This window comes from Stenotrophomonas sp. GbtcB23, from assembly GCF_019091045.1.
Classification (GTDB): Bacteria; Pseudomonadota; Gammaproteobacteria; order Xanthomonadales; family Xanthomonadaceae; genus Stenotrophomonas; species Stenotrophomonas rhizophila_A.
In genome coordinates, this window is record NZ_JAGXKC010000002.1 from 55,158 (window position 1) to 109,564 (window position 54,407).

The following is a 54,407-nucleotide window of genomic DNA, read 5'->3' on the forward strand; positions in this document are numbered from 1 at the left end:
CCGATGATCCTGCGTGCGCTGGGCGAGGAAGACGACGGCCCGGCCGACGATGGCGAGATGGAGCCACCGGATGCGATGACCCCGATCAGCCGCCTGCAGTGGGAACACATCCAGCAGGCCATGCATGAAACGGGCGGCAATGTGTCGGCGGCGGCGCGCCTGCTCGGCATGCACCGGCGGTCGCTGCAGCGCAAATTGGCCAAGCGGCCCAGCCCGGAGCGCGATCCGACGAGGTAATGGCGGGATCGCGGCGCGACGACCAACGGTCGTCGCCTACCGGGAATCCCGATAGGCGAACCGGTAGGTATCGACCGTTGGTCGATACTGCTTGTCAGCGCAAATGCCCCAACAGCTCCAGCGTCACCGGATCGGTGATGCCATGCGCTTCACCCTGCAGCGCCGGCAACAGCTGGCTGGCCAGCTGCTTGCCCAGCTCCACGCCGAACTGGTCGAAGGCGTTGATGTTCCAGATCAGCGACTGCACGTACACGGCATGTTCGTACATCGCGATCAGCGCACCCAGCGACTGCGGGGTCAACGCGTCCAGCAGGATGAGCGTGCTCGGGCGTCCACCCGGGTACTCGCGGTGCGGATCGTCGCTGCCCTGGCCGTTGGCCAGTGCTTCGGTCTGCGCCAGCAGGTTGGCCATCAGCGCCTGGTGGTTGATTTCATACGGGTCGTCATTGTGGACGCAGCCGATGAAATCGGCCGGAATCACGCTGGTGCCCTGGTGCAGCGCCTGGAAGAAGCTGTGCTGCACGTCGGTGCCCGCCCCGCCCCACCACACCGACACGGTGTCGCTGCCAACCGGGCTGCCGTCCAGCTGCACGCGCTTGCCCAGGCTTTCCATCACCAGCTGCTGCAGGTAGGCCGGCAGCAGCGCCAGGCGCTGGTCGTAGGTCATCACCGCATGCGTGGCATGGCCGAGCAGGTTGCGGTTCCAGATGTCGGTCAGGGCATGCAGGACCGGCAGGTTCTGCGCCAGCGGCGCACTGAGCGCATGCGCGTCCATTTCGGCCGCACCGGCCAGCAGCTGTTCGAAACGCTCGAAGCCGATTGCCAGCGCGATCGGGAAACCGACCGCCGACCACAGCGAATAGCGTCCGCCCACCCAGTCCCACATCGGCAGCACGCGGCCGGCGGCGATCGAGAACGCCTTGGCGGCACGCTCGGGATTGGCGCTGACGGCGTACAGGCGGTCGCTGCCGCCCAGCCAGTCATGCAGGATCTGCCCGTTGAGCAGGGTTTCCTGGGTGCCGAAGGTCTTGGAAATCAGGATGCCGGCGGTGGTGGCCGGGTCCAGCGTGGCCAGCGTGCGCTGCATGGCGGCGCCGTCCACGTTGGAAACGAAATGCACGCGGAAGCGCGCGCCGGTGACCGGACGCAGCGCGTCGGCGACCAGGCGCGGACCGAGGTCCGAACCGCCGATGCCGACGCTGACGATGTCGGTGACAGTGGTCTTTTCCAGCGCGGCGATCAGTTCGCCCATCTGCGCACGCACCTGCGCGGCGGTGGCGAAGGCTTCTGCGGCGACCGGGGCGCCACTGACATCGCCACGCAGGGCGGTGTGCAGCGCGGCACGGCCTTCGGTGACGTTGACCGTCTCACCGCGGAACAGGCGCTGGAAGCCGCCGGCGACATCGCGCTCGGCGGCCAGCTGCAGCAGCGCGTCCAACGCCGCGCGGTCGTACTTCTGCCGCGCGAAGTTGGCATACAACGGACCGAGCCGCAGCCCCAGCGATTGTGCGCGACCGGGTTCGGCGGCGATCAGTGCGGGGATGCTCGCGCCACGCAGGCGCTGGGCATGGGAGTGAAGCGGGTCGAATCCGTTGGTCTGTGTCATGCGGCCTGGGTCGGGATGCTGTCGTTGGTGTGGGAGATCTGGTTGTTGCCGTCCACATATACCAACTTCGGCCGGAAGCTGTCAGCTTCTTCTTCACTCATGCTGGCGAAGGCGGCAATGATGATGATGTCGCCGACCTGAACGTGGCGCGCGGCGCCGCCGTTGAGCGAGACCACGCCGCTGCCCGCTTCGGCGCGGATGGCATAGGTCGAGAAGCGCGCACCGTTGGTGACGTCCCAGATGTGCACCTGCTCGAACTCGCGGATGCCGGTGGCCAGCAGCAGGTTGTCATCGATGGCGATGGACCCTTCGTAGTTCAGCTCCGAATGGGTCACGGTGGCGCGGTGGATCTTGGTCTTGAGCAGGGAGAGGTGCATGGCACGGGACGACGTAAAGGAAAGGGAAATTCTAGCACCCGGGGGCTAGATGGCAGTTACCAGGCGTGGCCCGCTGCCGGCGGTTCAGGCAGATGACGGGCCGTGGTTTATGGCGAACAGCCTTGGGGCAGGGTTTCCCTGGCTTGGCGGGACGGTGCGGGTTTGCGGGGGACGCCGTGAACCCATCCTTGGGGGCTTGGTCGCGGCATCCATGCCGCTCACACCCCCACAAACCCGCCCCGACCCGCCTTTTGACAGTGTGTCGTTGCCACGGGAAAAGCGGAGGGCGGCCTTTTGCCGTCAACTGGCCTCGATTTGGGTCATGCGTAACCGCACGCTGATCCGTTCACGGCGGTTGTTTGGGAACCAACCCTACCGGGGTCGCGGCGCCCGACTGTTGCCGACCAACGGTCTGCATTCCGCGTTTCCCGTGGTCTAAAGCCAACTGTCGGAGGGTCGGCCGGGGCGGGTTTGCGGGACCGTAGAAAACATGGATGTTTTCTACGAGCCCCCATGGACGGGTTCACGGCGTGTCCCGCAAACCCGCACCGGTCGGCCCAGCTCAGACCGAGGCTCAGCTATCGGCTGTTTGCCAGATTGCGTGAAGCAGTCGGCCTTGGGGCCGACTGGCAGGGATCCAGCGCAATCCCTTGCCGGCGCTCACCCAATCGCTATCAGAACTCGAGGTTGTCGATCAGGCGGGTGTTGCCGATGCGCGCGGCGATCAGGGCGACACGGTTGCCGTCTTCACTGTCGGCCGGCTCGGACAGGTCCGGCTTGCGGACCACGGCGTAGTCGACCTGGAAGCCGGCGGCCTGCAGGGCCGCGGCGGCTTCTGCTTCGATCAGGCTGCGGGTCTTGCCGGTGATGAAGCCTTCGCGCATGCCCAGCAGCACCTGGTGGATGGTGGTCGAGACCGGGCGCTGTTCGGCGTTGAGGTACTGGTTGCGCGAGCTCATGGCCAGGCCATCGGTTTCGCGCACGATGTCGCCGCCCACGATCTGGATCGGGAAGGCCAGGTCTTCCACCATCTGGCGGATCACCGCCAGCTGCTGGTAGTCCTTCTTGCCGAAGGCAGCCACGTCCGGCTGGACCTGGTTGAACAGGCGCGAGACCACGGTGCACACGCCGTCGAAGTGGCCCGGGCGGTGGGCGCCTTCGAGCAGGCTGGAAATGCCCGGCACGTTCACGCTGGCCGCCAGCTCCACCCCGAACGGGTACATCGATTCGACCGTGGGCAGCCACAGCACGTCACAGCCGGCCTGCTCCAGTCCGGTGGTGTCGGCTTCCGGGGTGCGCGGATAGCGGGTGAAATCTTCGTTCGGGCCGAACTGGGTCGGGTTCACGAACACGCTGGACACCACGCGGTCGGCGTATTGCTTTGCCAGGGTGACCAGTGAGTAATGGCCGGCGTGCAGGTTGCCCATGGTGGGGACCAGCGCGACGCGCAGGCCCTCGCGCTTCCAGCCGTTGACGACGGCGCGCAGGCGGGACAGTTCGGTGACGGTGTCGATCATGAGGCGTAGGCGTGTTCTGCGTCGGGGAAGGAGCCGTCGCGCACGGCGTCGGCATAGGCACGGACCGCGCCGGCGACCGACCCGCCTTCGGCAAGGAAATCCTTGACGAACTTGGGACGGCGGTGGCCGCTGTCCAGGCCGAGGAAATCGTGCAAGACCAGCACCTGGCCGTCGCACTGCGGGCCGGCGCCGATGCCGATGGTGGGCGCGGACACGGCGGCAGTGACCTCCGCTGCCACCGGAGTGGGCACGCACTCCAGCACGACCAGGGTGGCGCCCGCGTCGACCGCAGCCTTGGCATCTTCAACCAGCTGGCGGGCCGCATCTCCCCTGCCCTGCACGCGATAGCCGCCCAGGCGCAGCACCGACTGCGGGGTCAGGCCCAGGTGCGAACACACCGGGATCTCGCGCTCGACCAGGTAACGGATGATGTCCAGCTTGAAACCCGCGCCTTCGATCTTGACCATCTCGGCACCGGCCTGGAGCAGGCGCAGCGAAGCGTCCAGCGCGCGCTCGGGGGTGGCGTCGGCACCGAAAGGCAGGTCGGCCACCAGCAGCGCACGCTGCAGCACGCGGGCCACGGCGCGGGTGTGGTAGACCATGTCGTCGGTGGTCACCGGCAGGGTCGAATCGTGCCCCTGCACCACCATGCCCAGCGAATCGCCGATCAGGATCAGGTCGACGCCATTGGCGTCGAACGCACGCGCGAAGCCGGCGTCGTAGGCGGTCAGCATGACCAGCTTCTGGCCGTTGCGCTTGGCCTCGGCCAGTGCGGGGACGGTCCAGGGCTTGCTGTCTGCGTGGGTACTCATGAGCTGATAACCGGTGGCGATAAGCCCCGCATTATCCTCCTATTGGCGCGATCCCGCAGGCCTCGATACGCATCGCAGCGTCCCGCACGCGGCCCTGCCCCGGAATCATCGCCCCAGGGGCGATCTCGGCCAGCGGCAGCAACGCGAACGCGCGCTCGTGCAGGTAGGGGTGCGGCACCTTCAGCTGCGGCAGGTCGATCACCGCCTCGCCGTACAGCAGCAGGTCCAGGTCGAGCGTGCGCGGGCCCCAGTGCACGGCCGCATCGCGGACCCGGCCGAAGTCGCGCTCGATGCCCAGCAGGGCCTCGAGCAGTGCGATCGGTTCCAGCCCCGTCTCGAGCAGCGCGGCGGCATTGACGAACGCCGGCTGGTCTTCATTGCCCCAGGCCGGCGTGCTGTACAGCTGCGAGCGCGCCTGCAGCGTGGTCAGCGGCAGCGCGGCCATGGCCGCGAACGCCGCGCGGAGGGTCTGCGCTGCGTCGCCGAGGTTGGCGCCCAGTCCAATACAGGCCAGGGTCACGGCTTACTCGCCTGCATCGCCACCGGGACGACGACGACGGCGACGGCGCTTGCGCGGTGCCCCGTTTTCGTCCAGCTCGCCTTCGGCCTGCGCGGCGTCCAGCGTGGAATCCAGCTCGGGCCCGGATTGCAGCTGGGCTTCGCGCCAGAACTCCACATCGGCCTGGTGCTCGCTGGAGGCCACCTGGCGCAGCGCCAGGAAGTCGAACGCGGCACGGAAGCGCGGGTGGGTCAGGGTGCGCACCACGCGCTTGCGCTGGCGCGAGCTGAAACGGCCCTGCAGCAGCCAGATTTCCTGCATCGGCAGCGAGAACCGACGCGGCAGCGCGATGGTGGTCAACTGGTGCAGGGTGACCCGGTCGGCGGCACGGCGCTGCGCTTCTTCCAGCTGCACGCCCTGCTTCTGCAGGGTCGCCAGCGCGCGGCAGAACGCCGGCCACAGCAGCAGCGCGAACAGGAACGAGGGCGAGACCGGCTCGTCGTTGGCCACGCGCTGGTCGGTGTTGTGCAGGCCTTCGATGACCATGCGGCGCAGCGCGCCACTGCGGTTGCTGCGCAGCGCGGCGGCACTCTCCGGGAACAGCACGTCGAGCAGGCCGTAGCGCTCCAGCCCCTCGAAGCTGGCCACGCCGTGACCGGACAGGAACAGCTTGAGCACTTCTTCGAACAGGCGCGCCGGCGCGGCTTCGCCCAGCAGGCTGGCCAGGCGCGGCAGCGGTTCGGCGCTGGCGTCGTCGATCTGGAAGCCGAGCTTGGCGGCCAGGCGCACCGCGCGCAGCATGCGCACGGGATCTTCCTGGTAGCGCTTTTCGGGATCGCCGATGAGTTTCATCAGGCGCGCCTGCACGTCTTCAAAGCCGCCGGTGTAATCGCGTACCGAGAAATCCTCGATGGCGTAGTACAGGGCATTGCAGGTGAAGTCGCGGCGCACCGCATCGTCTTCGATGCTGCCATACACGTTGTCGCGCACCAGCATGCCGTTTTCCATCTCGCGGTCGCCGCTGCCATCGTCGATGTTGGCGCGGAAGGTGGCCACTTCGATGATTTCACGGCCGAACACCACGTGCGCCAGCCGGAAGCGGCGCCCGATCAGGCGGCAGTTGCGGAACAGCGACTTGACCTGCTCCGGCGTGGCATCGGTGGCCACGTCGAAATCCTTGGGGTTGCCGCCGACCAGCAGGTCGCGCACGGCGCCACCCACCAGGTAGGCGCCAAAGCCCGAGTCGCGCAGCCGGTACAGGACGCGCAACGCGTTGGGGCTGATGTCCTTGCGGGAGATGTTGTGCTGGTCGCGGGGGATCACGCGCAGACTAAACGGTGATGTAGCGGAGGAATTGATGTTGGCGCTTCCGGTTGAAGTTTCGGGATTGCCCAATGGCATCGAGGTCCATATACTAGCGCGCTGCGCAGTTCGCGACAAAGCATGCTCCCTTCGTCTAGAGGTTAGGACGTGGCCCTCTCAAGGCTAAAACAGGGGTTCGAGTCCCCTAGGGAGCACCATTTGCCGCGCCAGCCGACGAAAAACCCCGCCTTGGCGGGGTTTTTGCGTTGTGGGGCCGGGCCTCAACCCTCCATCTGCTCCAGCTCCTTGCCCTTGGTCTCGCGCACGTAGCGCAGCACGAAGAAGATCGAAGCCACCGCCGCCACCGTATAGATGCCGTAGGCGCCAGCCAGGCCGATGCCGGCCAGCAGGATCGGGAAGGTCACGGTGATGGCGAAATTCGAGGTCCACTGGGCCGCGCCGGCCACCGCCAGGCCCGAACCGCGGATCTGGTTGGGGAACATCTCGCCCAGCATCACCCACATGACCGGGCCCCAGGACATGTTGAAGAACACCACGTAGACGTTGGCCGCCACCAGCGCCAGTCGTCCCATGCCGTCGGACAGCTGCAGGTGGCCATCGGCCAGGGTGCCGCTGGCAAAAGCCACCACCATCAGCGCCAGCGCCACCGACATGCCGACCGAGCCGACCCACAGCAGCGGCTTGCGGCCGACCCGGTCGATCAGCACCACGGTCAGCAGGCAGGCGCCGATGCTGAGCGCGCCGGACAGCACATTGATCAGCAGTGCGTCGTTTTCGGAGAAGCCGACCGCCTGCCACAGCACCGCGCCGTAGTAGAACACCACGTTGATGCCAACCAGCTGCTGGAACACGGCCAGGCCGATGCCGACCCAGACGATGCCGCGCAGCTTGCCGGTGCCCTTGTCGACCAGGTCCGACAGCCGCGGGCGATGCTGGTCCTGGGCCAGCGAGCCTTCGATCTCGGCAATCTTGGCCTGGGCCTCTGCGGCGCCGTACAGCCGGGTCATCACGGCCAGCGCATCGGCGCGACGCCCCTTCACCACCAGGTAGCGCGGGCTTTCCGGGATCCCCAGCAGCAGCACCAGGAACAGGGCCGACGGAATGGCCTGCATCCAGAACATCCAGCGCCAGGCCTCCTGGCCCAGCCACAGCGGCTCGGTCGAGGCGCCGGCAGCGCGGGCCAGCAGGAAGTTGCTCAGGAAGGCGCAGAACAGGCCGCTGATGATGGCGATCTGCTGCACGGTGGCCAACCGCCCGCGGTACCGGGCCGAAGCCACTTCAGCGATGTACGCCGGCGACATCACGCTGGCGGCGCCGACCGCGAAGCCACCGATCACCCGTGCGATCACGAACGCCAGCGAGCTGTGCGCCGAGCCGGCGCCCAGTGCCGACAGCAGGAACATGACGGCGGCGATGATCAGCACCCCGCGCCGGCCGAGGCGGTCGCCCAGGCGGCCGGCGAAGAAGGCGCCGATCGCGCAGCCCAGCAGCATGGAGGCGACCTCGAAGCCGATCCCGGCCTCGCTGGACTGGAAGGTCTGCTTGAGGCCATCGACGGTGCCGTTGATGACGCCGCTGTCGAAGCCGAACAGGAAGCCGCCGATGGTGGCGACGCAGCTGATCAGCACGATGAAGGAGGTGTTCTCGCCGCGAGCGGCGTTGGCTGCAAGTGTGGTGGACATGAAGGGTCCTGGCAGGAGTGGGACAGCAACGGGTCAGCGCAGCGGGGTCTCGTCCGGCAGGTTCTCACACGCCCTGCCTGCCCACAAAGGGCTGCCAGGGCCTGATCTGCCTGCGTCTTGGCCGCCCGGGTGTCTACCGGTAGGCATCGGCATCTAACCGCACCCACCGGCTCCGGCGCATCGTGCACTGCGACAAAGCCGCAACTGTTCTAGAATTGTCCGGCTTACTGTCGGATCCAGATCCAGCCATGCCCTTTGTCGTCACTGAAAACTGCATCAAGTGCAAACACACCGATTGCGTGGAAGTGTGCCCCGTGGATTGCTTCCACGAAGGTCCGAACTTCCTGGTGATCGACCCGGATGAGTGCATCGACTGCACCCTGTGCGAGCCCGAATGCCCGGTCAACGCGATCTTCCCCGAAGACGACGTGCCCGCCGGCCAGGAAAAGTTCGTGGAACTCAACGCCGAGCTGGCCAAGGCCTGGCCGGTACTGACCGTGCGCAAGGACCCGCCCGCCGACGCCGGCGAGTGGGACGGCAAGCCGGACAAGCTCCAGTATCTGGAGCGGGGATAGGCAAAAAGGCGCCGTTGGCGCCTTTTTTGTTTGGATCGGTGGCCATCTGGAACCCACCGGGCCTGTAACGGTTCGGGGCCCATGGTTGATTGATCCGGATCCCAATGGGCCCGTAACAATTCGTAGCCCCGGCCGTTGGCCGGACACCGCGCGCAGCGCGGCCCAAGCGTCCGGAGCCGATGGGTTATCGCTTGCGGCCAACATCCCGGCGTTTAAAGGTTCCGAAACCGCCCGTCAGGCGTTCATGACGCCTGATGCACGGTTTCGTTTTGGTTGCACACCCGGATATACGGTCGCGACCGACAGCATGTCAGGCTCCGGACCCTTGGGCCGCGCTGCGCGCGGTGTCCGGCCAACGGCCGGGGCTACGAACCGTTACGTAACGCCCGCAAATCGGGATCAATCAACCATGGGTGGGCAACCGTTACGGGCCCATTGGGAACTGGATCAACCCACCATCTGCCCGGGACCGTTACGGATTGCCCCGAACGTTTACCGGCCCATCCGGGCCCACAGGCCCGGCCGGCGGCCGGACCCATGTCAGCATCATTGCGCCAGCTTCGCCTTCAGCTCACCCAGCAGCTTGGTCGGGGCTGCGCCAGTAGCCGGCAGGCCGCGCGGGTCGACGGCCGAAATGTAGGCGCCGGCTTCGACTGCGACCACGCGGATCAGGAAATCGCTGCCTTCGAAGGCCACGTCGTAGGAGCCCAGCAGCTGGGCCTTGCTGGCGACCTTCACGCCCTCAACCGACTCAAGCGCCGTGCCGACCTTGCCGAACACCTCGTCCTTGCTGCCCGGGACGGTGAAACCGGCATTGTTGGCGGCCGGCGCCTGGGACGAGGCCGGCTTGGCCGCCTGCGAGGCCAGCACCGGCACCTGCGCGGCCGGGCTGGCGCCCGGGGCGTTCAGATCCGGCGGGATTTCCAGCGGGCGCACTTCCGGCGCCAGTGCGTAGTCGCCCTTGACGCCGCGCTTGCAGCCGGTGACACCTGCCAGGGTGGCGGTGGCCAGAATCGCGAACGACAGCACGCGGATGGCGGAAACGGATTGACGCATGTGAATCTCCTGGGTCAGGCCACTGATGTCAGTGGCTGGAAAGGGCTTCGAGCGCACCGATGTCGGTGGCCAGGTGTTCGGCGGCGGCGTGGTGGGCGGCCGACAACGACAGCAGCGGCAGGCGCAGGCCGTGGCCGATGCCGATCCGGCGCAGCAGGTCTTTCACCGGGATGGGGTTGGGTTCCACCCCGCAGAATTCATGGAACGGCTCCAGCCGGGCATCCCAGGCCTCGGTGGCCTCGCGTTCGCCGGCCGCGGCCAGGTCGCACATGCGCCGGTAGGCACCGGGCAGCGCGTTCGAGCCGACCGAGATCAGCCCATCCACCCCCGACAGGATCGAACGGGCGGCCGTGCCGTCATCGCCACTGAGGATCGCAAAGGTCGGCGACCGAAGCGCCAACAGCGCCTGGACCCGGCCCACATCGCCCACCGCTTCCTTGATGCCCACGATGTTCGGGTGCGCGGCCAGCTCGGCCACCGTTTCCGGCAGCATGTCGCAGCCGGTGCGGCCCGGCACGTTGTACAGGATCACCGGCAGGCCGCCCTGGTCGGCCACCGCCCGATAGTGGGCGATCAGCCCGGCCTGGGTCGGGCGCACGTACGGCGGGGTCACCACCAGCGCGTGGGTCGCGCCGCTGGCCGCCGCCCGGCGGGTCTGCTCGATCGTTTTGGCGGTTCCGGACAGGCCGGTACCCGCCAGCACCGGAACCCGCCCGGCCACGGTTTTGACCGCACTGCGCAGCAGCTGGTCATATTCGTCATCGGACAGGGTCGCGGCCTCGCCGGTCGACCCGGCCACCACCACCCCGTGAACGCCACCCTCCAGTTGCAGGTGCAGCAGGCGCTGCCAACCGTCGGGATCCAATGCGCCATTGGCCTGGAAAGGCGTGGCCAGCGCGGTGATGAGACCGGAAAGGGACAAGGAAACGATGCTCGGAAGTAAGGGGGACGAACGCCGCTGGAAGCGCGGTCGGACGTACGTTGCATGTTACTTGCGGGTCGAAAGCGCGGGCAAGTATGCTGGACTCCGGCGAACGCGCCGTCGTCGGCGCCGTTCAGACTCATCCCGCATTACCGGAACCACCTTGACCGACACCACGCCGCGGCCTGCGCCGACCGAAAACCATCTCCTGATCAACGCCTACACGACGCATCCGGAGTCCCCCCTGCTGCCCGTCACCCGGCGCATCGCCGACAGCGGCTGCAATCTGGTCGATGCCCGCCTTGCCACCGTGGGCCGCGATGTCTCCGTCACCGCCCTGGCCACCGGCTCCTGGGACTCGGTGGCCAAGCTGGAAGCCATGCTGACCCGGCTCGAGCGCGAGGAAGGCCTGAAGCTGGTGTGGTACCGCACCGGTGCCAAACAGGCACAGTCCAACCTGCTGCCCTACATCGTGGAAGTGATCGCCGCCGACAAGCCCGGCATCCTGTTCCAGCTGGCCGATTTCTTCGACCGCCAGGGCATCACCATCGAAAACCTGCAGAGCACCCGCTACCGGGCCATGCAGACCGGCGCGGAAATGTTCTCGGCACAGGTCACCATCGGCGTGCCCGCCAACATGCACATCGCTGCCCTGCGCGACGATTTCCTCGAATTCTGCGACCACCTCAACCTGGACGCGATCATGGATCCGATGAAGTTCTGACGGCTTCGCGCGTTCATCACCAACGCGCGGTGTTTCATGCAGTTGTAAGACGCGTCACTCAGGCTCCGCAGCAAGGACCTCATGAACAACGGCGATACCCTGGACAGCACCACCCTCGCCCTCCCGCTGGCCCTGTCCGGCGGCGACCACACCACCCTCGGCGATCTCGCCGGCCAGTGGCTGGTGCTGTACTTCTACCCCAAGGACAGCACCCCGGGCTGCACCACCGAGGGCATCGACTTCAACGCCCTGCTGCCGGCGTTCAAGCGTGCCGGCGCCCGGGTGCTCGGCGTCTCCCGCGACTCGGTCAAATCCCACGACAACTTCTGCGCCAAGCAGGGCTTTGCCTTCCCGCTGGTCAGCGATGGCGACGAAGCGCTGTGCAGCGCGTTTGATGTGATCAAGCTGAAGAACATGTACGGCAAGCAGGTGCGTGGCATCGAACGCAGCACCTTCCTCATTTCGCCCGACAGTCGTATCGTGCAGTCGTGGCGCAAGGTGAAAGTGGCCGGCCACGCCGAATCCGTTCTTGAAGCCCTGAAGGCCGCGAAAGCCCAGTGATCCACCTGTACCCCACAATGGCCATCACCCTGCCCTGCAGGTCGTGATGGCTTGTCCCTGTTCTGCCACCAGGAAATGACGATGACCCGAGGCAAGCGCATCTACGTTCTGGATACCAACGTGCTCATGCACGATCCAACCGCGCTGTTCAAGTTCGAGGAGCATGATGTCTACCTGCCGATGCAGGTGATCGAAGAGCTGGACAACGGCAAGAAGGGCACGTCCGAAGCGAGCCGCAACGCCCGCCAGGTGAGCCGCTTCCTCAACGAGCTGGTGCAGGCCTCGGGCCTGGACAACCTGGCCGACGGCATTCCGCTGCAGCGCCCGAACGGGCTGCAGCTGCGCGGCAAGCAGAGCGTGGGCCTGCTGCGCTTCCAGACCAGCCACTTCGATGCTGGCAAGAGCTTCGGCGCGGTGATCCCGGACAACGCCATCCTCGGCGCGATCCTGGCCCTGAAGGAACAGGTGCCGGAGATTCCGGTGGTGTTCGTCTCCAAGGACATCAACCTGCGGATCAAGGCGGCCATCGCCGGGATCGTGTCGGAAGACTACGAGAATGATCGCGCGCTGGACGATTTCAGCCTGCTCTACACCGGCGCCACCGAGCTGCCGGAAGACTTCTGGAAGAAGCACACCGACGACCTGCGCAGCTGGAGCGACAAGGGCCGCACCAGTTACGAAATCCTGGCCAAGGATGACGAAGACTGGCATCCCAACCAGTACGCCTACCTGCCGGGCGACGATGAAGTCGAACTGCGGGTGGCCAAGGTCGATGGCAGCGGCAAGGTGATCCTGTCGCTGGTCAACGATTTCCGGCATGGCAGCCATGCGGTATGGGGCATCAGCGCACGCAACCGCGAGCAGAATTTCGCGCTCAACGCGCTGATGGACCCGGAGATCGATTTCGTCACCCTGCTCGGCACCGCCGGCACCGGCAAGACCCTGCTCGCGCTGGCCGCCGGCCTGGCCCAGACCATGGACCAGCAGCGCTACCGCGAAATCATCATGACCCGCGCCACGGTCAGCGTGGGCGAGGACATCGGCTTCCTGCCCGGCACCGAGGAGGAAAAGATGACCCCGTGGATGGGCGCGCTCACCGACAACCTGGAAGTGCTCACCCACACCCAGGAAGGCGGCGCCTGGGGCCGTGCGGCGACCAACGACCTGATCGCCAGCCGGATCAAGATCCGCTCGTTGAACTTCATGCGCGGGCGCACCTTCCTGTCGCGTTACCTGATCCTGGACGAGGCGCAGAACCTCACCCCGAAGCAGATGAAGACGCTGATCACCCGTGCCGGCCCCGGCACCAAGATCGTCTGCCTGGGCAACGTCGAACAGATCGACACGCCCTACCTGACCGAAACCACCTCGGGCCTGACCTACGCGGTGGACCGCTTCAAGAACTGGCCGCACAGCGCGCACATCACGCTGCGCCGTGGCGAGCGTTCGCGCCTGGCCGATTACGCTTCGGAGGTGCTGTGAACCGTTCCCTGACCCGTGCGTTGCTGCCACTGGCGCTGGCGGCCGTTGCAGCTGCCTGCACGCCTTCCAACACCCGCCCCGGGGCCACCGTGCCGACGGCGGTCAAGACCGGCCAGTCGTGGGTGGTCACCCGCCCGCTGGTGGTTGCCCAGGTCCTGGATACCTGCTCCCGTCCCAGCCCCGGCCAGACGCCGGGGCGGGTCACCGGCTACTGGGCACCCAGCCGCCAGCAGATCGAACAGCTGGAAAGCCGGTTGCCCACACTGGAAGCGCAGGTACCCAACGTCACCGATTTCGACCGCCAGTATGTCGGCATCGAAGTGGAAGGACGCAAGCTGATCTACCTCAACGCCTTCCACCTGCCCGACCACGGCGACATGGACCCCGCGCGCGAAGCGATCCGCGTGTGCGATGGTGGCAACCAGTTCTGGGGCGCGCTGTTCGATCCGACCAGTGGCGAGTTCTCCGAGCTGCAGTTCAACGGCGGCTTCGGCGGGTAGCGCCACGCCCTGCGCGGCTGCCGCCACGTCCGGGGCGGCATGGCACAATCGCGAAATGAGCCCTTCCACCCCCGTGTCCGTCCTCACCATCGCCGGTTCCGATTCCGGCGGTGGTGCCGGCATCCAGGCCGACCTGAAAGCCTTCGCCGCGCACCGCGTGCACGGATTGTCGGCGATTGCCGCGCTCACCGCGCAGAACACCCGCGGCGTGACCGCCGTGCACGTGCCGCCCCTGGATTTCCTGCAGGCGCAGATCGACGCCTGCTTTACCGACTTCGACATCCATGCGGTCAAGCTGGGCATGCTGGCCAACGCCGAGGTGATCGGTCTGGTCGCCGACGCGCTGGAAAAGCATCGCCCCACCCACGTGGTGCTGGATCCGGTGATGGTGGCCACCAGTGGTGCGCGCCTGCTCGAAGACAGCGCCCTGGACGCGCTGCGCACGCGGCTGCTGCCGCTGGCCACGCTGCTTACCCCGAACACCCCGGAAGCCGAACTGCTGCTCGGCCGTCGTATCGTCAGCGCCGATGACGCGGAGGATGCCGCCATCGCACTGCTCGACCTCGGCGCCGGTGCGGTATTGCTCAAGGGTGGCCACATGGCCGAAGGCGCGCGCGTGATCGATCGCTACTTCGATGGTGTCACCCGCGAGGAGTTCAGCCACGCCCGCCTGCCGGTAGACGCGCATGGCACCGGCTGCACGCTGGCCTCGGCGATCGCCGCGCAGCTGTGCTGCGGGTTGTCGCTGCCCAACGCCTGCGAAGCCGCCATCGACTACGTCGCGCGCGGCCTGCAGGGCGGTTACACGCCGGGCCGCAGCGCGGTGCTGGTGCTGGATCACTTCGGCGCGGCGTGCCCGGCATGACGCGCGCGCTGGCGGTACCGGTCCAGAGCGACGATGGCCATCGCTTCGAACTGATCGGGCGCGTGCCCGCGCAGCCGCGCGCGCAGCTGCTGTGGCTGCCGGCGCTGGGCGTGTCGGCGCGCAATTACCAGGCGTTCGCCGATGCACTGGCGGCATGCGGCATCAGCGTGTTCCTGCACGAGTGGCGCGGCAACGGCAGCAGCAGCCTGCGCCCGTCGCGCACGCAGGATTGGGGCTATCGGGAAATCCTCGAGCAGGACCTGCCAGCCAGCCTGGCGGCGGTGCGCCTGCACGGCAACGTGCCGCTGATCATCGGCGGGCACAGCCTGGGCGGGCAGCTGGCCTGCGTGTTCGCCGGACAGCACCCGGACCTGTTCGCCCGGTTCTGGCTGGTGGCCACCGGCACCCCGTTCTGGCGAACGTTCCCCGCCCCGCGCCGCTGGGCCCTGCCGCTGGTGTACCGGTTCCTGCCGTGGCTGGCGCAGCGCCAAGGCGTCCTGCACGGGCGCCGGCTCGGCTTCGGGGGCACCGAGGCGCGCGGCCTGATCCGCGACTGGGCACGCGTGGGCCTGAACAACCACTACGCCGGCACCGGCATCCACGCGGACCTGGAGGGCGGCATGCGGCGACTGCGCGGCCAGGCCAGCGCGGTGGTGATGGCCGACGACTGGTTCGCTCCGCCGGGCTCGATGCAGGGGCTGCTGGTGAAGCTGCCCCTGGTCGTTTCCACATTGTCGGTCCTGCCCGCAGGCGCACTGGGAACCCGGGCAGATCACTTCGCATGGATGAAGTCGCCGGAGGCCGTGGTGAAGGCACTTTTTCATTCATTTGAATGAAGTCCTTCACAAAAGCGTTGACGGATGCGGCGTCGATCCGCATAATTCCGCTCCTGTTGACGCGCCCGTAGCTCAGTTGGATAGAGTACCTGGCTACGAACCAGGCGGTCGGGAGTTCGAATCTCTCCGGGCGCACCATCAACAGGCTGGCAGTTTCGCCTCTGCCGGCAGCAACACCACAACGTGATGTAAATGCGCCCGTAGCTCAGTTGGATAGAGTACCTGGCTACGAACCAGGCGGTCGGGAGTTCGAATCTCTCCGGGCGCACCACTACATCGCGGCAACAACCAGACAATGCAAGCGCGCCCGTAGCTCAGTTGGATAGAGTACCTGGCTACGAACCAGGCGGTCGGGAGTTCGAATCTCTCCGGGCGCACCATTGCATCGAAGACGAAAAAAGGCAGCCACGGGCTGCCTTTTTCGTGTGCGCGTTCATGACCGGATCGGGTCGCCGGCACGTACCGCCGACATGGCCATCCGGTCCGCTTCGCGCGGGATCTCCGGCGCCGGGCAGCGGCCACCGGCATGCTCGTCATGCGCCAGCCAGTCATCGACCACGCCGCCGAGCAGGTCCAGCCGCAGTGGCAGGGTGATGTGGTCTTCGCCACGCATCTCGATGTAATGCACGCGCGGGCTGGCGGCGGCCAGCGCACGCCCCTGGTCCACCCGCACGTGTGCGTCATCCTGGCCGTGCAGCAGCAGCACGCAGGCGCGCGTATCGGCCAGCGCACGGGTCACGTCCACCGTGTCCAGATCCAGGTCCAGGCGCTGGCTCGCAGCGGCGATCACCGCATTGATGTCCTGTCCGCCGTAGCGCCAGCGACCATACGCGGCCATCGCCTGCGCCTTCCATGCGGTGGGCTGCAGCGACATCAGGTGCGGGATCATGCTGCGGATCGCCTCGCCGGCGTTGGCGAACGATTCCATCGCCACCACGCCGGTGACCCGATCGCCGAGCTTGTCGGCGGTGAACAGCGCGGTTGCCGCGCCGTAGGACACGCCGAACAGGTACAGCGGCCCGACCACTTCCCCACGGCGCTGCAGCGCGTCGATCACATCGATCACGTCATCGGATTCGAACGTCCCATAGCCCGACGGCCCGGCACCGGAATGGCCATGGTTGCGCAGGTCGATGGTCACCACCCGGTAGCCGGATTCGGCCAACTGCAGCGACCACGGCAGCATCGAATCGCCGTTCATCATCCAGCCGTGCAGCAGCACCACGGTGCCACGCGGCGCCTGCGGCTGGAACGGCTGCGGCAGGGCCAGCTGCAGCCCGGTGTTCAGGGGCTCGCCGTTGTCATGCTGCTGCGCCAGGTAGTGATAGCGCAGCCCGTAGCGGCCCGGATCGAAGGCGCGCCAGAACAGCGGCACGTCGGCGCGGCCGGTCACGAACCCATGGCGGTTGGGGACCGCCTCCACCGCTTCGGCGATGCGCGCGGTATCGAGCAGCGTGGAAACGCCGCCGGGCGCGACCAGGCGGTCGCTGAGCGAGGTGGAGGCAGCGGATGAGGTGAGCGATGAGCACGCGGCCAGCCACAGGCCGGCCCCGGCCAGCGCGAGCAGCAGCAGGCGTTTCATGGGCACAGGAGTTCACATTGAGCCGCGCAGCGTAGCGACGGCGCGCCGGGCGCTCTACCGCAACCAGATGACCAAACCGTGACACCCCAGCCGCGGTTCAGCCATCGGCGGTCACAGCCATGCCGACATCTGCCCCCACCACCCCTCCATCAACCCCGGCTGGCGCATCCGCTCGCGCCACCAGCGCAGCGCCGCGCCTTCCTCCCCGGTGCGCCAGGCCAGCCAGAAGGTCTCGTCCGGCTTGGGCTCCTCCACCTGCCGCACCACCAGCCGCCCCTGCGCCACCGCTGCCTGCACATAGGGTTCGGGCAGGAAGCCGAAGCCCAGCCCGGCGCACTGCAGGCGGAACTTGCTGACCGTATCTGGCACGGTCACCGTCTCCTGCCCCATCAGCAGCCCGACCGTGCGCGGCAGCAGCCGGCGCGCGGAATCGGCCACGGCAATGGCGCAGTGCGCGGCCAGCTGTTCCCGCCCGAGTGGTTCCGGCAGCGCCGCCAGCGGGTGTCCCGGCGCCACCGCGAACACGAACCGCACCACGCCCAGCGGCTCCACCACGTAGCCACCGCCACTGGGGCCCTCCCCGGCTGCGCCGACCAGTAGATCCGCACGCCGGTCCAGCAGCGCCTCCCACGTACCCGACAGGGCTTCGCTGATCAGGCGGATCCGGGTCTGCTCGGCGACCGTGCTGAAGGCCCGCACATCCTCGGCCAGCAGCGCCGGCTGGAACAGCGAATCCACCGCCACGGTCAGCTCGGCCTCCCACCCCGACGCCACCCGGCGCACCCGCATTTCCAGCTCGCGCGCCGCACGCAGCAGGTGCCGACCCTCGTCCAGCAACGCCACCCCAGCCTCGGTAAGGTGTGCGCGCGGGCCGATCCGGTCGAACAGCTGCACGCCCAGGTCCTGTTCCAGCTTGGACACCGTGTAGGAGATCGTCGAGGGCACCTTGTGCAGCTCCTTGCCGGCCGAGGCGAACGAGCCACGGCGGTCGATGGCATCCAGGATCTGCAGCGCGTCGAGGCTGAGCTTGAGCATTCGAATTTTTCGATGATGGCTTGCAAAACTATCCGTTTTTCAAGCGGCAGGCGCAAGCGGATACTGGCGCCAACAGGAAAGGGGCAGCACACACTGCCCCGGACCGCCATCGAAACCATCGAACACCCGAGGAGAACCACCATGCTGCAGATCCGCAAGAGCGCCACCCGTGGCCAGGCCAACCATGGCTGGCTGAACTCCCAGCACACCTTCTCCTTCGCCGGTTACTACGACGCGCGCTACACCAGCTTCGGCCCGCTGCGCGTGATCAACGAAGACAAGGTGATCGGCGGCCAGGGCTTCGGCACCCACAGCCACAGCAACATGGAGATCATCTCCTACGTGCTGGGCGGCGCGCTGGAGCACAAGGACTCGATGGGCACCGGCTCGGTGCTGCGCTACGGCTACGTGCAGCGCATGAGTGCCGGCAGCGGGGTCAGCCACAGCGAGTTCAACCACTCGGCCGACGAGACCGTGCATTTCCTGCAGATCTGGCTGTTCCCGGATACCGAGAACATCGCCCCGAGCTACCAGGAAACGCATTTCGCCCCGGACGCCAAGCGCGGCCAGTTGCGCCTGATCGCCTCGAAGGATGGCCGTGACGGTTCGCTGCTGATCCACCAGGACGCCAACATCTACGCCACGATCCTGGACGGCGACGACCGCGCCCACCTGGCCCTGGCCCCGCGCCGCGGCGCCTATGTGCAGGTTGCGCGCGGCCAGCTGCAGGTCAACGGCATCACCCTGGACACCGGCGACGCGCTGCAGATCACCGACGAAGCGCAGGTGACCCTGGAAAATGCCAGCGACGCCGAAGTGCTGGTGTTCGACCTGCCGCTGTAACCGCAGCGGCCCTCGCCAACGCCCCGAGCTGATCGGGGCGTTGTCGTGACTGGGCTCAGGCCGCGGGTACCGGGGCGTCGTCGGCAATCAGCTTCGCCTGCTTCAACTCCGCCCAGAGCACGGACGGGATCGCCACCGACATGGACGCCACGTTGGCCTGCACCTGTTCGGGCGTGCGTGCACCCGGAATCACCGCAGACACGACCTCTGGCGCATCCGCGAACTGCAGCGCCACGGTGCGCAGGTCGACGCCGTGGCGGTCGCAGATGGCCTGCACGGCCGCACGCTTCTTCGGCGCCCACTCGGGCACCTTGCCGTCGTAGAGGTACCGATCGCGGCCGGCCAGGTAGCCGGCGAGCAGCGGCGCACCCACCACCACCGACGCACCGTGCCGGGCGATGGCCGGGAAGGTGTCGTGCAACGCCTGATCGTGGTCGAGCAGCGAGTACTGGCAGGCGAGCAGGAAGATGTCCGGATCGGCTTCCTGGATCGCGCGCAGCGCCGGCTCCGGGCGGTTCACGCCAAATCCCCATGCCTTGATCAGGCCTTCCTCGCGCATCCGGGTCAGCGCGGGCATCGCGCCCTTGGCGGCCTCGGCGAAGCGCTGCTCCCACGGCATGCCAAGGTCCTTCTCGTTATCCGGCGACAGGTCGTGGATGAAGACCACATCCAGCTGCGCGACTCCCAGCCGGTTGAGGCTGTCTTCCACCGAACGACGAACGCCGTCGGCGGAATAGTCATAGCGGTAGTGGAACGGCGACGGGTCTTTCCACATGGTGTCCTGCAGCGCGCCAGCGGTGGCGGTGAGCAGTCGACCGACCTTGGTCGACAGCGTGTACTCACCCACCGGGTGGTTGTGCAGGTGATGCCCCATCCGCCGTTCGCTCAGGCCCAGGCCATACCAGGGCGACGTGTCGAAGTAGCGCACGCCTGCGGCATAAGCTGCGGCCAGGGTCTGTTCGCTTTGCGCATCGGTGGCCGGGGCAAAGCCGTTGCCGATGGCCACCCCGCCCAGCCCGAGGCGCGTGCGCGGCCGAAAGCGCTCGCCCTTGCCGGCGGCGTGGGTGGCCAGCGGCTGCGCGGCGCTGCGGCCCCGCGTTGGCAGCACGCTGCCGGGCGCGGCGGCGCCGGACTGCGCCAGCAACGGTGAACTGGCCAATGCGGCGGTACCGGCAGCGGCGGCGGAAAGGAAGTTGCGACGTGCGTTCACGGCGACTCCGGGTGCGGGGGGAGCAACCACCCTCGCAGAATGCCAGTGCACGGCGTGCGGGCAACACGTCAACGCTGCGGCAACAGCGCACAAAGAAAAAGGCCTTCGTACTTGCGTACGAAGGCCTTTTCTACAACTGGCGGAGCGGGAGGGATTCGAACCCTCGATACAGTTTTTGGCCGTATACTCCCTTAGCAGGGGAGCCCCTTCAGCCACTCGGGCACCGCTCCAGTATTCTGGTTCCGCCGCTTCGATGTTTCTTCTCAGCGGGGGCGCGAAGAATAACGTTTTTCACACCCCGAGGTAAAGCCTTAATCGGAAGAATTTTCACTTCCCGATGCATTCGGCTCGTCGCCTCGCTGGATGCGCTGGTAAATCTCTTCGCGGTGCACGGCCACGTCCTTCGGGGCGGTGATGCCAATACGCACCTGATTGCCCTTGACGCCGAGCACGGTGACGCTGACGTCGTTACCGATCATCAGGGTTTCGCCAACACGGCGAGTCAGGATCAACATTTTTGCAAGTCTCCAGGGAACCGGTGGATTTTCCCGACCGGCTCGGCGCCCAGCCAAGGAACGCCACACGACAAAGGGAAAAGATTAGCCATAGTACCGTCAGCCCTCCTGCGCCATCAAGGAGCAGGAGGATTCAGGCGTTCAGATACGAGGGGTGACCCAGTCGACGACGGCAGCCAGTGCAGAAGCAAGGGCGGGCCCGTCCTCGCCACCACCCTGGGCGAGGTCCGGGCGGCCGCCGCCCTTGCCCCCGATCTGACTGGCGATGTGGGACAACAGTTCCCCGGCCTTTACCTTGCCCGTTGCACTGCCGTTCACGCCGGCGACCAGGGCCGCCTTGCCGTCCTGGGTGCCGGCCAACACGATCACCGCATCGCCCAGCTGCTGCTTGAGGCGGTCGATTGCTTCACGCAGTGCCTTGGCATCGAAACCTTCCAGACGCGCGGCCAGCACCTTGACGCCTTTGACCTCAACTGCGCCAGCGCCCAGGTCGGCGGTCGCGCCCGCCGCCTGCTTGGCCTTCATGGCCTCCAGTTCGCGTTCCAGCTTCTTCTGGCGCTCGCCAAGCTGGCGGATCTTGTCGACCACTTCGCCCGCATTCCCGCCGAGCAGCGCGGCCGCTTCGGCGAGCTGGGCTTCTTCGTGGGCCACGTAGTCCAACGCGCCCTGCCCGGTCACCGCTTCGATACGGCGCACGCCCGAAGACACGCCGCCTTCGGAGGTGATCTTGAACAGGCCGATGTCGCCGGTGCGCGTTACGTGCGTGCCACCACACAGTTCAGTGGAGTAATTGCCCATCTTCAGCACGCGCACGTTTTCGCCGTACTTCTCGCCGAACAGTGCCATCGCGCCGAAATCGAGCGCTTCCTGCATGCCCATGTTGTGCACTTCGGCCGCATTGTTGGCGCGTACCTGCTCGTTGACCTTGCGCTCGATCACGGCAAGGTCCGCGGCACTGATCGGCTGGAAGTGCGAGAAGTCGAAGCGCAGGCGGTCCGGTGCCACCAGCGAGCCCTTCTGCTGCACGTGGGTGCCCAGCACTTCACGCAGTGCGGCGTGCAGCAGGTGGGTGGCCGAGTGATTGAGGATGGTGGCGCCGCGGCGCTGGTCGTCCACCACACCGCCCAGCACATCGCCCACCTTCAGGCTGCCCTGGGTGACGGTGCCGACGTGGCCGTGGAACTGGCCCGCGAACTTCTGCGTATCGGTGATCTGCAGCCGCACGCCGTTGCCGGCCAGGCTGCCGGTGTCGCCCACCTGGCCACCCGATTCGGCATAGAACGGGGTCTGGTCGGTCAGCACGATGACCTCGTCACCGGCCTGCACCGCGTCCACCGGACGCCCGTCCTTGAGCAGGGCCACCACGGTCAGGCCGTCGGCCTGCAGGCGGTCGTAACCCAGGAACGTGGTGGGCTTGAGCGTGGCGACCAGCTCGGCCGACAGCGTCACGCCGCCACCGAACTTGCCGCCCTTGCGGCCGTCCTCACGCTGCTTCTCCATTGCCGCATTGAAACCGTCGATGTCCACGGTCAGGTCGCGCTCGCGCGCGATGTCCTGGGTCAGGTCGAGCGGGAAGCCGTAGGTGTCATAGAGGCGGAAGGCATCCGCGCCCGGAATGACGCCATTGGTCACCTGCGCGGCGACGTCGTCGAAGATCTTCATGCCCGAATCGAGCGTCTGCGCGAAGCGCTCTTCCTCGGCCTGCAGCGCACGCACCACGGTCTCGGCCTGTGCCGGCAGTTCCGCGTAGGCCTCGCCCATCTGCTCGACCAGGGTCGGCACCAGCTTGCTGAAGAACGGCTGGCGCACGCCCAGCATCCAGCCATGGCGCAGGGCGCGGCGGATGATCCGGCGCAGCACGTAGCCGCGGCCTTCGTTGGACGGCAGCACGCCGTCGACGATCAGGAACGAACAGGCACGGATGTGATCGGCGATCACGCGCAGCGACTTGTTCTCCAGGTCGGCCATGCCGGTCAGTTCGCTGGCCTTGCGGATCAGCGCCTGGAACAGGTCGATCTCATAGTTGGTGTGCACGTGCTGCAGGATCGCGGCCAGGCGTTCCAGGCCCATGCCGGTGTCCACGCACGGTGCCGGCAGCGGCACCAGGGTGCCGTCCGGCTGGCGGTCGAACTGCATGAACACCAGGTTCCAGATTTCAATGTAGCGGTCGCCGTCTTCATCCGGCGAACCCGGCGGGCCACCGGCGATATGGTCGCCATGGTCGTAGAAGATTTCGGTGCACGGGCCGCACGGACCGGTATCGGCCATCTGCCAGAAGTTGTCCGAGGCAAACGGCGCGCCCTTGTTGTCGCCGATGCGCACGATGCGTTCTTCGGGAATGCCGACCATGTCGCGCCACAGCGCGTAGGCCTCGTCGTCGGTCTGGTAGACGGTGACCAGCAGGCGGTCGGCCGGCAGCTTCCAGACCTGGGTCAGCAGCTCCCAGGCCCAGGCGATGGCGTCCTTCTTGAAGTAGTCGCCGAACGACCAGTTGCCCAGCATTTCGAAGAACGTGTGGTGGCGCGCGGTGTAGCCGACCTGGTCCAGGTCGTTGTGCTTGCCGCCGGCCCGCAGGCAGCGCTGCACGTCCGCCGCGCGCACATAGCTGCGCTTCTCGGCGCCAAGGAACACGTCCTTGAACTGCACCATGCCGGAGTTGGTGAACAACAAGGTCGGATCATTGCCCGGCACCAGCGGTGCCGACGGCACGATGGTGTGGCCCTTGCCCTTGAAGAACTCAAGGAAATCGCTGCGGATCTGGGAGGTAGTGAATTTGACGGGTGCGTTCATGGGGGCTGGCTTCATGCGGGCCGGCCGGTCCTTCGCACACAGCCCCAATGGCCGGGTGTCGAGAGCAGGACCGCCGAAACCACAAAGGGTATCAGGCCCGGGCCCCCGGGACACGTCCGGGTGACGGGCGCGCTGTGCGCCCTTCAGTCATCCGGGTCGTAGCGGGTGGCACGACGGATGGTGTCGCCATCGAACCCGCGGCGGGCCAGCAGATCAGCGGCTTTGCGGCGCTGGGGCAGCTCCTGGGGGCCCGCCTCGCCAAAGCGGCGGCAGACCAGGTCCCGGGCGTTCTCTGTCCAGTCGCCTTCGAAGGTGTCCATGGCGGCGGCGACCTGCTCGCTGTCCAGCCCATGGGTGCCCAGTTCGGCGCGGATGTGGAGGGGGCCATAGCCGGTGTTCGCACGGATGCGGACCAGGTTCTCGGCAAAGCGGGTGTCATCCTGCCAGCCGGCCTCGGTGAGCTTGTCCACGGCGGCAGTGGCGGCGTCACTTTCGATGCCGCGGGCAGTGAGCTTGCGGGTCAATTCCTTGCGCGAATGCTCACGGCGTACCAGCAGGCCAAGCGCGCGTTGGACCGGGGTCTGTTCACGGACGCGGCGCTTGCGGCCGGGTGCCGGGGCGTCTGGGTCGTGCATGGGCACCTCGATGAAATGCGCCGTCCGTGGCGCTCCCCCCGTCGGGGGAAGGTTGAACCCCCGGGACAGGGCGAGCGTCACTGACGGCGCTGCCCTGCCCCGCAGGAAACTCACTCGGCGTCGTCGTCACCGTCGCTGTCACCGCTCTCACGGGCAGCCTCGGCCGGCTGGAACTTCTCGCGCAGCTCGGCTTCCAGGCGCTGGGCCACCTGCGGGTTGTCGCGCAGGTAACCGCGGGCGTTGTCCTTGCCCTGGCCGATGCGCTCTTCGCCGTAGCTGTACCAGGCGCCGGCCTTCTCGACCAGCTTGGCTTCCACGCCCATGTCGATCAGTTCGCCTTCGCGGCTGATGCCTTCGCCGTACAGGATCTCGGTGATGACCTGCTTGAACGGCGGCGCCAGCTTGTTCTTGACGACCTTGATCTTGGTCTGGTTGCCGATGATCTCGTCGCCCTTCTTGATCGCGCCGATGCGGCGGATGTCCAGGCGCACCGAGGCGTAGAACTTCAATGCGTTGCCGCCGGTGGTCACTTCCGGGCTCTGGCCCGGCATCATCACGCCGATCTTCATGCGCAGCTGGTTGATGAAGACCACCAGCGTGTTGGAGCGCTTGATGTTGCCGGTCAGCTTGCGCAGCGCCTGGCTCATCAGGCGGGCCTGCAGGCCCGGCAGCTGGTCGCCCATTTCGCCTTCGATTTCGGCCTTCGGGGTCAGCGCGGCGACCGAGTCGACCACCACGATGTCCACCGAGCCGGAACGGACCAGCATGTCGGCGATTTCCAGCGCCTGCTCGCCGGTGTCCGGCTGGGACAGCAGCAGGTCGTCCACGTTCACGCCCAGCTTGGCGGCGTAGATCGGGTCCAGGGCGTGCTCGGCGTCGATGAAGGCAGCGGTGCCGCCCTTCTTCTGGCATTCGGCGATCGCCTGCAGGGTCAGGGTGGTCTTGCCCGAGGACTCCGGACCATAGATTTCCACGACACGGCCCTTCGGCAGGCCGCCGATGCCGAGCGCGATGTCCAGCATCAGCGAACCGGTCGGGATGACCTCGACGGCCTCGATGACACGGTCGCCCATGCGCATGACGGAGCCCTTGCCGAACTGCTTTTCGATCTGGCTCAGGGCGGCGGTCAGGGCACGCTTTTTGTTCTCGTCCATCGGATTGGTCCTTGCAGAGGTCATGTCGTTGGAGGTGTTGTCTTTGGAGGTCTTCTTGGCCACGGGGTCACTTTAAGGTTGGCGTATCGCACAGGCTGAGATTCTGCCCGGCGTTCGGAAAAAAATTATCGGACATCCGTACCAACCTCAGCCAAACCAGAGAATCGCCACAAAAGACCGTGCATGTCGTGCGTTGAAGAGATCAGCGGTTCGGGCGCAGCAGCCCGCAATAGAGGCCTTCAATCGCGAAGTCCTGGTCGGGCAGCACTTCGATCGGCTTGTAATCGGGATTGCGCGGCAGCAGCCGGATCCGGTCCTTGCCCATCTTCAGCAGCTTGACGGTGATCTCGTCATCGATGCGCGCCACCACGATCTGGCCCGAGCGGGCGTCGCGGGTACGGTGCACGCCGATCAGGTCGCCGTCGAAGATGCCTTCGTCGATCATCGAGTCGCCCTGGACCTTGAGCAGGTAGTCCGGCGCGGGCGAGAAGAACACCCGGTCGAGCACCACGAAATCGTCCGAACCGATGTCCGCCCCGATCGGCAGGCCGGCCGCGACCCGGCCCAGCACCGGCAGCCGCAGCACGTGGTCGGGCAGCGCGGGCACTGCCAGCGAGGCCGGCAGGCCGTCCTGCAGCGGCGGCGCCTGCACCAGCCGGATACCGCGCGCCTGGCCGGGAATGCGACGGATCGCCCCGGCCTGCTCCAGCGCTTCCAGGTGGTACTGCGCGGCCCGCACGCCCTTGAAGCCGAACGCACGGGCGATTTCCGTCTGCGACGGCGGCGCGCCGTCGGTCTCGATGCGCTCGGCGATCAACTGCAGGATCGCCTGCTGGGTATCGGTAAGGTCCATGGTTAGTAGTATTACTACTAACACCCGACACACGCAAGCCCCGATTAGAAAAAAGCAACGCCCCCCCGTATCCCGATCTGGCCGCGAGCCCGTAGCAACTCGTAGTGCCGACTGTCAGTCGGCAACCGCGCGCAGCGCGGCACAGGCATCCGAAGACGGCCCACCATCATCCGGCACGCCCCAACCGGCGTTTACACGATCCGGAGCCGCCCCTCAGGCGTCAATGACCCCGAAACGGAGAGCGGACACGCATGGCGTGTCCCTACGCGCCTGGCAGGCGGTCGCCGGCCATCACGGATTCCGCCCCGACCGCCAGATCGACACCAGTATCCACACCCCGCAGAACCCCGCCCCCACGAACCCGGCCACGCCCAGCGCCAGCAGCCAGCGGCTCGACAGCCCACCGACGCTGTGCATCACGATCGACGACCCAATGATCAGCGCAGCGGTGACAATCCCCACCACCAGCCGGTTCGCCGCCCGGTTGACCTGCTCGCCGAAGCCCTGCAGCGCAGTCGTCTCCACCTTCAACTGCAAACGGCCCCGCCGCGCCATCTGCACCAGCTGGCGGACATCGCGCGGCAGGTCACCGGCCAGGTCCAGCAGCCCGGCCACGCTGCGCTTGCCGCGCTTGAGCAGGGCCGACGGCGCGAACCGTTGCCACATCACCCGCTCCAGGAACGGGCGCGCGGCGGTGGCCATGTCGAACTGCGGGTCGAGCTGGCGGCCCATGCCTTCCAGCGTCAGGAACGTCTTGATCATCAGCGCCAGGTCGGCCGGCAGGGTCAGCGCGTACTGGCGCAGCAGCTGGGTGATGTTGCCCAGCATCAGGCCCATGTGCAGGTCCTTCAGCGGCACGCCCCGGTACTGGTCGACGAAGGTACTGATGTCCTGCTGCAGCCGCGATTCGTCCACGTCCACGCCACCGGACCAGTCCAGCAGCACGTCGGTGACCGACTCCGGCTCCTGGCTGACCAGTCCGTGCAGCAGCTGCGCGACCTGGAAGCGGCGCTGCTCGGAGATCGCCCCGACCATGCCGAAGTCGATCACGCCGATCCGGCCATCCCGCAGGTAGATGATGTTGCCCGGGTGCGGGTCGGCGTGGAAGCAGCCGTCCTCGAGCACCATCTTGAGCACGATGCGGCCGCCGGTGCGGGCCAGCCGGACCCGGTCGAGCCCGGCCGCATCCACGCCGGCGAGGTCGCGGCCGGGGATGCCGTCCACGAAGTCCTGCACGTTGAGACTCTCGCAGGTCCACTGCCAGTGCACCTTGGGAATCAGGATGTCGTTGCGCCCGGCGAAGTTGCGCGCGATACGCTCGGCATTGCGGCACTCGGCGGCGAAATCCAGCTCGCGCCGCAGCGACACCTGGAACTGCTGGACCACCTCGGCCGGCCGGTAGCGGCGCATGTCCGGCAGCCGCGCTTCGACGATTTCGGCCAGCCGCGCGAGCAGGCGCAGGTCGGCTTCGATCACCTCGCGGATGCCGGGGCGGCGGATCTTCAGCACCACCTCGCTGCCATCGTGCAGCGTGGCCCGGTGCGCCTGGGCCAGCGAGGCCGCCGCCAACGCGGTTTCATCGAGCCAGGCGAACACCTCGGTAGCCGGCGCGCCCAGGTCGGCTTCCAGCTGCTCGCGGACCTGCGCATACGGCAACGCCGGCACCGCGTTCTGCAATTCGGAGAATTCGGCGATCCAGTCCGGCGGGAACAGGTCCACGCGGGTGGCCAGCACCTGGCCGAGCTTGACGAAGGTAGGGCCGAGTTCTTCCATCGCACGGCGCACCCGCACCGGGGCGGTCATGCGCAGGATCTGCTGGGTATCGTTCCAGTGCAGCAGGCGGCCGGCACGTTCCAGCACGTCGGCCAGGCCGATGCGGCGCACCAGGTCGCCGAAGCCATAACGGATCAGGACCGAGGCGATTTCCTGCAGACGCCCCAGGTCACGGACGGTTCCCAGCGTTTCCCACATCGGTGCACCCTCGTTCGACAGCAGGGCTCAGGATGTCACAGCGCCGGGAAAATTCCCGTCAGCGCCTGCTGCACGGTCTGCCGGCGGATGGCTTCGCGGTCGCCCTCGAACTGGAACAGCTGCGCGCGGGCATAGCCACCGCGCTGCTTCCAGCCGATCCAGACGCTGCCCACCGGCTTGTCCGGGCTGCCGCCACCGGGGCCGGCGATGCCGGTCACGGCCACGGCCATGCCGGCACCGGAATTGACCAACGCGCCAGACACCATTTCCAGCACGGTTTCGCGGCTGACCGCGCCGAACTGCTCCAGGGTCTGCGCGCGCACGCCCAGCAGGCGCTGCTTGGCCTCGTAGCTGTACACCACCATGCCGCAGTCGAAGAACGCCGACGAGCCGGCGATGTCGGTCATCGCCTTGGCGATCCAGCCGCCGCTGCAGCTTTCGGCGGTGACCAGCTGCAGCGCAGCCTGCTGCAGGCGCTGTCCGACCTCGCGGGCGAGATCGGACAGTTCGGTGTCGGTGGGTACGGTCATGCCAGCGTTTTAACCCGGTTGCCTACCTGGTGTCACGTGCGCAGGGGCATGGCGTTGACACGCATGGCGTGTCACTACGATCCATGGTCGCTTGGCGTAGGGACACGCCATGCGTGTCCTTGGGACGCCTTCACCATTCGGGCAGTTTTTCCGGAAGCAGTGCGCGGATCGGGGCGCCGTCGTCGGCGGCAGCCAGTTTCTCCGCTTCGGCGATCGGGATCTCGACCTGCAGCAGCCAGCCGTCCTCGTCGCTGCGTTCGCCGCGCACCACTTCCAGCTGGTGCAGGCGCGAACGCAGGCGGCCGGCGGTCGGCGGCAGGCGCAGGTCGCCACTGACGTGCTGCAGGCCCAGGCGCTTGCCCAGCACCGATTGCAGCAGGTCCAGGCCCAGCCCATCGCGGGCCGAGATCCAGACGCGTTCACGGCGTGCGGTATCGGGAATGCCGTCCTGGGCGTCGTGGCGGACCTCGCTGCCTTCGATGCGGTCGATCTTGTTGAACACCAGCAGCTGCGGCAGTTCGCCCGCACCCACTTCATTGAGCACTTCGTCGACCTGCGCGATGCGCTCCTCACGGTGCGGATCGGCCGCATCGACCACGTGCAGCAGGAAGTCGGCCTCGCGCGCTTCGCTCAAGGTCGCGCGGAACGCGGCCACCAGTTCGTGCGGCAGGTCGCGGACGAAGCCCACCGTATCGGCCAGCACCACGTTGCCGCCCGGCACCGCGATGCGGCGCACGGTCGGGTCCAGGGTGGCGAACAGCTTGTCGGCGGCGTACGCCTCTGCACCGGTCAGCGCATTGAACAGCGTCGACTTGCCGGCATTGGTATAGCCCACCAGCGCCACGCGCGGCAGTTCGCTGCGCACGCGGGCACGGCGCATCTGGGTGCGCTGCACTTCGACCTTTTCCAGCCGCTTCTGCAGCTGTTCCACCCGCTTCTGCAGCAGGCGGCGGTCGGTTTCGAGCTGGGTTTCACCCGGACCGCGCAGGCCGATGGCACCGCCGCGCTGGCGCTCCAGGTGGGTCCAGCCACGGACCAGCCGGGTGGACATGTGGCGCAGCTGCGCCAGTTCCACCTGCAGCTTGCCTTCGTGGCTGTGCGCACGCTGGGCGAAGATGTCCAGGATCAGGCCGGTGCGGTCGATCACCCGGCGCTCCAGGAAGCGCTCCAGGTTGCGCTCCTGCGAGGGCGAGAGCGCATGGTTGACCAGCACCAGGTCGGCGCCGGTGGCCTCGGCGGCCGCCTTGATCTCGTCCAGCTTGCCCGAGCCGATCAGGATCGACGGGTTGGGCCGGTCGATGCGCGCGGTCAGGGTGGCGGCGATGCTGGCCCCGGCAGAGCGGGCCAGATCGGTGAACTCTTCCAGCACATCGTCTTCCAGCCGGCCGGAATGCGGCTGGATCAGGAGCGCGTGTTCGCCTCGCTTGGAACGGTCAAACACGCGCGTCTCCGCAGTTGCTTACTTCATTCAACGTCGTCTTCTTCCTGGGCGCCGTCGGCGCCACCTTCATTGGACTGCACATAGCCACCACCGGGGCCCACCCGGACGTTGCGTGCCGGCACCACGGTCGAAATGGCGTGCTTGTACACCATCTGGCTGACCGTATTGCGCAGCAGGACAACGAACTGGTCGAACGATTCGATCGTTCCCTGCAATTTGATGCCATTGACCAGATACACCGACACCGGCACGCGTTCGCGCCGAAGTGCATTCAGAAACGGATCCTGCAGCGATTGCCCCTTGGACATTGCACACTCCTCATTATTGTTTTTATGGTCTTCCGGCAACTGCCACGGCCCCCGCCACCGGAACCCCCGATGGTACACGGGCCAAGGGCAAGGCGCTGTGGCTCAACGGGCAACAAAGGCCGCTACGGCATCTGCCAGGGAATCCCCGTCTACATGGGGATCGAACCAGCGTGCATCAAGCTCGCCGCGCAGCCAGGTCAACTGGCGCTTGGCCAGCTGCCGGGTGGCCTGGATGGCCTTGTCGCGGAAGTCACGGGCACTGCCCTGCCCGTCCAGGAACTCCCAGGCCTGGCGATAGCCGACCGCCCGGACCGCCGGCAGGTCCAGCGGCGCCGCCACCGCCGCCATCTCCGGCAGAGCACGCAGTGCCCGCACCTCGTCCAGGAAACCCTGGGCGAGCATGTTGTCGAACCGGGTTTCGATGCGCTGGTGGAGCACGCTGCGCTCGCGCGGGGCCAGCACCAGCTTCAGGCAGCGCACTGGCAGCCGATCCACGCCGGGCAGCTTCTGCCATTCGCTGATCGGCGTGCCGGTGAGGCGATACACCTCCAGCGCGCGCTGGATGCGCTGCGGGTCGGTCGCATGGATGCGCGCTGCAGCGGCGGGGTCGATCCCGGCCAGCTCAGCATGCAGGGCGGGCCATCCGCGTTCAGCGGCCTCGGCACCAATCGCCACGCGGGTAGCCGGGTCGGCCGGCGGCATCGGCGACAGCCCCTGCAGCAGCGCGCGGAAGTACAAGCCGGTGCCGCCTGCCAGGATCGGCATGCGTCCGCGCGCGACGATGTCGGCCACCACGCGGCCGGCATCAACGGCGAATTCCGCCGCTGAATAGGTCTGCCACGGATCGCGCAGGTCGAGCAGGTGGTGTGGCGCCTGCGCGCGCTCGGCGGCATCGGGCTTGGCCGAGCCGATATCCAGCCCGCGATAGACCAGCGCCGAATCAACGCTGACGATCTCTCCGTCCAGCTGCCGCGCCAGTGCGATGGCGGTGGCGGTCTTGCCCGACGCGGTCGGGCCCATCACCGCGATCGCCAGCGGGCGCCGGTCGGCGCCCATCAGCCCTCGTCCGGCCAGCGCGGCATCGCCGGCGCGGCGTCCACCCGCGGCATCGGCACCGCATCGACCGCTGCCCACACTTTCAGGGCGTCCACGGTGGCGGCGACGTCGTGCACGCGCAGGATCGTCGCGCCGCGCTGGGCGGCGATCAGGTGCGCGGCGACCGAACCGGCCACGCGCTCGCGCGGCGCCTCGCGCCCGGTCAATTCGCCGATGCTGCGCTTGCGCGACAGCCCGGCCAGCATCGGCACGCCCAGTTCCAGGAAGCGCGCCGAGCGCGCCAGCAGGATCATGTTGTGGTCGGTGGTCTTGCCGAAGCCGAAGCCCAGGTCGATCACCAGGTTCTTCCTTGCAATGCCGGCCATCTCGGCCGAGAACATCCGATCGACCAGGAAGCGGTGCACCTCGGCCACGACGTCGTCGTAGTGCGGAGTGTCCTGCATGCTGCCGGGCTCGCCCTGCATGTGCATCAGCACCACCGGCACGCCCAGTTCGGCAGCGGCGGCCAAGGCCCCGTCCTGACGCAGCGCATGGATGTCGTTGATCATGCCGGCACCAGCGGTCACGGCCGCGCGCATCACCTCCGGCTTGAAGGTGTCGATGCTGATCGGCACCTGCGTCTGGCGCGCAAGCTGTTCGATCACCGGGACCACCCGGCGCAGCTCTTCTTCCAGTGGCACCGGTGCGGCACCGGGCCGGGTCGATTCACCGCCGATGTCGAGCAGGTCGGCGCCTTCGGCCACCAGTTGCAGTCCATGGGCGACTGCGGCTTCGGTATTGTCGTGCGCGCCGCCATCCGAGAACGAATCCGGGGTGACGTTGACGATGCCCATGACGCGCGGGCGGTCCAGCCGCAACACGCGGCCGGCGCAGTCCAGCTGGGGAGAAGTATCGAACATGGGCTTTCCACGAAATACGCCAGCGCCTAGTTTACGCCGGCGTACCCCGGTAACCTGCGGCCTGCGGGGTTTGGCGGGCTAGAAATCGCCCAGCTTGGCCTCGTCGGTCGGCTTGGCCAGCCATTCGGCGAGGTCGCTGCCGATGGCGGTGACAACCCGTTCCAGCACGTCGCAGGAGCCTTTGAACCCGCCGAATGCGCCGCCGCGGGAAACCCGTCGCGCGGTCACGGTGGCAACCTTCTGGCCGTCCTGCGTCAGCACGCCGCGCACGGTTGCCGACTTGAAGTGACCGCTGAAGGCGTTGCCGGCACTCTGTGCCTCCACCAGCTCCAGCTTCAGCGCCCGACCCGTGGAGACGGGCTGCGCATCGAACGCGATCGTATTGCCGAATTTCGGGGCGTTGCTGCCCAGCGAGGTTGCAAGCTGCGCCCCCATGCGGCATTCGGCCTTGATGTTATCGGCGATGTAAGCGGACTCCGAGAACGGAATCGGATCCTGCACGTGGATGGTGTCCGCCATGGCAGGCGTGGCAAGGCAGAGCAGCACGGCTGTCGCCGCGTACCGTGAGTGACGCATGGTATTCCCCCTGGAATGTTGGCCGCGGCTGCCTCATGCAACCGCGCCCGCGCATCGTGCCGATTGCCACGCAGCGGCGCAAGGGCTCAGCGGCGGCGGCGCTTGCGGTCGAGGTACAAGGTCTTGGCCACGCTCAGGCCGATGCCGATCACGATCCCTACGATGCCTCCGAGCAGGTAGTTTCCACTGAGCAGGCCTGCGGCGGCACCGACCACCGTGGCGATCACCATTTCCGTGGTGTGCGAGACCGGGGGCGGCGGCGTGGACATGGATACTCCGGGACAGGTGTGGGGCAAGCCACATTGTCGCCCGGATCGCCCGCGCCAGAAACGATGAAGGCCGGGTTTCCCCGGCCTCCATGCGTTACCTGTTCATCGTCAGAGCTGTTCGGCAGGCCCGGCGATCGGCGTCACCGGACGGGCGTCGCCGCCCTTGTCGTTGTTGTTGCTGCCACCGTCCTTGTTGGACTTGCCCCAGCCCATCGGCGGCGGCGGATCGCGGCCTTCCATGATGGCGTCGATCTGCGGCGCATCGATGGTCTCGTACTGCAGCAGCAGCTGGGACATCGTGTGCAGCTTGTCGAGGTTGGCCGTGACCAGCTCGGTGGTGCGGGCGTAGGCCTTGTCCAGGATGCTGCGCACCACTTCATCGATGCGGCGCGCGGTATCGTCGGACACGCTCTTGTGCTGGGTCACCGAACGGCCCAGGAACACCTCATCGTCCTCTTCGCCATAGGCGATCGGGCCGAGCTCGTCGGACAGGCCCCACTTGGTAACCATGTTGCGGGCCATCTTGGTGGCGCGTTCGATGTCGTTGGAGGCACCAGTGGTGACCTTGTCGGCGCCGAAGATCAGCTCCTCGGCGACGCGGCCGCCGTACAGCGAGCACAGCTGCGATTCGATCGCCACGCGGTTCATCGAGTACTTGTCGCCTTCCGGCAGGTACATGGTCACGCCCAGCGCGCGACCGCGCGGGATGATGGTGACCTTGTAGACCGGATCGTGCTCGGGCACCAGGCGGCCGACGATGGCGTGGCCGGCTTCGTGGTAGGCAGTGAGCGTCTTTTCTTCCTCGCTCATGGCCATCGAACGACGCTCGGCACCCATCAGGATCTTGTCGCGGGCACGGTCGAAGTGCTCCATGCGCACTTCCTTCTCGTTGCCGCGTGCGGCAAACAGCGCCGCCTCGTTGCACAGGTTGGCCAGGTCGGCGCCGGAGAAGCCCGGGGTACCGCGCGCGATCACCATCGGCTCGACATCGTCGGCCAGCGGCAGCTTGCGCATGTGCACCTTGAGGATCTGCTCACGGCCCTTGACGTCGGCCAGCCCGACCACGACCTGGCGGTCGAAGCGGCCCGGGCGCAGCAGCGCCGGGTCCAGCACGTCGGGACGGTTGGTGGCGGCAATGACGATCACGCCCTCGCCCCCCTCGAAGCCGTCCATTTCCACCAGCAGCTGGTTCAGGGTCTGCTCGCGCTCGTCATGACCGCCACCCAGGCCGGCACCGCGATGGCGGCCGACGGCGTCGATTTCGTCGATGAAGATGATGCACGGGGCCTGCTTCTTGGCCTGCTCGAACATGTCGCGCACGCGGCTGGCGCCGACGCCGACGAACATTTCCACGAAGTCCGAGCCGGAGATCGAGAAGAACGGAACCTTGGCTTCGCCGGCGATGGCACGGGCCAGCAGGGTCTTGCCGGTACCGGGCGGGCCGACCATCAGCACGCCGCGCGGGATCTTGCCGCCCAGCTTGGTGAACTTGGTCGGATCGCGCAGGAAGTCGACCAGTTCGCCGACCTCTTCCTTGGCTTCGTCGCAGCCGGCGACGTCGGCGAAGGTGACCTTGATCTGGTCTTCCCCCTGCAGCTTGGCGCGCGACTTGCCGAAGGACATCGCGCCCTTGGCACCGCCGCCACCGCCCTGCATCTGGCGCATGATGAACAACCAGAAGCCGATGATCAGGATCACCGGGAGGAAGTTCATCAGGATCGCGCCCAGCGAGATGCCGCTGGACGGCTCTTCCTGGACGATTTCCACGTTCTTGGCGCGCAGGATGTTGATCAGGTCGCGGTCCATCGGCGCGGTGATGGTGGCCGACTGGCCGCTGCGCGTGGTGTACGAGATCTGGTTGGTGCCGCTGCGCATGTCGCCGCTGAAGGTGACCTTCTGGACGTTGCCGCCATCCACCTGGTCCAGGAACTGCGAATACGTGGCGCCCTGGGCACCGGCGCCGCTGCTCTTTGGCGAGAAGCTCTGGAACACCACCATGAGCACCACGGCGACGACCACCCATAGCAGGAGGTTCTTGGTCAAGTCGTTCATCCTCATTGGCTCCGGTGTTCCTCTAATGCCTGACGCAATTGGTATGGTTGAGCTTACTTGATCTGGGTGCGTTTGCCCTGCCCCAAGGCATACACCTCGGGCGAGCGCTTCCGGGACGCTTCAGGCTTGCGGATCACGACCTTGTCGTACCGGCGGCGCATCTCGCGCACGTAGTCGTCAAAGCCCACGCCCTGGAACAACTTGATCAGGAACGCGCCACCCGGCTTGAGATGGTTGTCGGCAAAATCCAGCGCCAACTCCGCCAGGTGCATCATCCGCGGCTGGTCTACCGCGTCCATACCACTTTTATTGGGGGCCATATCCGAGAGCACAAGGTCTACCGGCTGGTCCCCGAGCATGGCTTCAAACTGCGATAGGACGGCCTGCTCCCTGAAGTCCCCGTGAAGGAACTCCACCCCGGCCAGCGGCGGCATCTCCAGGATGTCCAGGGCCAGCACCCTTCCGGTGTCGCCGATCTGGCGCCGGACCTGCTGGGACCAGCCCCCCGGGGCGGCGCCCAGGTCGACCACGACCATATGCGGCTTCAGCAGCCGGTCACGCGCGAGCAGCTCCTCCAGCTTGTAAGCCGCGCGCGAGCGCATGCCCTCGGCCTGGGCCTTCTTCACAAAGGGGTCGGCGAAGTGTTCTTTCAACCAGCGTTGGCTGCTCTTGCTGCGGGAAACCATTGGAGATAGGGCCGGACGGGGTGGTCATGATACCCTGATCGCCCCAGTTAACCGCTTGTTCCTGAATGTCTATTGTCCTGACCTCCTCCCAGACCCGCTTCCTCCGCGGCCAAGCCCATGGTCTGAACGCCCTGCTGCAGATCGGCGGCAAGGGGGTCACGCCGGCCTTCCTGGCCGAGCTGAACGAGGTGCTGGAGCGCCACGAACTGATCAAGGTGAAGGTGGCCGCGGAAGACCGCGATGCACGCGACGCCATGATCGCCGAGCTGGTGCAGGCCTCCGACAGTGCGCTGGTGCAGCGCATCGGCCACGTGGCCGTGCTCTACCGCCCCAGCAAGGAACAGCGCCAGATCGTGCTTCCGCGCGGCTGATCGCCATGCAGCTGAACCACGAAATCCCGGATTTCGCCTATGCGTTCCGCATCGTCGGCGCCGACTCGGTGGTGTTCGAAGACCGCGTGAACGCCGGCACCCGGCGGGTGGTGAAGAGCTTCATCGTCACCCCGCAGGCATTGCTGGAAGATTGGCCGGCACCCGACAGCGTCAAGGAGCTGACCCCGGACCACCTGGCCACGGTGCTGGCCCAGCAGCCGGAACTGGTCATCCTTGGAACGGGGGAAAAGCAGCAATTCCCATCCGCGGCGGTCATGGGGGCCTGTCTGACCCGCAACATCGGCATTGAGGTCATGGACAACGGAGCAGCCGCCAGGACATTCAACCTGCTCGCAGGTGAAGGCCGCAACGTAGCGGCGGCGATCCTCCTGCCGGGCTGAAATCAAGTGATTACGTTCAGAAAAGGCTGCCGTTGGCAGCCTTTTTTGTGGGTTCGGCCACGGTAGCCACGCCCTGCGTGGCTGCGCGATCACTTGGGGGGCAGGTACAACAGCGGGTCGACCGGCTTGCCGTTGTAGCGGATCTCGAAGTGCAGCATGTCGCGGGTGGTACCGGTGCGGCCCATCTCGGCGATCTGCTCGCCGGCCTTCACGCTCTGGCCTTCGTTGACCAGCCGCTTGCGGTTGTGGCCGTAGGCCGACAACCACTGATCGTTGTGCTTGATGATGATCAGCTCACCGAAGCCGACCAGCCCGGCACCGGAATAGACCACCACGCCCGACGCGGTGGCGCGTACCGGCTGGCCGCTGCTGCCGGCGATATCCACGCCCTGCTTGGTGACATCGGCGCCGACGAAGCGGCCCACGAGCGCACCATCGGCCGGCCAGCGCCAGTCGATGTTGCTCTTGATGGCGGTGGTCGGCGACGGGGTCGGCGCAGGCGCAGGCGTCGAACCGGTGCCCGGGCGCGGCGCGGTCACCACGGTGGTCGGCGCGCGGCCCGGGCTGCTGCCGGGGTACAGGCGGATGACCTGCCCGGGATAGATGGTGTACGGCTCGCCCAGCCCGTTCCAGGCGGCCAGGTCGCGCGGGGTGATGTTGTGGATGCGTGCCAGCGCGTAAAGGGTGTCGCCACGGCGCACCACGGCGGTCTGCCCCGGCTTGGCTACCGACGTCTGCGGCGTGGTATGCGTGGTGCGCCCGCCGGACGGCTTGACCACCGTGGCGGTGCCGCAGGCACTCAGGGTGGACACCACCAGCAGCAGGGCGGTCAGCCGTGTGGCCCCGCGCATACGATCAGCACTCATGCGAACTTCGCTCTCCAGACAAGCCAGGCCACCAGACCCACCACCAGGACGGTGGCAATCCAGCCCAGCGGTTCAATCCAACGCCGCAGCGCGGCTTCGGCGCGCGCCCCGCCAATGCGGATGACGGCCGCCAGCACGTACACGCGCTTGCCCCGCCCGATCAACATGCTCAGGAAGTACTGCGGCAGCGGCACCCCGACGATACCCGATGCCCACGTGAAGACCTTCATCGGGATGGGCATGAAGCCGCCCAGCACCAGGAAAGTGAACACCGCCCACGGGGATTCGGCCATCTTGGCCTGCACGATGGCGATGCCGCCTTCGATGCTGGTCAGCATGCCCATCGCCGCGAACAGCGGCTTGACCGCTTCAAACGCGTAGTGGCCCAGCGCATAGCCGACCAGCGCACCGGCCATCGAGCCGGCCAGACTGAGCGTGGCGAACCACCAGCCGCGCTTGGGTTGGGCCACGCACATCGGTGCCAGCATCACTTCGGGCATCACCGGGAAGATGATCGCCTCGATGAAGCTGAGCACCGTCAGGTAGGTCGGGGCGCGCTCATGCGCGGCCCACTTCATCGCCCGCTCGTACAGCGGACCAAAAATCTTCATGACGCAACGCTCCTTGGAATCAGTCCAGCATGCCAGACAGCAGCGGCACGAACGTGACCGGTGCCAGTACCTGCTGTTCAACGCTGCCGTCGTCGCGGCGGGTCAGCTGGATCAGCGACTGCGCCCCTGCCCCACCGACCGGCGCGACCAGGCGCCCGCCCACGGCCAGCTGCTCGACCAGCGCATCGACCAGCGCCGGCGCGGCCGCGGTCACCACGATGGCGTCGAACGGCCCGTGTTCGGCCCAGCCGATGCGGCCATCGTCGTGCTTGCTGCGGATGTTCATGCCCAGCGCACGGAAGCGCTTGCGCGCCTGGCGCAGCAGGTCGCCGATGCGCTCGACGGTGTAGACCTCCAGCCCCAGCGCACCGAGTACGGCGGCCTGGTAGCCCGAGCCGGTGCCCACTTCCAGCACCTTCTTGGGCGCCGACTGCAGCACCGCTTCGGTCATCCGCGCCACCACCCACGGCTGGGAGATGGTCTGGCCGTGGCCGATCGGCAGTGCGGTGTCTTCGTAGGCGCGCGAGGCCAGCGCCTCGTCGATGAACAGATGCCGCGGCACCACCCGGATCGCATTGAGGGTGGCTTCGTCGGCAATGCCGCTCTCGCGCAGGCGTTCGACCAGGCGGTCGCGCACGCGCTGGGAGGTCATGCCAATCCCGACCGCTTCGGGCTGCAGGCGCAGGCGCTGGCTCATGCCGGCCGGTCCAGCGCGGCGGTCAGCCCGCCTACCCAGCTGGCGACCTTCTCCAGTGCCTGGTAGCGGGTCAGGTCGACCTGGATCGGCGTGATCGAGATGAATCCGTTGCGCACGGCATGGAAGTCCGTGCCCGGGCCCGAATCCTGTTCGCGGCCGGCCGGGCCGATCCAGAACACTTCATTGCCGCGCGGGTCGCGCTGGGCAATGCAGCCTTCGGCACGGTGGCGGTTGCCCAGCCGGGTCACTTCGAAGCCACGCACCTCCGCCCACGGCAGGTCAGGCACGTTGACGTTGAGGATGGTGTCGGCCGGCAGCGGGTCGGCCTTGAGCCGGGTGACGATCTCCACCGCGGCACGCGCGGCGGTTTCAAAATTGCGCGGGTCGTGGTTGTGGGTGACCAGCGACATCGCCACCGCCGGGAGGCCGAGGAAACGCCCTTCCATCGCCGCCGACACGGTCCCGGAGTAGATGACGTCATCGCCCAGGTTGGCTGCGTTGTTGATGCCCGACACCACGATGTCCGGGTCGTATTCGAGCAGGCCGGTCAGCGCCAGGTGCACGCAGTCGGTCGGGGTGCCGGCTACCGAACAGGTGTAGTGGTCGATGCGCTTGACCCGCACCGGCAGGTCCAGGGTCAGCGAGTTGCTGGCGCCGGAGCGGTCGCGGTCGGGGGCAACCACCATCACTTCGTGGCCGGCCTCGCGCAGCACGGAGGCGAGCATCCTGATGCCGGGGGCATCGACGCCGTCGTCGTTGCTGACCAGGATCCGCATCTGGGTTTTAACCGCTTGATTGTTCAAGACTTCATTTCCATCACTTTCCAGCGTTGGCGGGGCCGGCCTTCACCCGTTTCGGGATCACCGACCGCGCAAGTGCGTCAGCTATTGTGCCGCAAGCGGGCAGATCGGCCTACCCCGGCGGGAGGTAGGCACGGTCGATTCAGGGCATTAGGCTGTACGCATGTCACATCCTGAAGACGAAGATCCGGCCGCACTGTTCCGCGCCGCCATCGGCGAGGTCACGCCGCTGCGCAAACCGGTGGCTGCGCCACCGGCGACACCCCGACCGAAGCCGCGTGCGCGCATGGCCGAACAGGACGAGGACGCCGCGCGCGGGGAATTCGCCCGGCTGCTTCGCGACAGCAGCCCGCTGGAGGCCGGCGACACCGCCAGCTACCGGCGCGAGAACCTGCCGGCACGGATGTTCCAGCGGCTCAAGCGCGGGCAGTATTCGGTGCAGGACGAGCTGGACCTGCACGGTGCCACGGTGGCCCAGGCGGAGACGCTGCTGCGCCAGTTCCTGCTGGAAGCGCATGCGCACGAGCACGGCTGCGTGCGCATCATCCACGGCAAGGGGCTGCAGTCCGATGGCGGTGCACCGGTGTTGAAGAACCTGGTGGACCGGCTGCTGCGCCAGCGCAATGACGTGCTGGCGTTTCATTCGGCGCCCGCCGGGCAAGGCGGGACCGGGGCGGTGTTGGTGCTGTTGGCGAACAGGTGATCGCCTGCATCACGTAGAAATCAATCGTTCGACGAAGCGCTGCTGGCGTCGTCCACCGGACCCAGCTCGTGCAGCACGGCGGTGGCATAACACCCCGGCGGCAGCGCGAAGGTCAGCTCGAGCACATCGGCTTCCAGCCAGCGATGCTGCAGGTTGGCCGGGCGCAACCGCAACGCGCGGCGCTCCTGCTTCAGGCGCGCGCCTTCCAGCCCGGTGCGCAGCTGCAGCGACTGCTCGTCGCTGATCGCGCCCAGCTCCAGCGCGGCGGCGGCGCCGCTGCTGCGCAGCTCACCCTCGCCCCACAGCGGACCGCTGGGATGGATGTCGAAGCGGCCCAACCGATCCGCCAGCAGGTCGGTCCACGGTTCGGGACCGAACACGCTGCGGCTGCCATCGAGCATCCACACTTCACCCTCCAGCGGGCTGTCCCAGTTGCCCTGCGCCACGCGCTCGGCCAGCACCTGGTTGAACAGCGCCGAGCGCGCGGCCGAAAGCAGCAGCGAGCGCTGGTCGGGGCGCACGCGGCGGCCGCCAAACATGGCCAGTGCGGCCGGCACGTTGCCGCCATCGCGGCCGAAGCGCTGCTCGCCGAACCAGTTCGGCAGGCCACGCGCGGCGATCAGCGACAGCCGCTCGTCGATCGCCTTCGCCTCGCCCTGCACGCTGCGCAGCACCAGCCGGAACCGGTTGCCGGCCAGCGCGCCGCGCTGGAGCTTGCGGTTGTGCCAGGTGGACTCGACCACCTCCACTTCATCCGAGGCCAGCAGCGCGATGTCCGGCGCGATGCGCTTGGGCAGGTGCACGCTGAAGCGCTGGGTGGTGACCGCATGCCGGTCCTTCATGCCGGCATAACTGACCGCCATGTCCGGCAGCCCCGCCCACTTCGCCAGCAGCTTGGCCACATGCACGGTGTTGGCACCACGCTTGCGGATCGTCAGCAGCAGGTGCTCGCCTTCCCCGGTGGGCTCGAACGCCGGCAGTTCGTCCACCTGGAAATCCTCCGGGGCGGTGCGGATGTCGGCGCGCAGCAGCGGCTCGCCGAAGGCCAGCGGCAAGGGGATCACAGTGCCACCAACAGCACGACGGCCTGGGCAGCGATTCCCTCGCCGCGCCCGGTGAAACCGAGCTTCTCGGAGGTGGTGGCCTTGACGCTCACCGCATCCAGCGCAATGCCAAGCAGTCCGGCAATGCGCTCGCGCATGGCCAAGGCATGCGGGCCGACCTTGGGCCGCTCGCAGATCACGGTGATGTCGGTGTTGCCGACCTGCCAGCCGCGTTCGCGCAGCAGGCTGTTGCAGTGGTCGAGGAAGCGGCTGCTGTCGGCATCCTTCCAGCGCATGTCCGACGGCGGGAAGTGCTGGCCGATGTCGCCGAGCGACAGCGCACCCAGCATGGCATCGCACAGGGCGTGCAGGATCACATCGCCATCGCTGTGCGCCAGCACGCCACAGCTGTGCGCCACGCGCACGCCGCCCAGCATGATGTGGTCGCCCTCGCCGAAGGCGTGGACGTCATAACCCTGCCCGATGCGGACCGGAGGAAACGGGGTGTTCATGGCAAAAAACCTGCGGTGATGGCCGGCGCGGACGGGCTCAGGAGCCGCGGCGCGACAGCTCGAATTCGAATCGGGACAGATCGGCCGGGGTGGTGACCTTGAAGTTGTCCTCGTTGCCCTCGACCAGCAACGGGCGCAGGCCCTGGCGCTCCATCGCCATGGCGTCGTCGGTGACGTCCACGCCGGCGGCGGCCGCGTCCTGCAGCGCGCGGGCCAGCTGGTGGCGGCGGAACAGCTGCGGGGTCAGCGCGCGCCACAGGCGCGCACGCGGCTCGGTGCCATCAATGCCGCCGTCGTCGCCGGCACGCTTGAGGGTATCGCGCACCGGCGCGGCCAGGATCGCGCCGACCGGATCGGCACGCCCCACTTCCAGCAGGCGACCGAGGTCGGCTGCGGCCAGGTTCGGCCGTGCGGCATCGTGGACCAGCACGAAATCGTCGGCCCGCACGCTGTCAGGCAGCGCCTGCAGGCCGGCCAGCACCGAGGCAGCGCGGGTCGCCCCGCCGGTGCAGGTCAGGATCGGTTTGTCGGCCAACGACTGCCAGCCCGGCCAGTCGACATCGTTCTCGGCGATGACCACCATCACCCCGGCCACGACCGGGTGTGACAGCAGGGCTTCCAGGGTGTGCGCCAACAGCACCCGGTCGCCTGCGACCAGGTACTGCTTGGGCGTGTCGCTGCCGAAGCGGGTACCTCGGCCCGCGGCCGGAACCACGGCCCAGACACTGCCCATCAGGGCACGTCCGGGTGTGGCGCGTTCGGGTCGGCGGCCAGCGCCGGCGCACGCGGCGCCGCCACCGGTGCGTTCTCGACCACGCGGTAGAACTTCTCACCGGGCTTGATCATGCCCAGCTCGCTGCGCGCGCGCTCTTCGATGGCGGCCTCGCCTTCCTTGAGGTCCTTGACCTCGGCCGCCAGCGCATCATTGCGCTGTTGCAGGCCGGCGTTGTCGCGCTTCTGGGATTCGACCTGGGCTTCGAGCGACATCACTTCTCCCGAATTGCCCGGGCCGAACCAGAAGCGGTACTGCAGCCATGCCAGCAGTACCGCGAGCACCAGCAGCAGCCAGCGCCAGTTGCGCATGCGGATCAGCGCTTCAGCGACACGAACGCGTCACGCCCGGCGTAACGCGCGCCGGCACCAAGGGCTTCCTCGATGCGCAGCAGCTGGTTGTACTTGGCCACGCGGTCGCTGCGGCACAGCGAGCCGGTCTTGATCTGGGTGGCGGTGGTGGCCACGGCGATGTCGGCGATGGTGGTGTCTTCGGTTTCGCCCGAACGGTGCGAGACCACCGCAGCGTAGTTGGCGTGGTGCGCCATGGCGATCGCTTCCAGGGTCTCGGTCAGGGTGCCGATCTGGTTGACCTTGATCAGGATCGCGTTGGCGGTGCCGGACTCGATGCCTTCCTTGAAGATCTTCGGGTTGGTCACGAACAGGTCGTCGCCGACCAGCTGCACCTTCTTGCCGATGCCGTCGGTAAGCAGCTTCCAGCCGGCCCAGTCGTTCTCGGCCAGGCCGTCTTCGATGGTGATGATCGGGTACTGGGCGGCCCAGTCGGCCAGGAAGTCGACGAACTGCTCGGAGGTCAGGCGCTTGTTCTCGCCCACCAGGTTGTACTTGCCGTTCTCGTAGAACTCGCTGGAGGCCACATCCAGGCCCAGCAGCACGTCTTCGCCGGCGGTGTAGCCGGCCTTGCCGATCGCCTCGAGGATGGTGTCGAGCGCTTCGACGTTGCTGCGGAAGTCCGGCGCGAAGCCGCCTTCGTCGCCCACCGCCGTGCTCAGGCCGTGGCCCTTGAGCACCGACTTGAGCGAATGGAAGATTTCGGTACCGGCGCGCAGCGCTTCGGAGAACGAGGTGAAGCCGACCGGCAGCACCATGAATTCCTGGAAGTCGACGTTGTTGTCGGCATGCGCGCCGCCGTTGATGATGTTCATCATCGGCACCGGCAGGCTCACATCGGTGCTGCCCTTGGACAGGTACTGCCACAGCGCCTGCTTGTTGGCGGCAGCGGCGGCATGGGCATTGGCCATGGACACGGCCAGCAGTGCGTTCGCGCCCAGGCGGCCCTTGTTCTCGGTGCCATCCAGGTCGATCAGGCGCCGGTCGAGGCCTTCCTGGTCGGCCGCGTCGAACCCCTTCAGCGCGGAGGCGATGGTGGTGTTGACGTTGTTGACGGCGTTGCGCACGCCCTTGCCCAGGTAACGGGTCTTGTCGCCATCACGCAGCTCGACCGCTTCCTTGGTGCCGGTGGAGGCACCCGACGGCACGGCGGCACGGCCGAACGAGCCGTCCTCCAGGGTGACTTCGGCTTCCAGCGTGGGGTTGCCACGGCTGTCGAGGATTTCACGGGCGTGGATGCTGCGGATCGTGGTCATAGCGGGCCGGTTACCAGTCAGAAAGGGGGAACGCCAAAAATCAATGCGTTGAAACGTGCCGCGTGATTATCCCCACCTGCCCCCCGCTTGCCAAATCCGCGCGCGGAAAGCGTTCGGGGCTACAGCAGGGAGGGCAGCAGCAGCACCAGCAACAGCAGGCCCAGCAGGCCCAGCGCGGCGCCGCCACCGGCCGGCTGGCGGCGCAGGCGCAACGCCAGCACGCCGGCCAGCACGGTGCCCAGCGCGCAGGTTGCGCCCAGCGCCAGGGTCAGGTTGATGGGCGTGGCGACGGCCTGGATGGCATGGCTGCCGTCACCGGGCGAACCCACTGCGGAAAACACCAGCACCATGAGCACGAACGCGCAGCCCCAGCTGGCTGTCGACAGGACCAACGCTGCCCAGCCCCAGGGCCACGCCCGCCAGTGGCGGCGCTGGCGACGGGCCAGCTGCGCCGCCCACGGGTCCTGGCTCAGGCGCTTGCTTCCTGCAGCAGCGCGCCGCCGGCCTTGCGCTCACGCGCGGCACGGATGAAGCCGATGAACAGCGGGTGGCCATCGCGCGGGGTGGACAGGAATTCCGGGTGCGCCTGGCAGGCCAGGAACCACGGATGCTGGTCGCGCGAGAGTTCCACCACTTCCACCAGGGTGTCGTCCATCGATTTGCCGGCAATCACCAGGCCGGCATCTTCCAGCTGGGTGCGGTAGCGGTTGTTGAACTCGTAGCGGTGACGATGGCGCTCGGACACCACGTCCTTGCCGTACAGCTCGCGGGCCAGCGTGCCGGGCTTCAGGCGCTGCTCCTGCAGGCCCAGGCGCATGGTGCCGCCGAGATCGCTCTTGTCATCGCGCTTTTCCACATCGCCGGTGGCGGTGCGCCATTCGGTGATCAGGCCGATCACCGGGTTGGGCGACTGGCGGTCGTTCTCGGTGCTGTTGGCACCCTCCAGGCCGACCACGTTGCGGGCGAAATCGACCACGGCGGCCTGCATGCCGTAGCAGATGCCGAAATACGGCAGCTGCTGTTCACGGGCGAACTGCGAGGTGAGCACCTTGCCCTCGAAGCCACGGTCGCCGAAGCCACCCGGCACCAGGATGCCATCGACATCCTTCAGTGCCGCCATGTCGGTGCCTTCCAGGTCCTGCGCTTCGAGCCACTTCAGGTTGACCCTGGTGCGCTGGCGCAGGCCGCCGTGCTTGAGCGCTTCGCCCACCGACTTGTAGGCGTCCTGGTGGTCGACGTACTTGCCGACCACGGCGATGGTGACTTCATCCACCGGGTGCAGGGTGGCATCCAGCGCGGCTTCCCATTCGTGCAGGTCGGCTGGACCGGCCTTGTCGCCGAGCTTGAGCTGGTTGATGACGATCTCGTCCAGGCCCTGGGCGTGCAGGCCCATCGGAATGCGGTACAGCACGTCGACGTCAGGCACGCTGATCACGGCGCGCTCGGACACGTTGGTGAACTGGGCGATCTTGCGGCGCTCGGAGTCGGGCACCGGCTGCTCGGAACGGCACAGCAGCACGTCGGGCTGGATGCCGATCGAGCGCAGTTCCTTGACCGAGTGCTGGGTCGGCTTGGTCTTCAGCTCACCGGCGGCGGCGATGTACGGCACCAGGGTGAGGTGCATGAACAGGGCCTTCTCCGGGCCGCGCTCGGTGCGCACCTGGCGGATGGCTTCCAGGAACGGCAGGGATTCGATGTCGCCCACGGTGCCGCCGATTTCCACCAGCGCCACGTCGAAGCCTTCGGTGGCTTCGTCCATGCAGCGGCGGATCTCGTCGGTGATGTGCGGGATGACCTGCACGGTGGCGCCCAGGTAGTCGCCACGGCGCTCCTTGCGGATCACGTTCTCGTAGATGCGGCCGGTGGTGACCGAGTTCTTGCGGCTCAATCGGGTGCGCACGAAGCGCTCGTAGTGGCCCAGGTCCAGGTCGGTCTCGGCGCCATCGTCGGTGACATACACCTCGCCGTGCTGGAACGGGCTCATGGTGCCCGGGTCGACGTTGATGTACGGGTCGAGCTTCATCATCGTGACCTTCAGGCCACGGGCTTCGAGGATGGAGGCGAGCGAGGCGGCGGCAATGCCTTTGCCGAGCGAGGAAACCACGCCGCCGGTTACGAAGATCAAGGGAGTCATGGCTGGGGGTGTCCTGTCAGGAAGGGGGAAACGGCGCCGGCGCGCGGGGCGGCGGACGACGTGAAGGGGGAATCGGGGAGGATCCGGGCGGCGGCGGCGGGATGTTCACGCGCCAGGGCCGGGATCAGGGGAGCGATGACGTGGCGGCCGGTCGGCGAGGTCGGGTCGGCCGTGCCGGTCGCCGTTGGGACCGTCACCTCCTGCCTACCCTGCTGGCGGCCGCGCACGACCAGACCAGTCCATTCGCTGATGGATGACACGCACTGCTCCCGGAAAGCCATAGTTTACAGATTGAGGGCGCCCAGCCCAAGGGGCACGAACGAAGACGCCCCGGCAAGCCGGGGCGTCGGGGAAGCCGAAACGCTGGTTCAGCGCTTCTTCTTGGCCTCTTCTTCCTCTTCCTGCTGGGGCCCCTGCTGGCCCTTGGCCTTCATTTCAGCGTTGGCGGCCGCACGGCGCTTGGCCTTGGCGTCGGCTTCGGACTGCGCCTTGGCCTCGGCCTGCTCGCCCTGCTGCGCGGTGGACTGGCCCTGTCCGGCGTTCTGCGCCATTGCCAGCGGCACGGCCACGACGGCGGCGGCAATGGCAACGATGGTCAGCAACTTCTTCATGGGGGGTCTCCTCGCATATGGCTGGGGATGGGGCGCCGGGGCTCCGGTTTTCCCATCTCCTACAGTCTATCGCGCGCTCTTCGGCCGGCCCCTGAACGTGCGGCGTGCAAAAAAACCGGCCAGACCGCAAACTTCGCCGTCGCTATGCGCTTTATGAAGACAGATGAACACCCGCTATAACGCCGCCGATATTGAAGTCCTGTCCGGCCTGGACCCGGTCAAGCGCCGCCCGGGCATGTATACCGACACCGCGCGCCCGAACCACCTGGCGCAGGAAGTGATCGACAACGCCGTGGACGAAGCGCTGGCCGGGCACGCCCGGACGGTCGAGGTCACCCTGTACAAGGACGGCAGCTGCGAGGTCACCGATGACGGCCGCGGCATGCCGGTGGACATCCACCCGGAAGAGAAGGTGCCCGGTGTGGAGCTGATCCTGACCCGGCTGCATGCGGGCGGTAAGTTCAACAACAAGAACTACACCTTCTCCGGCGGCCTGCACGGCGTGGGCGTGAGCGTGGTCAATGCGCTGTCGACGCTGGTGGAAGTGCATATCCGGCGCGATGGCAGCGAGCACCGCATCACCTTCCGCAATGGCGACCGCGCCACGCCGCTGGAAGTGGTCGGCAGCGTGGGCAAGAAGAACACCGGTACGCGGGTGCGCTTCTGGGCCGACCCGAAGTACTTCGACACGCCCAAGTACAACCTGCGGGCGCTGCGCCACCTGTTGCGCGCCAAGGCGGTGCTGTGCCCGGGCCTGACAGTGAAGCTGCGTGACGAGGCCACCGACGAGCAGGACACCTGGTACTACGAAGATGGCCTGAGCGATTACCTGAAGGCTGAGCTGGGCGAGCGCGAAATGCTGCCGGCCGAGCTGTTCGTGGGCCAGCTGAAGAAAGATACCGAGGTGGTGGATTGGGCGGTGGCCTGGCTGCCGGAAGGCGAGCTGATCCAGGAAAGCTATGTCAACCTGATTCCAACCGCGCAGCACGGCACCCACGCCAACGGGCTGCGCACGGGCCTGACCGAGGCGCTGCGCGAGTTCTGCGATTTCCGCAACCTGCTGCCGCGCGGGGTGAAGCTGGCCCCGGAAGACGTGTGGGACCGGGTCTCGTTCGTGCTGTCGCTGAAGATGACCGACCCGCAGTTCAGCGGGCAGACCAAGGAGCGGCTGTCGTCGCGCCAGGCCGCCGGGTTCGTCGAAGGCGCGGCACATGACGCCTTCAGCCTGCTGCTGAACCAGAACGTGGCGCTGGGCGAGCAGATCGCACAGCTGGCGATCGAGCGTGCCAGCGCGCGCCTGAAGACCGAAAAGCTGGTGGTGCGCAAGAAGGTCACCCAGGGCCCTGCCCTGCCGGGCAAGCTGGCGGACTGCATCAGCCAGGACCTGTCGCGCACGGAGCTGTTCCTGGTGGAAGGTGATTCGGCCGGAGGCAGTGCCAAGCAAGCGCGTGACAAGGACTTCCAGGCGATCATGCCGCTGCGCGGCAAGATCCTGAACACCTGGGAAGTGTCGTCGGGCAGCGTGCTGGCGTCTGAAGAAGTGCACAACCTGGCCATCGCGATCGGCTGCGATCCGGGCAAGCAGGACATCAGCGGGCTGCGTTACGGCAAGGTGGTGATCCTGGCCGACGCGGACTCGGACGGCCTGCATATCGCGACGTTGCTGACGGCACTGTTCCTGAAGCACTTCCCGTCGCTGGTGGATGCGGGCCACGTGTTCGTGGCGATGCCGCCGCTGTTCCGCGTGGACGTGGGCAAGCAGGTGTTCTACGCGCTGGACGAGGAAGAAAAGCGTTCGCTGCTGGACAAGATCGAGCGCGAGAAGATCAAGGGCCAGGTCAACGTGACCCGCTTCAAGGGCCTTGGCGAGATGAACCCGCACCAGTTGCGCGAGTCGACCATCCACCCCGACACGCGCCGCCTGGTGCAGCTGACGGTGGACGATGGCGAGCAGACCAGCGCGCTGATGGACATGCTGCTGGCCAAGAAGCGCGCGGGCGACCGCAAGCAGTGGCTGGAGAACAAGGGCGACCTGGCTTCGCTTGAGGTCTGATTGCTGATGAAAAATCCCGCTTCGGCGGGATTTTTTTTGCTCTCGCGGGTGGCAGGCAATTCCGTAGTGCCGGGCCCTGCCCGGCAGCTTCATGCATCTGGGCGAACAGCCGGTGGCCGTCGCTTGGCCTGAGCTGGGCCGGCGGGTGCGGGGGTACGGGGGGCGCCGTGAATCCATCCCTGGAGGCTCTTGCGAAACATCCATGTTTCGCAAAGCCCCCGTACCCCCGCCCCCGCCGACCCTCGACGGTTTGTTGGTGGCCATGGGAGATCAACGGCGGTGCCGATCATTTTCATGCGTTACCGGCCGCGGTGGCGTTCCGTGCCGTCGTTCGGGAACCGACGCTACCGGCGTACCCGCCGCGTAGGGACACGCCATGCGTGTCTGCCGTGCCCATCCGCACGCGACCATCTGTCGGGGGCTGCCCGTCGGCCGCCCCAGCCGGAAAAATGAAAACGCTGCTTTTCGCGACCAACCAGCAGACACAAAAAACCCGGCCGAAGCCGGGTTTTTCGCGTTTCCAAACCAACCCCGATCAGGTCCAGCCGAACAGCTCGAACAGCTTCAGGATCAGGTAGGCGCAGCCGCCGGCCGCCGGGATGGTGAGGATCCAGGCCCAGACGATGCGTTCGATCACGCCAAAGCGCAGCGAACGCGGGTTCTTGGCGTAACCCACGCCCATGATGGCGGTGGAGATGCTGTGGGTGGTCGAAACCGGCATGCCGAAGTGCGCGGCCAGGGTCAGGATCGTGGCCGAGCTGGTCTCGGCCGCGAAGCCGTGGATCGGGTGCAGCTTGACCATCTTGTGGCCCAGCGTCTTGATGATCTTCCAGCCGCCCGAGGCGGTACCGGCGGCCATCACCACCGCGCAGGTCAGCACGATCCACATCGCGATGCCATCACCGGCGTGCGCGTCCGGGTGCATGAAGGCCAGCCAGGACGGCAGGTCGTTCAGTGCGCCGGTCGCCTCGGCGCCGATCAGGGTCATGGCGATGATGCCCATGGTCTTCTGCGCGTCGTTGTGGCCGTGGGCGAAGCCCATGTAAGCCGCCGAGACGATCTGCGCCTTGCCGAAGAACGCGTTGACGATGCGCGGGCGGGCCAGGCGGCCCAGCCAGCCACCGGCCTTGGCCATGCCCGCGATGATCGCCCACAGCAGCAGCATCACCACGATGCCGAGCAGGAAGCCGGCGATCGGCGAGGTGATCATCGGCAGGAACACCTTCCACAGCAGGCCCTTGTTCTGCGCCCACGTGCCGATGCGTTCGGACCAGATCAGCGCGTCCCAGTTGTTGTGGGCGGCGGCAAGGCCGGCGCCGCACAGGCCACCGATCAGCGCGTGCGAGGACGACGACGGCAGGCCCTTCCACCAGGTGATCAGGTTCCAGATGATGCCGCCCAGCAGCGCGCACAGGATCACCTGCGGGGTGACGTCAACCACGCCGGTGTTGAGCAGGCCCGAGGCGATGGTCAGCGCCACGGCGGTGCCGGTCAGGGCGCCGATGAGGTTCATGAAGGCGGCGAGCATCACCGCCCAGCCGGGCGAGAGCACCTTGGTCGCCACCACGGTGGCGATGGAGTTGGCGGTGTCGTGGAAGCCGTTGATGAACTCGAAGACGAGCGCGGCCAGGATCACCACCAGAACGAGGGTCAGCATGCTGTGGCGTCCGTCAGCTGTTCTTCAGCACGATCTGGTAGGCCACCACACCAGCCTCGCGGCAACGGTCGATGGCCTTTTCCAGGATCTCGAAGAATTCCTTGAGCAGGAACATCTGCAGGTTGTCCAGGCGACCGGAGTAGATGTCGCGGTACAGCTCGAGCATCAGGCGGTCGGCTTCGTTCTCCAGTGCACGCAGCTTCTCGTTGAGCGCGGTCATCCGGTCCAGGTTCATGTTGCGCAGGTCGTGGACCATCTCCACCACCACGCCGGCGGCCTGTTCGAGCATCGCCGCGCGCGGCGCGAAATCGATGTGTTCCAGATGCTTGGTGGCCAGCGAGTAGCGGTCGGCGAACTTCTCGACCTGCTTGGGAATCTTGTACAGCGCCGAGCCCAGCGCTTCGATGTCTTCGCGCTCGATCGGGGTCATGAAGCTGTCCACCAGCGCCTGGCTGATCTTGTCCGAGGCGGCGCGTTCGCGCAGGCGGGCCAGCTTGAACGCGTCAAGCGCGGGCTGCCGGTCGGCGTCGCGCAGCATCGAATGCAGCGCCTTGGCGCTGTCGTAGGCCGCCTGGGCAGCCTCGTCCAGCAGGGTATAGAACTGTTTGCCGGAGCCGAAAATGGTCTGCAGAGAGAACATTGAGAAACCTATTCGCCGTCGAGGAAGGACGGCACCGGGCGGAATTATGACGGTTTGATGTCCAATCCGGGTACTCCCCTCGTCTTCACACTGCCACCGGGCCACCTGAACGACCCTGTTTGCACCCCTCCCCCCGGCTTTTGTTAAGATGCGCGGGCACCTTCGGGTGCACTCTATGGACGACGACCCTTATCCCCCGCCGCGCCCGCCAGGCCTGACCTGGCCCGGTAGCCGCCCGCGCTTGAACACGCCCTCCCTGCCACCAACCGGGGATGACGCCCGTGTTTGAACTGATCCTGCTTGTTTTCGCCCTGATCCTGCTCAACGGGTTCTTCGCCATGTCCGAGATGTCGGTCATGACCTCGCGCAAGAGCCGCCTGAAGCAGATGGCCGGCACCTCCAAGCGCGCCGCCAAGGCGCTGGAGCTGTCCGAGAAGCCCGAAAGCTTCCTCTCCACCGTCCAGATCGGCATCACCGTGATCGGCGTGCTGACCGGCCTGCTTGGCGGCGACGCCATCGGCGAGGCCATTGCCATCTGGATCAAGAGCCTGATGCCCGGCTTCGGCCACGCCGAACTGGTCGGCAAGGGCCTGGCCGTCACCCTGATCACCTTCGTCACGCTGATCTTCGGCGAACTGGTGCCCAAACGCCTGGCGCTGACCCGCTCCGAGGACATCGCCGGGCTGGTCGCCCTGCCGATGAGCTGGCTGGCCAAGCTGGCCTTCCCGTTCGTCTGGCTGCTGTCCAAGACCACCCGGCTGGTCCTGCGCCTGCTTGGCCTGGGCAATGACGAAGCCGCCACGGTGACCGAAGAAGAGATCCGCATGCTCGTGGCCGAAAGCCACGAGGCCGGCGTGATCGACGCGCATGAGCGCGACATGATGAACCGGGTGATGCGCCTGGGCGACCGCACTGCCGACAGCCTGATGACCCCGCGCAACCGGATCGCCTGGCTGGATACCCAGGCCGACGCGGAGAAGAACCTGGCCACCATGCGCGAGCACGAGTTCTCGCGCTACCCGGTGTTCCGCGGCAACGACCAGGACATCGTCGGCGTGCTCGAGGTCAAGAGCCTGGTCACCCGCCTGGTGCGCGATGAGCACTCGCTGTTCCAGCAACTGCGCGAGCCGTTGTATGTCTCCGAATCCACCCATGCGATGAAGCTGCTGGAGATCTTCCGCGAGGAGCAGCAGTCGGTGGCGCTGGTGGTGGATGAGTACGGCGAGATCCAGGGGCTGGTGACCATCAGCGACCTGATGGGCGCGGTGGTCGGCCGCATGCAGTCGGTGGAGAACGTCGACGAGGACGCGCTGGTGGTGACCCGCGAGGACGGCTCGCTGCTGGTGGACGGGTCATTGTCGATCGAAGACCTGCGCGAACTGATGGGCAACGCCGAACTGCCCGATGCCGATGACGGCGACTACTACACGCTGGCCGGCATGTGCATCCACTACTTCGGCCGCATTCCGCATGCCGGGGAGTACTTCGACTGGGCCGGCTGGCGCATCGAGATCGTCGACCTGGACGGCGCGCGCGTGGACAAGCTGCTGCTGCGCACGCTGGCCGAAGAGGAGACTGATGAACTCACCGGCTGATCCGCCTCCGGCGCCGGACCAGGGCCGGCCGGAATACCAGAACGAAGGCATCCGTACGCTGCTGGCGATGTTCGACCACGGCGATCCCGATGAACGCCTGCGCCTGGGGCAGATCCTGCAGGGCCTGCAGCAGAGCGCGTTCGGCGTGTTCCTGTTCATTGCGATCCTGCCGTCGTTCATTCCGGTTCCCGGGCTGGGCGGCGCCGTGAGCGGTCCGCTGGTAGTCCTGATCGGCGTGCAGATGCTGTGCGGCATGCGGCGCCCGTGGCTGCCGGGGTTCATCGCCAACCGCGGGCCGCGACGCGGCACGATGCATAAATTCCTGGGGAAGATCGACGGCGCGCTGCGCCGTCTGGATCGCATGCTCAAGCCGCGTCGTCCGGCCCTTCTCGTGCCCTTGCCGGCGCATGCGTTCACCGGCCTGCTGCTGGTGCTGACCGGCGTGCTGCTGTCGCTGCCGATCCCGTTCACCAACTACCTGTTCGGGTTCCAGCTGCTGCTGTTCTCGCTGGCGCTGCTGGAACGCGACGGCACCCTGATGCTGGTCAACTGGATCGGCGCGATTGCCGCGGTGCTGTTCTTCAGCTTCAGCTCCGGCCAGTTGGTGCACTACCTGACCGAGCTGTTCCAGCGCTGGTTCTAACGCAGGTCGACCACGCCGTTGTCGGACAACGTGCTCGGGTCATCGCTGACGGCGGAGAGCACGAAGCTCAGCGCCTTGCCCAGCAGCGTGCCGGGGCCGTCCCAGTACTCTGCCGATTCGGCACGCACGTGGATCAGGCGCAGGTTCGGATCATCCTTGCCGCCGGGAAAGAACAGCTTCATCGGCGGCGACCACAGTTCCTCCACCTTGGCGCGGTCGTCGACGATGCGCGCGATGCCCGCCACCGACACGTAGGTGTTCTTCGACTGTGAGGCATAGGCCACGTTGACGCGCGGGTTGAGCGCGATCTCGGCCACCTTGGGGCTGTCGGCGGCGGTGGCGAACCACAGGTCGCCGTCGAATTCGACTTCCTGGGTGCCCAGCGGGCGGCTGTACAGGCGCCCGTCCACGCCGGTGGTGGTGAACATGGCGATGTCCACGTCGCGGATCAGTTCGGCCAGCTGTTCGATGTGCTGCTGGCGATCTTGGTCGGCCATGCGGTGACTCCTGGAATAAGGAGCTCCATCACACCGGAAGGGTGGGAATGGCGACGTGAACCGGATGGTCACGTCGCCTTCGCGTGTGGAGTGCGCCAGCCACGCAGGGCTGGCTCTACCCATCATCGCGTCGCCGATTTCCACGCCTGCATCGCCAACCCGAACGAGCGCTTGCGCGCGCCATGGTCGTAGATGTTGGCGGTCAGCAGCAGTTCG

General features: G+C 67.0%; 58 protein-coding genes and 5 tRNA genes (2 of these 63 cut by a window edge). 19 read left to right on the forward strand and 44 right to left on the reverse strand.

The features are described 5' to 3' along the window. Window positions 1–237, forward strand: the 3' end of a protein-coding gene (locus tag KVS69_RS01110) for a response regulator transcription factor (protein WP_210132283.1). The gene continues 342 nt to the left of window position 1, outside the view; 237 of the gene's 579 nt are visible here — the last part of the coding sequence; the start codon falls outside the window, past its left edge; the stop codon is at window positions 235–237. 94 nt (window positions 238–331) lie between these two features. Here the strand turns inward: KVS69_RS01110 and pgi are convergent, their stop codons facing one another. The 6 genes from pgi to pcnB all read right to left on the reverse strand — a co-directional run bounded on the left by pgi (window position 332) and on the right by pcnB (window position 6,443). Continuing rightward, on the reverse strand, window positions 332–1,843 hold the full coding sequence (gene pgi / locus KVS69_RS01115) for a glucose-6-phosphate isomerase (RefSeq protein ID WP_217535936.1): 1,512 nt from the start codon (window positions 1,841–1,843) through the stop codon (window positions 332–334). Beyond that, window positions 1,840–2,220 carry an aspartate 1-decarboxylase gene (panD, locus tag KVS69_RS01120; protein WP_068850963.1) on the reverse strand — a complete coding sequence of 127 codons (381 nt, stop codon included), beginning with the start codon at window positions 2,218–2,220 and terminating at the stop codon, window positions 1,840–1,842. The genes pgi and panD overlap by 4 nt, the downstream gene beginning before the upstream one ends. A 674-nt stretch (window positions 2,221–2,894) precedes the next feature. Next, the gene (gene panC / locus KVS69_RS01125; protein ID WP_068850960.1) at window positions 2,895–3,737 is read right to left on the reverse strand and encodes a pantoate--beta-alanine ligase; all 843 of its coding nucleotides are present in this window, start codon (window positions 3,735–3,737) and stop codon (window positions 2,895–2,897) included. Next, window positions 3,734–4,549 carry a 3-methyl-2-oxobutanoate hydroxymethyltransferase gene (gene panB, locus KVS69_RS01130; protein WP_217535937.1) on the reverse strand — a complete coding sequence of 272 codons (816 nt, stop codon included), beginning with the start codon at window positions 4,547–4,549 and terminating at the stop codon, window positions 3,734–3,736. Before panB ends, panC begins: the two co-directional genes overlap by 4 nt. 31 nt (window positions 4,550–4,580) lie before the next feature. Beyond that, window positions 4,581–5,069 (reverse strand): 2-amino-4-hydroxy-6-hydroxymethyldihydropteridine diphosphokinase, encoded by a 489-nt coding sequence (gene folK, locus KVS69_RS01135; RefSeq protein ID WP_217535942.1) that lies wholly within the window; start codon window positions 5,067–5,069, stop codon window positions 4,581–4,583. Window positions 5,070–5,072: 3 nt separating this feature from the next. Continuing rightward, window positions 5,073–6,443, reverse strand: coding sequence for a polynucleotide adenylyltransferase PcnB (gene pcnB / locus KVS69_RS01140; protein WP_217536085.1), 1,371 nt, complete (start codon window positions 6,441–6,443; stop codon window positions 5,073–5,075). Between the two features lie 50 nt (window positions 6,444–6,493). Between pcnB and KVS69_RS01145 the strand changes: the two genes are divergently transcribed. Next, window positions 6,494–6,568: transfer RNA gene (locus KVS69_RS01145), tRNA-Glu, on the forward strand. A gap of 63 nt (window positions 6,569–6,631) precedes the next feature. On the opposite strand, the gene KVS69_RS01150 is transcribed toward KVS69_RS01145, so the two are convergent. Beyond that, the gene (locus KVS69_RS01150) at window positions 6,632–8,053 is read right to left on the reverse strand and encodes a sugar porter family MFS transporter (protein WP_217535945.1); all 1,422 of its coding nucleotides are present in this window, start codon (window positions 8,051–8,053) and stop codon (window positions 6,632–6,634) included. 248 nt (window positions 8,054–8,301) lie between these two features. Between KVS69_RS01150 and fdxA the strand changes: the two genes are divergently transcribed. Next, entirely contained in the window at window positions 8,302–8,628 is a 327-nt protein-coding gene (gene fdxA / locus KVS69_RS01155; protein WP_068850945.1) for a ferredoxin FdxA, read from the forward strand. Between the two features lie 546 nt (window positions 8,629–9,174). On the opposite strand, the gene KVS69_RS01160 is transcribed toward fdxA, so the two are convergent. Next, window positions 9,175–9,684, reverse strand: coding sequence for a hypothetical protein (locus KVS69_RS01160; protein ID WP_184124069.1), 510 nt, complete (start codon window positions 9,682–9,684; stop codon window positions 9,175–9,177). A 28-nt stretch (window positions 9,685–9,712) separates the two neighbouring features. After that, window positions 9,713–10,606: a 4-hydroxy-tetrahydrodipicolinate synthase gene (dapA, locus tag KVS69_RS01165; protein WP_068850938.1), complete on the reverse strand. Its 894-nt coding sequence runs from the start codon at window positions 10,604–10,606 to the stop codon at window positions 9,713–9,715. Between the two features lie 163 nt (window positions 10,607–10,769). Between dapA and KVS69_RS01170 the strand changes: the two genes are divergently transcribed. The 9 genes from KVS69_RS01170 (at window position 10,770) to KVS69_RS01210 (ending at window position 15,954) form a co-directional block, all read left to right on the forward strand. Next, entirely contained in the window at window positions 10,770–11,330 is a 561-nt protein-coding gene (locus tag KVS69_RS01170; RefSeq protein ID WP_019183297.1) for a glycine cleavage system protein R, read from the forward strand. A gap of 81 nt (window positions 11,331–11,411) precedes the next feature. After that, a complete protein-coding gene (locus tag KVS69_RS01175; RefSeq protein WP_217535948.1) occupies window positions 11,412–11,891 on the forward strand; it encodes a peroxiredoxin in 480 nt (159 codons plus the stop codon). An 81-nt stretch (window positions 11,892–11,972) separates the two neighbouring features. Beyond that, window positions 11,973–13,373, forward strand: coding sequence for a PhoH family protein (locus tag KVS69_RS01180; protein ID WP_068850934.1), 1,401 nt, complete (start codon window positions 11,973–11,975; stop codon window positions 13,371–13,373). After that, window positions 13,370–13,873, forward strand: coding sequence for a hypothetical protein (locus KVS69_RS01185; protein ID WP_217535951.1), 504 nt, complete (start codon window positions 13,370–13,372; stop codon window positions 13,871–13,873). The genes KVS69_RS01180 and KVS69_RS01185 overlap by 4 nt, the downstream gene beginning before the upstream one ends. Window positions 13,874–13,928: 55 nt before the next feature. Then, window positions 13,929–14,738: a bifunctional hydroxymethylpyrimidine kinase/phosphomethylpyrimidine kinase gene (gene thiD / locus KVS69_RS01190; RefSeq protein ID WP_217535954.1), complete on the forward strand. Its 810-nt coding sequence runs from the start codon at window positions 13,929–13,931 to the stop codon at window positions 14,736–14,738. After that, a complete protein-coding gene (locus tag KVS69_RS01195; protein ID WP_217535957.1) occupies window positions 14,735–15,574 on the forward strand; it encodes an alpha/beta fold hydrolase in 840 nt (279 codons plus the stop codon). Before thiD ends, KVS69_RS01195 begins: the two co-directional genes overlap by 4 nt. A gap of 61 nt (window positions 15,575–15,635) precedes the next feature. After that, window positions 15,636–15,712, forward strand: a tRNA-Arg gene (locus KVS69_RS01200). A gap of 56 nt (window positions 15,713–15,768) precedes the next feature. Then, window positions 15,769–15,845: transfer RNA gene (locus tag KVS69_RS01205), tRNA-Arg, on the forward strand. A 32-nt stretch (window positions 15,846–15,877) separates the two neighbouring features. After that, a tRNA-Arg gene (locus KVS69_RS01210) sits at window positions 15,878–15,954 on the forward strand. Between the two features lie 53 nt (window positions 15,955–16,007). Here KVS69_RS01210 and KVS69_RS01215 read toward each other — a convergent pair. Both KVS69_RS01215 and KVS69_RS01220 read right to left on the reverse strand, forming a co-directional pair. After that, window positions 16,008–17,156 carry an alpha/beta fold hydrolase gene (locus KVS69_RS01215; RefSeq protein ID WP_217535961.1) on the reverse strand — a complete coding sequence of 383 codons (1,149 nt, stop codon included), beginning with the start codon at window positions 17,154–17,156 and terminating at the stop codon, window positions 16,008–16,010. Window positions 17,157–17,267: 111 nt separating this feature from the next. Beyond that, window positions 17,268–18,191, reverse strand: a complete 924-nt coding sequence (locus KVS69_RS01220) for a LysR family transcriptional regulator (protein ID WP_068850919.1) — start codon at window positions 18,189–18,191, stop codon at window positions 17,268–17,270. 141 nt (window positions 18,192–18,332) lie between these two features. Here KVS69_RS01220 and KVS69_RS01225 point away from each other — a divergent pair, with 141 nt between their 5' ends. Next, on the forward strand, window positions 18,333–19,034 hold the full coding sequence (locus KVS69_RS01225; protein ID WP_217535968.1) for a pirin family protein: 702 nt from the start codon (window positions 18,333–18,335) through the stop codon (window positions 19,032–19,034). A 55-nt stretch (window positions 19,035–19,089) separates the two neighbouring features. Here the strand turns inward: KVS69_RS01225 and KVS69_RS01230 are convergent, their stop codons facing one another. From KVS69_RS01230 to rlmE, 17 genes are all read right to left on the reverse strand, one after another. After that, complete coding sequence (locus KVS69_RS01230; RefSeq protein ID WP_217535969.1) at window positions 19,090–20,244, reverse strand: aldo/keto reductase; 1,155 nt, start codon at window positions 20,242–20,244, stop codon at window positions 19,090–19,092. Between the two features lie 137 nt (window positions 20,245–20,381). Next, window positions 20,382–20,474: transfer RNA gene (locus KVS69_RS01235), tRNA-Ser, on the reverse strand. An 81-nt stretch (window positions 20,475–20,555) separates the two neighbouring features. Beyond that, window positions 20,556–20,759, reverse strand: coding sequence for a carbon storage regulator CsrA (csrA, locus tag KVS69_RS01240; RefSeq protein ID WP_068850911.1), 204 nt, complete (start codon window positions 20,757–20,759; stop codon window positions 20,556–20,558). A gap of 141 nt (window positions 20,760–20,900) precedes the next feature. Beyond that, window positions 20,901–23,549 (reverse strand): alanine--tRNA ligase, encoded by a 2,649-nt coding sequence (alaS, locus tag KVS69_RS01245; protein ID WP_217535970.1) that lies wholly within the window; start codon window positions 23,547–23,549, stop codon window positions 20,901–20,903. Window positions 23,550–23,692: 143 nt separating this feature from the next. Beyond that, entirely contained in the window at window positions 23,693–24,184 is a 492-nt protein-coding gene (gene recX, locus KVS69_RS01250) for a recombination regulator RecX (protein WP_068850905.1), read from the reverse strand. A 110-nt stretch (window positions 24,185–24,294) separates the two neighbouring features. Further along, window positions 24,295–25,338: a recombinase RecA gene (gene recA / locus KVS69_RS01255; RefSeq protein ID WP_068850903.1), complete on the reverse strand. Its 1,044-nt coding sequence runs from the start codon at window positions 25,336–25,338 to the stop codon at window positions 24,295–24,297. A 202-nt stretch (window positions 25,339–25,540) separates the two neighbouring features. After that, complete coding sequence (gene lexA / locus KVS69_RS01260; protein WP_093534120.1) at window positions 25,541–26,191, reverse strand: transcriptional repressor LexA; 651 nt, start codon at window positions 26,189–26,191, stop codon at window positions 25,541–25,543. A 291-nt stretch (window positions 26,192–26,482) separates the two neighbouring features. Then, a complete protein-coding gene (ubiB, locus tag KVS69_RS01265; RefSeq protein ID WP_217535971.1) occupies window positions 26,483–28,162 on the reverse strand; it encodes a 2-polyprenylphenol 6-hydroxylase in 1,680 nt (559 codons plus the stop codon). Between the two features lie 35 nt (window positions 28,163–28,197). Next, a complete protein-coding gene (locus KVS69_RS01270) occupies window positions 28,198–28,692 on the reverse strand; it encodes a CinA family protein (protein WP_217535972.1) in 495 nt (164 codons plus the stop codon). A gap of 130 nt (window positions 28,693–28,822) precedes the next feature. Further along, entirely contained in the window at window positions 28,823–30,133 is a 1,311-nt protein-coding gene (gene hflX / locus KVS69_RS01275; RefSeq protein ID WP_068850890.1) for a ribosome rescue GTPase HflX, read from the reverse strand. A gap of 23 nt (window positions 30,134–30,156) precedes the next feature. After that, window positions 30,157–30,441, reverse strand: a complete 285-nt coding sequence (gene hfq, locus KVS69_RS01280) for an RNA chaperone Hfq (RefSeq protein ID WP_068850887.1) — start codon at window positions 30,439–30,441, stop codon at window positions 30,157–30,159. A gap of 102 nt (window positions 30,442–30,543) precedes the next feature. After that, window positions 30,544–31,497, reverse strand: coding sequence for a tRNA (adenosine(37)-N6)-dimethylallyltransferase MiaA (gene miaA / locus KVS69_RS01285; protein WP_217535975.1), 954 nt, complete (start codon window positions 31,495–31,497; stop codon window positions 30,544–30,546). Then, complete coding sequence (gene folP, locus KVS69_RS01290; protein ID WP_217535977.1) at window positions 31,497–32,396, reverse strand: dihydropteroate synthase; 900 nt, start codon at window positions 32,394–32,396, stop codon at window positions 31,497–31,499. The genes miaA and folP overlap by 1 nt, the downstream gene beginning before the upstream one ends. A 78-nt stretch (window positions 32,397–32,474) precedes the next feature. Further along, a complete protein-coding gene (locus KVS69_RS01295; RefSeq protein WP_217535981.1) occupies window positions 32,475–32,915 on the reverse strand; it encodes a hypothetical protein in 441 nt (146 codons plus the stop codon). 143 nt (window positions 32,916–33,058) lie between these two features. Continuing rightward, entirely contained in the window at window positions 33,059–33,241 is a 183-nt protein-coding gene (locus KVS69_RS01300) for a hypothetical protein (RefSeq protein ID WP_068850876.1), read from the reverse strand. A 108-nt stretch (window positions 33,242–33,349) separates the two neighbouring features. Further along, window positions 33,350–35,293 carry an ATP-dependent zinc metalloprotease FtsH gene (gene ftsH / locus KVS69_RS01305; protein WP_068850873.1) on the reverse strand — a complete coding sequence of 648 codons (1,944 nt, stop codon included), beginning with the start codon at window positions 35,291–35,293 and terminating at the stop codon, window positions 33,350–33,352. A 53-nt stretch (window positions 35,294–35,346) separates the two neighbouring features. After that, the gene (gene rlmE, locus KVS69_RS01310; RefSeq protein ID WP_068850870.1) at window positions 35,347–35,979 is read right to left on the reverse strand and encodes a 23S rRNA (uridine(2552)-2'-O)-methyltransferase RlmE; all 633 of its coding nucleotides are present in this window, start codon (window positions 35,977–35,979) and stop codon (window positions 35,347–35,349) included. 65 nt (window positions 35,980–36,044) lie between these two features. Here rlmE and yhbY point away from each other — a divergent pair, with 65 nt between their 5' ends. Both yhbY and KVS69_RS01320 read left to right on the forward strand, forming a co-directional pair. Further along, window positions 36,045–36,350 (forward strand): ribosome assembly RNA-binding protein YhbY, encoded by a 306-nt coding sequence (gene yhbY, locus KVS69_RS01315; RefSeq protein WP_068850867.1) that lies wholly within the window; start codon window positions 36,045–36,047, stop codon window positions 36,348–36,350. A gap of 5 nt (window positions 36,351–36,355) precedes the next feature. After that, window positions 36,356–36,751, forward strand: coding sequence for an Mth938-like domain-containing protein (locus KVS69_RS01320; RefSeq protein ID WP_217535983.1), 396 nt, complete (start codon window positions 36,356–36,358; stop codon window positions 36,749–36,751). Between the two features lie 89 nt (window positions 36,752–36,840). Here KVS69_RS01320 and KVS69_RS01325 read toward each other — a convergent pair whose 3' ends face one another. Genes KVS69_RS01325 through surE form a run of 4 tightly spaced genes read right to left on the reverse strand, consistent with a single transcriptional unit; the run spans window position 36,841 to window position 39,701 of the window. Then, complete coding sequence (locus tag KVS69_RS01325) at window positions 36,841–37,617, reverse strand: peptidoglycan DD-metalloendopeptidase family protein (RefSeq protein WP_217535985.1); 777 nt, start codon at window positions 37,615–37,617, stop codon at window positions 36,841–36,843. Beyond that, window positions 37,614–38,228, reverse strand: a complete 615-nt coding sequence (locus tag KVS69_RS01330; protein WP_068850859.1) for a DedA family protein — start codon at window positions 38,226–38,228, stop codon at window positions 37,614–37,616. The genes KVS69_RS01325 and KVS69_RS01330 overlap by 4 nt, the downstream gene beginning before the upstream one ends. Window positions 38,229–38,247: 19 nt before the next feature. After that, window positions 38,248–38,925 (reverse strand): protein-L-isoaspartate(D-aspartate) O-methyltransferase, encoded by a 678-nt coding sequence (locus KVS69_RS01335; RefSeq protein ID WP_068850856.1) that lies wholly within the window; start codon window positions 38,923–38,925, stop codon window positions 38,248–38,250. Then, the gene (surE, locus tag KVS69_RS01340; RefSeq protein WP_184124344.1) at window positions 38,922–39,701 is read right to left on the reverse strand and encodes a 5'/3'-nucleotidase SurE; all 780 of its coding nucleotides are present in this window, start codon (window positions 39,699–39,701) and stop codon (window positions 38,922–38,924) included. The genes KVS69_RS01335 and surE overlap by 4 nt, the downstream gene beginning before the upstream one ends. Before the next feature lie 187 nt (window positions 39,702–39,888). Here surE and KVS69_RS01345 point away from each other — a divergent pair, with 187 nt between their 5' ends. Further along, window positions 39,889–40,428, forward strand: coding sequence for a Smr/MutS family protein (locus KVS69_RS01345; protein WP_217535986.1), 540 nt, complete (start codon window positions 39,889–39,891; stop codon window positions 40,426–40,428). 20 nt (window positions 40,429–40,448) lie between these two features. On the opposite strand, the gene truD is transcribed toward KVS69_RS01345, so the two are convergent. The 8 genes from truD to KVS69_RS01385 all read right to left on the reverse strand — a co-directional run bounded on the left by truD (window position 40,449) and on the right by KVS69_RS01385 (window position 47,106). After that, entirely contained in the window at window positions 40,449–41,492 is a 1,044-nt protein-coding gene (gene truD, locus KVS69_RS01350; RefSeq protein ID WP_210132266.1) for a tRNA pseudouridine(13) synthase TruD, read from the reverse strand. Further along, a complete protein-coding gene (gene ispF / locus KVS69_RS01355; protein WP_095364046.1) occupies window positions 41,489–41,983 on the reverse strand; it encodes a 2-C-methyl-D-erythritol 2,4-cyclodiphosphate synthase in 495 nt (164 codons plus the stop codon). The genes truD and ispF overlap by 4 nt, the downstream gene beginning before the upstream one ends. A gap of 37 nt (window positions 41,984–42,020) precedes the next feature. Next, window positions 42,021–42,719, reverse strand: a complete 699-nt coding sequence (ispD, locus tag KVS69_RS01360; RefSeq protein ID WP_093534104.1) for a 2-C-methyl-D-erythritol 4-phosphate cytidylyltransferase — start codon at window positions 42,717–42,719, stop codon at window positions 42,021–42,023. Then, window positions 42,716–43,066 carry a cell division protein FtsB gene (gene ftsB, locus KVS69_RS01365; RefSeq protein ID WP_068850838.1) on the reverse strand — a complete coding sequence of 117 codons (351 nt, stop codon included), beginning with the start codon at window positions 43,064–43,066 and terminating at the stop codon, window positions 42,716–42,718. The genes ispD and ftsB overlap by 4 nt, the downstream gene beginning before the upstream one ends. A 5-nt stretch (window positions 43,067–43,071) precedes the next feature. Next, the gene (eno, locus tag KVS69_RS01370) at window positions 43,072–44,361 is read right to left on the reverse strand and encodes a phosphopyruvate hydratase (protein ID WP_217535987.1); all 1,290 of its coding nucleotides are present in this window, start codon (window positions 44,359–44,361) and stop codon (window positions 43,072–43,074) included. Window positions 44,362–44,480: 119 nt separating this feature from the next. Beyond that, the gene (locus tag KVS69_RS01375; protein WP_249834053.1) at window positions 44,481–44,753 is read right to left on the reverse strand and encodes a hypothetical protein; all 273 of its coding nucleotides are present in this window, start codon (window positions 44,751–44,753) and stop codon (window positions 44,481–44,483) included. 77 nt (window positions 44,754–44,830) lie between these two features. Then, a complete protein-coding gene (locus tag KVS69_RS01380; RefSeq protein ID WP_068850828.1) occupies window positions 44,831–46,495 on the reverse strand; it encodes a CTP synthase in 1,665 nt (554 codons plus the stop codon). A 368-nt stretch (window positions 46,496–46,863) separates the two neighbouring features. Then, window positions 46,864–47,106: a hypothetical protein gene (locus KVS69_RS01385; RefSeq protein ID WP_217535990.1), complete on the reverse strand. Its 243-nt coding sequence runs from the start codon at window positions 47,104–47,106 to the stop codon at window positions 46,864–46,866. Window positions 47,107–47,269: 163 nt separating this feature from the next. On the opposite strand from KVS69_RS01385, the gene parE reads away from it, so the two are divergent. Continuing rightward, window positions 47,270–49,159: a DNA topoisomerase IV subunit B gene (gene parE, locus KVS69_RS01390; RefSeq protein WP_217535992.1), complete on the forward strand. Its 1,890-nt coding sequence runs from the start codon at window positions 47,270–47,272 to the stop codon at window positions 49,157–49,159. A 535-nt stretch (window positions 49,160–49,694) separates the two neighbouring features. Here parE and KVS69_RS01395 read toward each other — a convergent pair. Then, window positions 49,695–50,816 carry an inorganic phosphate transporter gene (locus tag KVS69_RS01395; protein WP_068850816.1) on the reverse strand — a complete coding sequence of 374 codons (1,122 nt, stop codon included), beginning with the start codon at window positions 50,814–50,816 and terminating at the stop codon, window positions 49,695–49,697. Window positions 50,817–50,829: 13 nt separating this feature from the next. Beyond that, window positions 50,830–51,456 (reverse strand): DUF47 family protein, encoded by a 627-nt coding sequence (locus tag KVS69_RS01400; RefSeq protein ID WP_217535995.1) that lies wholly within the window; start codon window positions 51,454–51,456, stop codon window positions 50,830–50,832. A gap of 272 nt (window positions 51,457–51,728) precedes the next feature. On the opposite strand from KVS69_RS01400, the gene KVS69_RS01405 reads away from it, so the two are divergent. Together KVS69_RS01405 and KVS69_RS01410 are read left to right on the forward strand one after the other, a co-directional pair. Further along, complete coding sequence (locus tag KVS69_RS01405) at window positions 51,729–53,051, forward strand: hemolysin family protein (RefSeq protein ID WP_217535997.1); 1,323 nt, start codon at window positions 51,729–51,731, stop codon at window positions 53,049–53,051. After that, window positions 53,035–53,694, forward strand: coding sequence for an exopolysaccharide biosynthesis protein (locus tag KVS69_RS01410; RefSeq protein WP_093534090.1), 660 nt, complete (start codon window positions 53,035–53,037; stop codon window positions 53,692–53,694). The genes KVS69_RS01405 and KVS69_RS01410 overlap by 17 nt, the downstream gene beginning before the upstream one ends. Here KVS69_RS01410 and KVS69_RS01415 read toward each other — a convergent pair. Next, window positions 53,691–54,191: a pyridoxamine 5'-phosphate oxidase family protein gene (locus KVS69_RS01415; RefSeq protein WP_068850805.1), complete on the reverse strand. Its 501-nt coding sequence runs from the start codon at window positions 54,189–54,191 to the stop codon at window positions 53,691–53,693. The two genes, KVS69_RS01410 and KVS69_RS01415, sit on opposite strands and share 4 nt — an antisense overlap. A gap of 122 nt (window positions 54,192–54,313) precedes the next feature. Next, on the reverse strand, window positions 54,314–54,407 hold the final stretch of the coding sequence (locus tag KVS69_RS01420) for an LLM class flavin-dependent oxidoreductase (protein WP_093534515.1). The gene runs 896 nt beyond the window's last position; 94 of the gene's 990 nt are visible here — the last part of the coding sequence; its start codon lies beyond the right edge, outside the window; its stop codon occupies window positions 54,314–54,316.

What these genes read in the sequence shown, in the direction of transcription:
- parE (WP_217535992.1), top strand. Translation starts at nt 47,270, where the DNA reads ATGAACACCCGCTATAACGCCGCCGATATTGAAGTCCTGTCCGGCCTG.
- alaS (WP_217535970.1), bottom strand. Translation starts at nt 23,549, where the DNA reads ATGAACGCACCCGTCAAATTCACTACCTCCCAGATCCGCAGCGATTTC.
- lexA (WP_093534120.1), bottom strand. Translation starts at nt 26,191, where the DNA reads ATGGACCTTACCGATACCCAGCAGGCGATCCTGCAGTTGATCGCCGAG.
- KVS69_RS01345 (WP_217535986.1), top strand. Translation starts at nt 39,889, where the DNA reads ATGTCACATCCTGAAGACGAAGATCCGGCCGCACTGTTCCGCGCCGCC.
- panD (WP_068850963.1), bottom strand. Translation starts at nt 2,220, where the DNA reads ATGCACCTCTCCCTGCTCAAGACCAAGATCCACCGCGCCACCGTGACC.
- panC (WP_068850960.1), bottom strand. Translation starts at nt 3,737, where the DNA reads ATGATCGACACCGTCACCGAACTGTCCCGCCTGCGCGCCGTCGTCAAC.
- KVS69_RS01415 (WP_068850805.1), bottom strand. Translation starts at nt 54,191, where the DNA reads ATGGCCGACCAAGATCGCCAGCAGCACATCGAACAGCTGGCCGAACTG.
- KVS69_RS01180 (WP_068850934.1), top strand. Translation starts at nt 11,973, where the DNA reads ATGACCCGAGGCAAGCGCATCTACGTTCTGGATACCAACGTGCTCATG.
- KVS69_RS01395 (WP_068850816.1), bottom strand. Translation starts at nt 50,816, where the DNA reads ATGCTGACCCTCGTTCTGGTGGTGATCCTGGCCGCGCTCGTCTTCGAG.
- hfq (WP_068850887.1), bottom strand. Translation starts at nt 30,441, where the DNA reads ATGTCCAAGGGGCAATCGCTGCAGGATCCGTTTCTGAATGCACTTCGG.
- KVS69_RS01225 (WP_217535968.1), top strand. Translation starts at nt 18,333, where the DNA reads ATGCTGCAGATCCGCAAGAGCGCCACCCGTGGCCAGGCCAACCATGGC.
- folP (WP_217535977.1), bottom strand. Translation starts at nt 32,396, where the DNA reads ATGTTCGATACTTCTCCCCAGCTGGACTGCGCCGGCCGCGTGTTGCGG.
- yhbY (WP_068850867.1), top strand. Translation starts at nt 36,045, where the DNA reads ATGTCTATTGTCCTGACCTCCTCCCAGACCCGCTTCCTCCGCGGCCAA.
- KVS69_RS01335 (WP_068850856.1), bottom strand. Translation starts at nt 38,925, where the DNA reads ATGAGCCAGCGCCTGCGCCTGCAGCCCGAAGCGGTCGGGATTGGCATG.
- surE (WP_184124344.1), bottom strand. Translation starts at nt 39,701, where the DNA reads ATGCGGATCCTGGTCAGCAACGACGACGGCGTCGATGCCCCCGGCATC.
- KVS69_RS01410 (WP_093534090.1), top strand. Translation starts at nt 53,035, where the DNA reads ATGAACTCACCGGCTGATCCGCCTCCGGCGCCGGACCAGGGCCGGCCG.
- pgi (WP_217535936.1), bottom strand. Translation starts at nt 1,843, where the DNA reads ATGACACAGACCAACGGATTCGACCCGCTTCACTCCCATGCCCAGCGC.
- KVS69_RS01330 (WP_068850859.1), bottom strand. Translation starts at nt 38,228, where the DNA reads ATGAAGATTTTTGGTCCGCTGTACGAGCGGGCGATGAAGTGGGCCGCG.
- recA (WP_068850903.1), bottom strand. Translation starts at nt 25,338, where the DNA reads ATGGACGAGAACAAAAAGCGTGCCCTGACCGCCGCCCTGAGCCAGATC.
- panB (WP_217535937.1), bottom strand. Translation starts at nt 4,549, where the DNA reads ATGAGTACCCACGCAGACAGCAAGCCCTGGACCGTCCCCGCACTGGCC.
- ftsB (WP_068850838.1), bottom strand. Translation starts at nt 43,066, where the DNA reads ATGCGCAACTGGCGCTGGCTGCTGCTGGTGCTCGCGGTACTGCTGGCA.
- KVS69_RS01325 (WP_217535985.1), bottom strand. Translation starts at nt 37,617, where the DNA reads ATGAGTGCTGATCGTATGCGCGGGGCCACACGGCTGACCGCCCTGCTG.
- rlmE (WP_068850870.1), bottom strand. Translation starts at nt 35,979, where the DNA reads ATGGTTTCCCGCAGCAAGAGCAGCCAACGCTGGTTGAAAGAACACTTC.
- KVS69_RS01380 (WP_068850828.1), bottom strand. Translation starts at nt 46,495, where the DNA reads ATGACTCCCTTGATCTTCGTAACCGGCGGCGTGGTTTCCTCGCTCGGC.
- recX (WP_068850905.1), bottom strand. Translation starts at nt 24,184, where the DNA reads ATGCACGACCCAGACGCCCCGGCACCCGGCCGCAAGCGCCGCGTCCGT.
- KVS69_RS01150 (WP_217535945.1), bottom strand. Translation starts at nt 8,053, where the DNA reads ATGTCCACCACACTTGCAGCCAACGCCGCTCGCGGCGAGAACACCTCC.
- KVS69_RS01270 (WP_217535972.1), bottom strand. Translation starts at nt 28,692, where the DNA reads ATGACCGTACCCACCGACACCGAACTGTCCGATCTCGCCCGCGAGGTC.
- ubiB (WP_217535971.1), bottom strand. Translation starts at nt 28,162, where the DNA reads ATGTGGGAAACGCTGGGAACCGTCCGTGACCTGGGGCGTCTGCAGGAA.
- KVS69_RS01160 (WP_184124069.1), bottom strand. Translation starts at nt 9,684, where the DNA reads ATGCGTCAATCCGTTTCCGCCATCCGCGTGCTGTCGTTCGCGATTCTG.
- thiD (WP_217535954.1), top strand. Translation starts at nt 13,929, where the DNA reads ATGAGCCCTTCCACCCCCGTGTCCGTCCTCACCATCGCCGGTTCCGAT.
- KVS69_RS01385 (WP_217535990.1), bottom strand. Translation starts at nt 47,106, where the DNA reads ATGAAGAAGTTGCTGACCATCGTTGCCATTGCCGCCGCCGTCGTGGCC.
- fdxA (WP_068850945.1), top strand. Translation starts at nt 8,302, where the DNA reads ATGCCCTTTGTCGTCACTGAAAACTGCATCAAGTGCAAACACACCGAT.
- KVS69_RS01320 (WP_217535983.1), top strand. Translation starts at nt 36,356, where the DNA reads ATGCAGCTGAACCACGAAATCCCGGATTTCGCCTATGCGTTCCGCATC.
- KVS69_RS01295 (WP_217535981.1), bottom strand. Translation starts at nt 32,915, where the DNA reads ATGGCGGACACCATCCACGTGCAGGATCCGATTCCGTTCTCGGAGTCC.
- miaA (WP_217535975.1), bottom strand. Translation starts at nt 31,497, where the DNA reads ATGGGCGCCGACCGGCGCCCGCTGGCGATCGCGGTGATGGGCCCGACC.
- KVS69_RS01195 (WP_217535957.1), top strand. Translation starts at nt 14,735, where the DNA reads ATGACGCGCGCGCTGGCGGTACCGGTCCAGAGCGACGATGGCCATCGC.
- KVS69_RS01215 (WP_217535961.1), bottom strand. Translation starts at nt 17,156, where the DNA reads ATGAAACGCCTGCTGCTGCTCGCGCTGGCCGGGGCCGGCCTGTGGCTG.
- KVS69_RS01300 (WP_068850876.1), bottom strand. Translation starts at nt 33,241, where the DNA reads ATGTCCACGCCGCCGCCCCCGGTCTCGCACACCACGGAAATGGTGATC.
- KVS69_RS01220 (WP_068850919.1), bottom strand. Translation starts at nt 18,191, where the DNA reads ATGCTCAAGCTCAGCCTCGACGCGCTGCAGATCCTGGATGCCATCGAC.
- ftsH (WP_068850873.1), bottom strand. Translation starts at nt 35,293, where the DNA reads ATGAACGACTTGACCAAGAACCTCCTGCTATGGGTGGTCGTCGCCGTG.
- KVS69_RS01405 (WP_217535997.1), top strand. Translation starts at nt 51,729, where the DNA reads ATGACGCCCGTGTTTGAACTGATCCTGCTTGTTTTCGCCCTGATCCTG.
- csrA (WP_068850911.1), bottom strand. Translation starts at nt 20,759, where the DNA reads ATGTTGATCCTGACTCGCCGTGTTGGCGAAACCCTGATGATCGGTAAC.
- eno (WP_217535987.1), bottom strand. Translation starts at nt 44,361, where the DNA reads ATGACCACGATCCGCAGCATCCACGCCCGTGAAATCCTCGACAGCCGT.
- ispF (WP_095364046.1), bottom strand. Translation starts at nt 41,983, where the DNA reads ATGAACACCCCGTTTCCTCCGGTCCGCATCGGGCAGGGTTATGACGTC.
- KVS69_RS01400 (WP_217535995.1), bottom strand. Translation starts at nt 51,456, where the DNA reads ATGTTCTCTCTGCAGACCATTTTCGGCTCCGGCAAACAGTTCTATACC.
- KVS69_RS01175 (WP_217535948.1), top strand. Translation starts at nt 11,412, where the DNA reads ATGAACAACGGCGATACCCTGGACAGCACCACCCTCGCCCTCCCGCTG.